Annotated in this window: 43 protein-coding genes and 3 pseudogenes (1 of these 46 running past the window's edge); 10 read left to right on the forward strand and 36 right to left on the reverse strand. The window is 68.9% G+C overall.

What is annotated here, in order from left to right; genetic code table 11:
• Window positions 1–13 carry the 5' end (the start) of an anti-sigma factor antagonist BldG gene (bldG, locus tag ABZ490_RS13540; protein ID WP_055636390.1) on the reverse strand. It extends 329 nt beyond the left edge of the window, so 13 of the gene's 342 nt are visible here — the first part of the coding sequence; its start codon is at window positions 11–13; the stop codon falls past the left edge of the window.
• Between the two features lie 80 nt (window positions 14–93).
• Between bldG and ABZ490_RS13545 the strand changes: the two genes are divergently transcribed.
• Window positions 94–2,706, forward strand: a complete 2,613-nt coding sequence (locus tag ABZ490_RS13545) for a DEAD/DEAH box helicase (RefSeq protein WP_358988766.1) — start codon at window positions 94–96, stop codon at window positions 2,704–2,706.
• On the opposite strand, the pseudogene ABZ490_RS13550 reads toward ABZ490_RS13545, so the two are convergent.
• The 9 genes and pseudogenes from ABZ490_RS13550 to ABZ490_RS13590 form a co-directional block, all read right to left on the reverse strand.
• Window positions 2,681–3,013, reverse strand: a pseudogene (locus ABZ490_RS13550) (Rv3654c family TadE-like protein); the annotation flags it as partial. The gene ABZ490_RS13545 and the pseudogene ABZ490_RS13550 sit on opposite strands and share 26 nt — an antisense overlap.
• A 266-nt stretch (window positions 3,014–3,279) precedes the next feature.
• A pseudogene (locus tag ABZ490_RS13555) lies at window positions 3,280–3,648 on the reverse strand (TadE family type IV pilus minor pilin); the annotation flags it as partial.
• Window positions 3,635–3,844 (reverse strand): DUF4244 domain-containing protein, encoded by a 210-nt coding sequence (locus ABZ490_RS13560; RefSeq protein ID WP_358988767.1) that lies wholly within the window; start codon window positions 3,842–3,844, stop codon window positions 3,635–3,637. The gene ABZ490_RS13560 and the pseudogene ABZ490_RS13555, both read right to left, overlap by 14 nt.
• A 127-nt stretch (window positions 3,845–3,971) precedes the next feature.
• Window positions 3,972–4,754 carry a type II secretion system F family protein gene (locus ABZ490_RS13565; protein WP_358988769.1) on the reverse strand — a complete coding sequence of 261 codons (783 nt, stop codon included), beginning with the start codon at window positions 4,752–4,754 and terminating at the stop codon, window positions 3,972–3,974.
• A gap of 47 nt (window positions 4,755–4,801) precedes the next feature.
• Window positions 4,802–5,680, reverse strand: a complete 879-nt coding sequence (locus ABZ490_RS13570) for a type II secretion system F family protein (protein ID WP_358988771.1) — start codon at window positions 5,678–5,680, stop codon at window positions 4,802–4,804.
• Window positions 5,664–6,161, reverse strand: a pseudogene (locus tag ABZ490_RS13575) (hypothetical protein); the annotation flags it as partial. The gene ABZ490_RS13570 and the pseudogene ABZ490_RS13575, both read right to left, overlap by 17 nt.
• A gap of 258 nt (window positions 6,162–6,419) precedes the next feature.
• Window positions 6,420–7,544: a TniQ family protein gene (locus ABZ490_RS13580; RefSeq protein ID WP_358988773.1), complete on the reverse strand. Its 1,125-nt coding sequence runs from the start codon at window positions 7,542–7,544 to the stop codon at window positions 6,420–6,422.
• Window positions 7,545–7,926: 382 nt separating this feature from the next.
• Window positions 7,927–10,311 (reverse strand): M48 family metalloprotease, encoded by a 2,385-nt coding sequence (locus ABZ490_RS13585; protein WP_358988775.1) that lies wholly within the window; start codon window positions 10,309–10,311, stop codon window positions 7,927–7,929.
• Window positions 10,308–10,850, reverse strand: coding sequence for a hypothetical protein (locus ABZ490_RS13590; RefSeq protein ID WP_358988777.1), 543 nt, complete (start codon window positions 10,848–10,850; stop codon window positions 10,308–10,310). Before ABZ490_RS13590 ends, ABZ490_RS13585 begins: the two co-directional genes overlap by 4 nt.
• A 654-nt stretch (window positions 10,851–11,504) precedes the next feature.
• Here ABZ490_RS13590 and ABZ490_RS13595 point away from each other — a divergent pair.
• Window positions 11,505–12,371 (forward strand): TIGR02391 family protein, encoded by an 867-nt coding sequence (locus ABZ490_RS13595; protein WP_358988779.1) that lies wholly within the window; start codon window positions 11,505–11,507, stop codon window positions 12,369–12,371.
• A gap of 122 nt (window positions 12,372–12,493) precedes the next feature.
• Here the strand turns inward: ABZ490_RS13595 and ABZ490_RS13600 are convergent, their stop codons facing one another.
• From ABZ490_RS13600 to ABZ490_RS13615, 4 genes are read right to left on the reverse strand one after another with little or no spacing between them, the layout of a single operon-like run.
• Window positions 12,494–13,681, reverse strand: a complete 1,188-nt coding sequence (locus ABZ490_RS13600) for a TniB family NTP-binding protein (RefSeq protein ID WP_358988781.1) — start codon at window positions 13,679–13,681, stop codon at window positions 12,494–12,496.
• Between the two features lie 5 nt (window positions 13,682–13,686).
• Window positions 13,687–15,825, reverse strand: coding sequence for a transposase (locus ABZ490_RS13605; protein WP_358988783.1), 2,139 nt, complete (start codon window positions 15,823–15,825; stop codon window positions 13,687–13,689).
• Window positions 15,825–16,592: a TnsA-like heteromeric transposase endonuclease subunit gene (locus tag ABZ490_RS13610; protein ID WP_358988785.1), complete on the reverse strand. Its 768-nt coding sequence runs from the start codon at window positions 16,590–16,592 to the stop codon at window positions 15,825–15,827. Before ABZ490_RS13610 ends, ABZ490_RS13605 begins: the two co-directional genes overlap by 1 nt.
• A complete protein-coding gene (locus tag ABZ490_RS13615) occupies window positions 16,589–18,391 on the reverse strand; it encodes a TniQ family protein (RefSeq protein ID WP_358988787.1) in 1,803 nt (600 codons plus the stop codon). Before ABZ490_RS13615 ends, ABZ490_RS13610 begins: the two co-directional genes overlap by 4 nt.
• 54 nt (window positions 18,392–18,445) lie before the next feature.
• Between ABZ490_RS13615 and ABZ490_RS13620 the strand changes: the two genes are divergently transcribed.
• The 3 genes from ABZ490_RS13620 to ABZ490_RS13630 all read left to right on the forward strand — a co-directional run bounded on the left by ABZ490_RS13620 (window position 18,446) and on the right by ABZ490_RS13630 (window position 21,136).
• Complete coding sequence (locus ABZ490_RS13620) at window positions 18,446–18,691, forward strand: helix-turn-helix transcriptional regulator (protein WP_358988788.1); 246 nt, start codon at window positions 18,446–18,448, stop codon at window positions 18,689–18,691.
• Window positions 18,692–19,521: 830 nt separating this feature from the next.
• Entirely contained in the window at window positions 19,522–19,971 is a 450-nt protein-coding gene (locus tag ABZ490_RS13625; protein ID WP_358988790.1) for a hypothetical protein, read from the forward strand.
• Window positions 19,946–21,136 carry a TniQ family protein gene (locus tag ABZ490_RS13630; RefSeq protein WP_358988792.1) on the forward strand — a complete coding sequence of 397 codons (1,191 nt, stop codon included), beginning with the start codon at window positions 19,946–19,948 and terminating at the stop codon, window positions 21,134–21,136. Before ABZ490_RS13625 ends, ABZ490_RS13630 begins: the two co-directional genes overlap by 26 nt.
• A gap of 358 nt (window positions 21,137–21,494) precedes the next feature.
• Here the strand turns inward: ABZ490_RS13630 and ABZ490_RS13635 are convergent, their stop codons facing one another.
• From ABZ490_RS13635 to ABZ490_RS13725, 19 genes are all read right to left on the reverse strand, one after another.
• Window positions 21,495–21,653 (reverse strand): hypothetical protein, encoded by a 159-nt coding sequence (locus ABZ490_RS13635; protein ID WP_358988794.1) that lies wholly within the window; start codon window positions 21,651–21,653, stop codon window positions 21,495–21,497.
• A gap of 111 nt (window positions 21,654–21,764) precedes the next feature.
• The gene (locus ABZ490_RS13640; protein WP_358988796.1) at window positions 21,765–23,357 is read right to left on the reverse strand and encodes a hypothetical protein; all 1,593 of its coding nucleotides are present in this window, start codon (window positions 23,355–23,357) and stop codon (window positions 21,765–21,767) included.
• A gap of 43 nt (window positions 23,358–23,400) precedes the next feature.
• Window positions 23,401–25,392, reverse strand: coding sequence for a translation factor GTPase family protein (locus ABZ490_RS13645; RefSeq protein ID WP_358988798.1), 1,992 nt, complete (start codon window positions 25,390–25,392; stop codon window positions 23,401–23,403).
• Window positions 25,393–25,647: 255 nt separating this feature from the next.
• Complete coding sequence (locus tag ABZ490_RS13650) at window positions 25,648–26,388, reverse strand: class I SAM-dependent methyltransferase (RefSeq protein WP_358988800.1); 741 nt, start codon at window positions 26,386–26,388, stop codon at window positions 25,648–25,650.
• A gap of 9 nt (window positions 26,389–26,397) precedes the next feature.
• Complete coding sequence (locus ABZ490_RS13655; protein ID WP_358988801.1) at window positions 26,398–27,399, reverse strand: TauD/TfdA family dioxygenase; 1,002 nt, start codon at window positions 27,397–27,399, stop codon at window positions 26,398–26,400.
• Window positions 27,400–27,410: 11 nt separating this feature from the next.
• On the reverse strand, window positions 27,411–28,151 hold the full coding sequence (locus ABZ490_RS13660; protein ID WP_358988803.1) for an SDR family oxidoreductase: 741 nt from the start codon (window positions 28,149–28,151) through the stop codon (window positions 27,411–27,413).
• The gene (locus ABZ490_RS13665) at window positions 28,148–29,344 is read right to left on the reverse strand and encodes a PQQ-binding-like beta-propeller repeat protein (protein ID WP_358988805.1); all 1,197 of its coding nucleotides are present in this window, start codon (window positions 29,342–29,344) and stop codon (window positions 28,148–28,150) included. Before ABZ490_RS13665 ends, ABZ490_RS13660 begins: the two co-directional genes overlap by 4 nt.
• The gene (locus ABZ490_RS13670) at window positions 29,341–30,549 is read right to left on the reverse strand and encodes a hypothetical protein (RefSeq protein WP_358988807.1); all 1,209 of its coding nucleotides are present in this window, start codon (window positions 30,547–30,549) and stop codon (window positions 29,341–29,343) included. The genes ABZ490_RS13665 and ABZ490_RS13670 overlap by 4 nt, the downstream gene beginning before the upstream one ends.
• A 71-nt stretch (window positions 30,550–30,620) precedes the next feature.
• Window positions 30,621–30,788 carry a hypothetical protein gene (locus ABZ490_RS13675; protein ID WP_358988808.1) on the reverse strand — a complete coding sequence of 56 codons (168 nt, stop codon included), beginning with the start codon at window positions 30,786–30,788 and terminating at the stop codon, window positions 30,621–30,623.
• Between the two features lie 133 nt (window positions 30,789–30,921).
• Window positions 30,922–32,118, reverse strand: a complete 1,197-nt coding sequence (locus tag ABZ490_RS13680; RefSeq protein WP_358988810.1) for a cytochrome P450 — start codon at window positions 32,116–32,118, stop codon at window positions 30,922–30,924.
• Window positions 32,115–33,344 (reverse strand): daptide-type RiPP biosynthesis aminotransferase, encoded by a 1,230-nt coding sequence (mpaD, locus tag ABZ490_RS13685; protein ID WP_358988847.1) that lies wholly within the window; start codon window positions 33,342–33,344, stop codon window positions 32,115–32,117. Before mpaD ends, ABZ490_RS13680 begins: the two co-directional genes overlap by 4 nt.
• A 44-nt stretch (window positions 33,345–33,388) precedes the next feature.
• The gene (locus ABZ490_RS13690; RefSeq protein WP_358988812.1) at window positions 33,389–34,075 is read right to left on the reverse strand and encodes a pentapeptide repeat-containing protein; all 687 of its coding nucleotides are present in this window, start codon (window positions 34,073–34,075) and stop codon (window positions 33,389–33,391) included.
• Window positions 33,993–34,745 carry a DUF6445 family protein gene (locus ABZ490_RS13695; RefSeq protein WP_358988814.1) on the reverse strand — a complete coding sequence of 251 codons (753 nt, stop codon included), beginning with the start codon at window positions 34,743–34,745 and terminating at the stop codon, window positions 33,993–33,995. The genes ABZ490_RS13690 and ABZ490_RS13695 overlap by 83 nt, the downstream gene beginning before the upstream one ends.
• A 29-nt stretch (window positions 34,746–34,774) precedes the next feature.
• A complete protein-coding gene (locus tag ABZ490_RS13700) occupies window positions 34,775–35,413 on the reverse strand; it encodes an O-methyltransferase (RefSeq protein ID WP_358988816.1) in 639 nt (212 codons plus the stop codon).
• Window positions 35,410–37,191, reverse strand: coding sequence for a M3 family metallopeptidase (locus ABZ490_RS13705; RefSeq protein WP_358988818.1), 1,782 nt, complete (start codon window positions 37,189–37,191; stop codon window positions 35,410–35,412). Before ABZ490_RS13705 ends, ABZ490_RS13700 begins: the two co-directional genes overlap by 4 nt.
• Window positions 37,188–38,048, reverse strand: coding sequence for a methyltransferase domain-containing protein (locus tag ABZ490_RS13710; RefSeq protein WP_358988820.1), 861 nt, complete (start codon window positions 38,046–38,048; stop codon window positions 37,188–37,190). Before ABZ490_RS13710 ends, ABZ490_RS13705 begins: the two co-directional genes overlap by 4 nt.
• A 407-nt stretch (window positions 38,049–38,455) precedes the next feature.
• A complete protein-coding gene (locus ABZ490_RS13715) occupies window positions 38,456–38,953 on the reverse strand; it encodes a hypothetical protein (RefSeq protein ID WP_358988822.1) in 498 nt (165 codons plus the stop codon).
• Between the two features lie 187 nt (window positions 38,954–39,140).
• Entirely contained in the window at window positions 39,141–39,326 is a 186-nt protein-coding gene (locus ABZ490_RS13720; protein WP_358988824.1) for a hypothetical protein, read from the reverse strand.
• The gene (locus ABZ490_RS13725; protein WP_358988825.1) at window positions 39,326–40,501 is read right to left on the reverse strand and encodes a site-specific integrase; all 1,176 of its coding nucleotides are present in this window, start codon (window positions 40,499–40,501) and stop codon (window positions 39,326–39,328) included. Before ABZ490_RS13725 ends, ABZ490_RS13720 begins: the two co-directional genes overlap by 1 nt.
• A 127-nt stretch (window positions 40,502–40,628) precedes the next feature.
• Between ABZ490_RS13725 and ABZ490_RS13730 the strand changes: the two genes are divergently transcribed.
• Window positions 40,629–41,534 carry a protein kinase gene (locus ABZ490_RS13730; protein ID WP_358988849.1) on the forward strand — a complete coding sequence of 302 codons (906 nt, stop codon included), beginning with the start codon at window positions 40,629–40,631 and terminating at the stop codon, window positions 41,532–41,534.
• Here ABZ490_RS13730 and ABZ490_RS13735 read toward each other — a convergent pair.
• Window positions 41,480–41,887: a hypothetical protein gene (locus tag ABZ490_RS13735; RefSeq protein ID WP_358988827.1), complete on the reverse strand. Its 408-nt coding sequence runs from the start codon at window positions 41,885–41,887 to the stop codon at window positions 41,480–41,482. The genes ABZ490_RS13730 and ABZ490_RS13735 overlap by 55 nt on opposite strands.
• 348 nt (window positions 41,888–42,235) lie before the next feature.
• On the reverse strand, window positions 42,236–43,309 hold the full coding sequence (locus ABZ490_RS13740; protein ID WP_358988828.1) for a hypothetical protein: 1,074 nt from the start codon (window positions 43,307–43,309) through the stop codon (window positions 42,236–42,238).
• 71 nt (window positions 43,310–43,380) lie between these two features.
• Here ABZ490_RS13740 and ABZ490_RS13745 point away from each other — a divergent pair, with 71 nt between their 5' ends.
• The 4 genes from ABZ490_RS13745 (at window position 43,381) to ABZ490_RS13760 (ending at window position 53,971) form a co-directional block, all read left to right on the forward strand.
• On the forward strand, window positions 43,381–47,346 hold the full coding sequence (locus tag ABZ490_RS13745) for a hypothetical protein (RefSeq protein WP_358988830.1): 3,966 nt from the start codon (window positions 43,381–43,383) through the stop codon (window positions 47,344–47,346).
• On the forward strand, window positions 47,343–50,720 hold the full coding sequence (locus ABZ490_RS13750; RefSeq protein ID WP_358988832.1) for an SNF2-related protein: 3,378 nt from the start codon (window positions 47,343–47,345) through the stop codon (window positions 50,718–50,720). Before ABZ490_RS13745 ends, ABZ490_RS13750 begins: the two co-directional genes overlap by 4 nt.
• 780 nt (window positions 50,721–51,500) lie before the next feature.
• Complete coding sequence (locus tag ABZ490_RS13755) at window positions 51,501–52,502, forward strand: hypothetical protein (RefSeq protein WP_358988834.1); 1,002 nt, start codon at window positions 51,501–51,503, stop codon at window positions 52,500–52,502.
• 548 nt (window positions 52,503–53,050) lie between these two features.
• Entirely contained in the window at window positions 53,051–53,971 is a 921-nt protein-coding gene (locus tag ABZ490_RS13760; protein ID WP_358988836.1) for a hypothetical protein, read from the forward strand.
• A gap of 120 nt (window positions 53,972–54,091) precedes the next feature.
• Here the strand turns inward: ABZ490_RS13760 and ABZ490_RS13765 are convergent, their stop codons facing one another.
• Window positions 54,092–55,030 carry an RNA methyltransferase gene (locus tag ABZ490_RS13765; RefSeq protein WP_358988838.1) on the reverse strand — a complete coding sequence of 313 codons (939 nt, stop codon included), beginning with the start codon at window positions 55,028–55,030 and terminating at the stop codon, window positions 54,092–54,094.
• Window positions 55,031–55,191: the final 161 nt, after the last annotated feature.

The following is a 55,191-nucleotide window of genomic DNA, read 5'->3' on the forward strand; positions in this document are numbered from 1 at the left end:
GGGACAGGTCCACGGATCCTCCAGCACCTTGCTATCGAGCGGTCGCCCCTCGGGACACCTCGGCAGAGCCCCCTGGACGGTTCGCCAGCCGCGATGGCATTCAATCACTTACCGGCAGGCGTGCACGACGCCTTGGCTCCATTGTCCGTCACGCCAGTGACACACTCGGTGCCGATGGCCAAGAATCACCGATCCGATCGATCCTCGGCACAGCCCGCGCCCCGCCTGTCGCCGGGCGCGCTCCTGGACCGGCTCGCCCCGGGCCCGAGCCGGGCTTCGCGCATCACTCATACGGAGCACTTGCCCCCGCGGGAGGGCCGCCATGCCGTCTGGCCTGACCGGATTCGCCCGGAAGTGATCGCGGCGGTCCAGGCCTGCGGAATCGATCATCCCTGGGCCCACCAGGCACGCGCCGCCGAGCACGCCCTGGACGGCGACTCGGTGGTCGTCGCCACGGGCACCGCCTCCGGCAAGTCCCTGGCCTATCTCGTGCCCGTGTTCTCCACCCTTCTGGACGGATCCGAGGCTCCGAACGGACGCGGCGCGACCGCCCTGTACCTCGCCCCCACCAAGGCCCTCGCCGCCGACCAGCGCCGCTCTGTGAAAGAACTCTCACACCCGCTCGGCAACGCGGTGCGTCCGGCCGTGTACGACGGCGACACGCCGTTCGAGGAACGCGAATGGGTGCGCCAGTACGCCAACTACGTCCTCACCAACCCCGACATGCTGCACCGCGGGATCCTCCCGTCCCACCCGCGCTGGTCCTCCTTCCTGAAGTCGCTGAAGTACGTCGTCGTCGACGAGTGCCACACCTACCGCGGCGTCTTCGGCTCGCATGTCGCCCAGGTGCTGCGCCGGCTGCGCCGGCTGTGCGCCCGCTACGGCTCCTCCCCGGTCTTCCTGCTGGCCTCCGCGACGGCCGCCGAGCCCGCGGTCGCCGCCGGCCGTCTCACCGGCCTGCCGGTGGTGGAGGTCGCCGACGACGCCTCACCCCGAGGTGAACTGGTGTTCGCCCTCTGGGAGCCGCCGCTCACCGAGCTCCAGGGCGAGAAGGGCGCACCCGTCCGGCGTACCGCCACCGCCGAGACCGCCGACCTCCTCACCGACCTCGCCGTCCAGGGCGTGCGCACGGTCGCCTTCGTCCGCTCCCGGCGCGGCGCCGAGCTGATCTCCGTGATCGCCCAGGAACGGCTCGCCGAGGTCGACCGCTCGCTCGCCCGGCGTGTCGCGGCGTACCGGGGCGGCTATCTGCCCGAGGAACGCCGCGCCCTCGAACAGGCCCTGCACTCCGGCGAGCTCCTCGGCCTCGCCGCCACCACGGCCCTCGAACTCGGCATCGACGTCTCCGGCCTCGACGCCGTCCTGATCGCCGGCTATCCCGGCACCCGCGCCTCCCTGTGGCAGCAGGCGGGCCGCGCCGGGCGGTCCGGGCAGGGCGCGCTGGCGGTGCTCATCGCCCGCGACGACCCGCTGGACACCTTCCTCGTCCACCACCCGGAGGCCCTCTTCGACCGTCCGGTGGAGTCGACGGTCCTCGACCCCGACAACCCCTACGTCCTCGCCCCGCACCTGTGCGCCGCCGCCGCGGAACTCCCGCTGACGGAGGAGGACCTGGCCCTGTTCGGCCCGGAGACCGAGGCCCTGCTGCCCCAGCTGGAGGCCGCCAAGCTGCTGCGCCGCCGCACGAAGGCCTGGCACTGGACGCGCCGCGAGCGCGCCGCCGACCTCACCGACATCCGCGGGGAGGGCGGCCGGCCGGTGCAGATCGTCGAGGAGGGCACGGGACGGCTGCTCGGCACGGTCGACGCGGGCGCCGCCCACACCACCGTCCACGAGGGCGCCGTCCACCTCCACCAGGGCCGTACGTACCTCGTCCGCTCCCTGGACCTGGACGACTCGGTCGCCCTGGTCGAGGAGGCCGCCCCGCCCTACACGACCGTCGCCCGCGACACCACCGCCATCACCGTCCTGGATACCGATACCGAAATCCCCTGGGGCCAGGGCCGGTTGTGCTACGGCTCCGTCGAAGTCACCAACCAGGTCGTCTCCTTCCTGCGCCGACGTGTCATCACCGGTGAAGTCCTGGGCGAGTCGAAGCTCGACCTCCCTCCTCGTACGCTGCGCACCCGCGCGGTGTGGTGGACGGTCACCGAGGACCAGCTCGACGCGGCCCGCATCAACCCCGAGATCCTCGGTGGCGCCCTGCACGCCGCCGAACACGCCTCCATCGGCCTCCTCCCCCTCTTCGCGACCTGCGACCGCTGGGACATCGGCGGTGTGTCGATCCCACTGCACCCCGACACGCTCCTGCCGACGGTCTTCGTCTACGACGGCCATCCCGGCGGCGCGGGCTTCGCGGAGCGCGCCTTCCACACCGCCCGCGCCTGGCTCACCGCCACCCGCGAGGCCATCGCCTCCTGCGAGTGCGACGCCGGCTGCCCGTCCTGCATCCAGTCCCCCAAGTGCGGCAACGGCAACGAACCGCTGCACAAGAGGGGCGCGGTGCGACTCCTCACGGAACTGCTCCGGGGGGTGCCGGAGGAGACGGCCCCGGGACCGGCCCCCGAGGGCCCTGCGGAGCCGGCGCCCGCGCCTCGGGAACCCTCGCCTCCTCAGGGATCCGCCCGTCAGGAGCCCGCGCCTCGGGCGGCGGAAGCGGGCCCGGGGGCGGCGATACCGGCCCCGGAGGGCCCGCACGTGCCCTGACCTCGGCCGTGAAGGGTCCCCGGCCCGCCGCCGCGGTCACCTCCGAGATCTCCCCGGCGACGGCGCAGCGCACCAGCCGTACGTCCTGCGCCCGCGCCACCCGGTCCGCCCGGGCGCAGGCCCGCTCCTCGCCGTCGGGCCAGTGGTCCGCCGCGGCGAGCGCCGCGAGGTCCGCGCCCCCGGCGGCCCGGTGCCGGACCACGACGGCCTGCCCCAGGGCCAGCACGGCACCGAAGACCACGCACAGCACCGCGATCGCCCCGAGACTCCAGACGGTGGCCGAGCCCCGGTCGCCCCGCGCCCGCAGCCACGCCCCGACGACGCGAGCCGCCTTCACGGCCCACCCCCGCCGTCCGGCCCGACCCCGCTGTCAGGCCTGACCTCGGGGTCCCGCCCACCCGCACTGTCAGGCCCGACCTCGGGGTCCGGCCCACCCGCACTGTCAGGCCCGACCCCGGGGTCCCGCCCACCCGCACTGTCAGGCCCGACCTCGGGGTCCGGCCCACCCGCACTGTCAGGCCCGACCTCGGGGTCCCGCCCACCCGCACTGTCCAGTCCGCCTCCTCCGTCCGGCCCGGCTCCCACGGTCTCCTCGGCCGCCGCTACCGCCTCCTCCCGTACCTCGAAGGGCAGCCCCCGCAGCAGCGGCGGACTCGCCACGACCACCACACGCACCTGGTCGCCTTCTCTGCCGACCGTCACCCGGGCCCCGCTTGGTGCCGCCGCGCGGGCCAGTTCGACGACCGTCGCGGTGGGGTCCTGCCGGGCCGCTGCGCGGGCGCCGGTCCTGGCCGCGTCCACGCACTGGATCCGGGCCGCCATCACGAGCAGCCCCCACACCAGCGCCATCGCGAACACCACCAGCACCGGCAGCACCACGGCCGACTCCGCCGTCACGAAGCCCCGGTCCCCGCCGAGCCGGCGCCGCTCACATCCCCCCACTGAGCGCCCGCCTCACGATGTCCTGGAGCTGTGTGCCGACGGCGTCACTCGTCACCACCTGGTAGAGGAGCACCGCGAAACCCACCGCCGCCACGATCCCCATCGCGTACTCGGACGTCACCATTCCGGCGTCCTTGCGCGCGCCCCGCATCCCGCACACCAGGGCACGCAGCCGTGCCCGTACCGCCTCGTACATCTCAACCCCCGTCAGGTTCGGCCCTGTCGGCCTCTGGTTTTCCGATTGACTGTTTGATTCGACTGTTCGATCCGTCATGTCCCGTCGTGTCCCCGCTCGGCGCCCTCGGCGCCGGTTCAGCACCTCGTCATCCGCCGCCTCCCATCACCCCGCCCGCGAGCCCGATCACGACCGGTACGACGCCGACCGCGATGAAGGCGGGCAGGAAGCACAGCCCCACCGGCGCGGCGACCAGGACGGCGGCGCGTCGGGCCCTGGCCGTGGCGGCCCGGGTCCAGTCGGCCCGGGCGTCCCCGGCGAGCCGGGCCACGGGGCCCGCCGCCGGAATCCCCGTCACATCGGCCCGTGCCAACAGCCGCGCCAGGGCCTCCGCACCCGGCGCACCGGCCAACCGACGCCATGCCGTGGCCGGTTCGCCGCCCAGCCGCACCTCGGCGGCACCGCGCGCCAGCCCTTCCCCCACCGGCCCGCCCAGGGCCTCTCCGACCGCCTGTGCGGCGATCACCGGAGCGGCGCCCGCCGCGATGCAGGCGGCCAGCAGATCGGCGGCGAGGGGGAGTTGCCCTGCGGCGAGCCGCGCGTCGGCCTCGCCCACGGCTCCCGCGGCCCGCTGCCGACGGCGCCACCGCCACAGCCCGGCCGCGCCGGCCACCCCGGCCACGGCCCCCACGACACCGCCGATCAGCACCCATCCGGCGCCCACCGCCGCCACCGCCGGCAGCCAGGCCCCCACGGCGTTCCGCATCGCCGCGCGCCGGACGTCCGGTGCACGCTCCCGCCCCAGCAGCCCGGCCGCCCTCCCCCGGGCCCTGCGGGCGCGCCGCACCCGCTCCAGCACCCACACCGGCCACCCGAGGGCCGTCACGATCCCCACGGCCACCCCCAGCCTGTGGACAACTTCCGCGCTCACCGCGCCTCCCTCCTCGTCACCCGCCGCTCGTTCGCCCGCACGCCCCTTCACGCCCCCTCCGCGTTCCGCACGATCCACCGCACCCACGCCACCCCCGCGCCCTCCAGCAGCCCCCCGACGAGCAGGCAGCCCAGCCCGGCCACGCTGTGGAACAGCACCCGCAACGGGTCGGCGCCGAGCGCGGCGCCCAGGAGGAGCCCCAGGGCGGGCAGACAGGCCAGCATCACGGTGGTGGCGCGTGGCCCCGCCAACTGCGCGCGGAGGTCCGCCCGTTGGTCGCGCTCCGCCCGCAACGCGCCCTCCAGGCGGTCGAGTCCGGTCGCGAGGCCCGCTCCCTGGTCCACGGCCACCCGCCAGCACGCCGCCAGCCCCAGCAGTCCGCCGGCCCCCGGCTGCCGTGCGGCGGCCGCGAGCGCCCGGGGCACATCGCCGCCGAACCGCGCCGCCGCCAGCACCGCCGCCCGTGTCTCGCCCAGCCCGCCCGAGTCCCGCGCGGCCCGCTGCAACGCCTCCCCGGGCTGCCGTCCGGCCCGCACCTCCCCGGCGAGCGCCGCGCAGAGCGCGATCACGGCGTCCGCCCTGCGCTCCCCGATCCGGCGCGCCTCCGCTGCGCGGCGCGCCCGGCGCAGCAAGGGGACCGCCGCGGCCCCGGCGGCGACCGGAAGCGGCGAGGCTCCCAGCACCGCCAGCACCACCCCGACGACCGGCGCCCACCACTCGGGCCGCCATCGCGCGCGCAGCCCGCGCAGTCCGCTCAGTCCGCGGGTCAGGTCCCGCCAGGCAGGTGGCCCGCTGCCGACCACCCCGCCTCCGGCGAGCAGCAACTGCGCCCGCCGGCCCCCGGAGTACGGACCGCCCAGCAGCCACGCCGCCGCCCCGGCACAGGCGACGGCCGCCGCCGTCGACACCTCACCCAACTCGTGCATCGCGCACCTCGCTCCCTTCACGCACCAGCTCACCCACCAGGTCACCCAGCCGGTCACCCACCTGGTTCACACCGCCCGCCCCGCCGCTCTCTTCGCCGATCCCGCCCGCCCCGCCGCTCCGGCCGCTCTCTTCGCCGATCCCGCCCGCCCCGCCGCTCCGGCCGCTCTCTTCGCCGATCCCGCGCGCCTCGCCCCTCAGCAGCTCCCGCAGCCGCCCCCAGCCCCGCTCGTACGCGAACGCGTCGGGCTGCCAGCGCAGTGCCGGTACCGTCCGCACCAGCCCCGTCGGGTCCCGCTCCAGCACGTGCACCTCCGCGATCCGGCGCCGCCCGGCCGGGTCGCGGACGAGGTGCAGGACCACCGAGAGCGCGGCCGCCACCTGGCTGTGCAGTGCCGTCCGGTCGAGTCCGGCCGCCGTGCCGAGCGCCTCCAGCCGGGCGGGGACGTCCCCCGCGGCGTTGGCGTGGACGGTCCCGCAGCCGCTGTCGGATGGCAGGAAAGATTTCACTTGGCACATCTCTGACCAGGGAACTGAAATCTTTTGTGCGGTGACCTACATCACACTTGCCGCACGAAAGATTTCAGTGTCCGATCTACACGCAGGTCACACCTGGAAGGATCGTCACTCACCGTGAAAGCGGCAGGTCACCGGAGGGTCGCGGGCCTGAAGCGTCAATGTCGCGTGGCGCGTTCGATGGGGTGGGACATCAGCCTGATCATCGACACAAGGAGTCGGCGCCTACCGGCGGACCCGTCCGTCGTGCCCCTTCACGGAGGGGGCAGCGACCCGGACCGACTCGACGATTCGAGCGAGGAGTCGCATCGTGTCCCGTGGCAGTCTTTTACACCATGCCTCATTCAGTGACCGCGCTCGAACCGGGAGTGGGCGGGCTGCAAAGTCGACGATCTCCCGGGCGGCCGACCACGGGTCGCCGCTGAACAGAATCTGGGCCGCGATTCGCAGTGCCGCTGTTTGAGCCATCGGTTTTGGCCCTGCAATCCTGGTCGGGTTGACTCCCGGGTTGGTCGGCGTACAGAAGTCGGTGAAGCCGTCGGCGACAACCGGGTCGGCACCTTCCACATTTTCCGGTCTGGCTACATGGAAGGCAAAGTCTGCCATTGCCGCCAGATCTGCAAAGACACCGCGCAGCTGAACGGCCTCCGGTCGTGCCCACGCGAGGCGTTCTTCGAGGAATTTTTGCAGGTCAGCAAGCATTTTGTCGTGCAGTTCAGGAGCTTTCCACTTTTTATATTCGGCGTCGCATTGCCAGAGCAGGACATCCGTCAGTCGGTGCTTTTCGGAGCCTTGGCAGCTTCCTTGGCCGAGGTTGACGCGGGCCCCGGGCAGCGGGGTGTGGCATTCGGGGCATGCGGCCATCAAGTAGCATCGATGCTTTAGGCATGCGAACATCCAAGGCGTGCACCATTCGAGGGGCCAGCGTCCATCGCTTTCTTCGATGCAAGAAGGGCAGAATTTTAGTTCGCGCGGGTCGATCCAGCTCGCTTTCATAGTCCGGAACAGGTTCCGTGGGCCGGATTTGACCAGATCGAATTTCACGATGGTCCCCAGGAAGCGCATCCAGGTCATCGCCTGCAGTTCGTCGCCTGACAGTCCGGTTGCCTGTTCGACGCGAAGAATGTCCTCGTCGCCCAGGCCGTACACGAGCGACGTCGGCCCTGAGTCGGCGATGCGTGCCACGTTGTCGCCCGGCCGCAGGAGCCCGCACGCCGTGGCCATCGATGTGCGGGAGACCTCGTAGACCGCGCTCAAGTGTCCCAGCCAGCTGAGGAGCGACTCTCTCGGAAGCGGCAGAGGCACAACCGGCAGACGTCGGATGCAGTGGGCAGCGGAAGGGTCGGGCACACGTCACGATACGACGGCCCGTCCTCTGCCCATCGTCGGAACCTCCACCGCCCATGTGGAAGGAGGCCGTTGTGCGGTTGACCCCGGCAGGCGTCCACTCATCGGGTGGACGCCACCCTCGGCCCCACCCCGCGTCGGCGTTGTCGATGTCCCAGCGTTGGGCGATGGCCAGTGAGGTTTCCCCTTGACCTGGACTACGTGTCAAGGAGGAACCCGGCTACCGGGAAGGCCGGTCAAGGGGCCGTGGACCTGGGGCCGGTTCATGGGCGCCGACCACGCCTGCGCCCGTTGTCCCGGACGGTCGCCGAAACAGCGGCGCGGCTGGTGGCCGATCTCTGCCCCGTCGGTGACCGTTTCGGTGCGGTCCACCGGGGGGGAGCGCCTATCCCAGCGTCACGGGGGCAAGGCCCCCCATCAGAGGGTGGCAGGGATCTGTGCTGTAAAGCTCGACCGGCGGCAGGGATGCGTCCGGGTCGGTCGGGCGAAGGGGCTCGTCCAGGCGTACACCGCGCAGCGCGCGGGCGAGCCGTGGCATCTCGGCGGGTTCGGCGAGCTGGGCGCGGAAGTCCGGAGTCAGTTGCTGGGCCACGAGAGTGCGGACGAGGTCGGAGCCCGGGTGCGACCACCCAAGGTTCCTCAGGACCTGCTCGGGACTCTCGTATTCGGGCTCACTCGTCAGCTTGAAGCCCAGGAGGACGTCACGGACGCGATCAAGATCGTCCCCCGTCGGTTGGATGTTGAAGTGGACCGCCACCCCGCCGCCCTGCGGTGTCAGCGGCGAGCAGTAGGGGGAGGCGGCCGCGTCCGGGCTCCGCCAGGCTCCCGCCACCGCCACCAGGACCACGGGGGCGGCGATGAGCGCCCCGGCTCGCAGCGCACGGCCGGGCCGACGAGGGCTCCGTGGCCCGAGCAGGGCCACCGCGCACACGGCGAGGGCTCCGGTGAGAAGCGCGAACCAGTGCTCCGTGACGGGTGCCAGCAGCTCCGGCACCTCGCCCCTGGTGCCGCCGAGCGGTTCCGACCCGAGCATGAGCGCGATCCTGGGGTTCTCCAGGGCTGCTCTGCCGAAGGGTGCTCCCACGGCCACACACGCAGCGATCAGCAGGACGCTCATGACCAGTGGACCGTCGACGCCCGCCGCGCCCCCGACAGCTTGGCTTCGCGGTGCATGCCCGGCCCCGTCCTGGGCCGGGTGCAGGCTTCGTTCCCCTGCCGCTCCCCGCTCCCGTTCCGGCTTCGCTGGTTCCCGCCCCTGTGCCTGTGGGCGGTTCCATCCCCGCAACGCGAGGGCCGTCACCCGGAACAGGAGCACTGGCGCCGCGACCAGCAGGGCGTAGAGGGCGAGGAGTTCCAGGGCGCCCAGCAGCAGCAGGGCGACCGCACTCGCGCCCACCAGCGCGGCCGTGGCGGCCAGCAGCCACCACATCCACCGCCTCAGGGGCTCTGCGGCGGCTCGTGTCGCGGCCCAGGGCCAGCAGGTCAGTAGCAGACAGCAGACGAGGAGGCCGAGGAGCGGCTGCGGGGCGAACGGAACACTTGCTTCCGCTGTCCCGTAGGGCGACAGACGGGTGCCCAGCAGCACCCCGGCGGCGAGTACCGGCGCGATGAGCAGGGGGCCCGGTGAACGGTTCGTCCGCTTGGGGTTCCCGGCGTGCCGCGCCATGCCGAGGCCGACGAGGAGACCCAGTGGCGCGCCGACGGACAGGGCAGTCCTGATGACGCTTCCGTCCTGCGCCGGGCCGACGGCGGCGCCTGCGGCGATCAGCACCTGGGTGACCGTGGCCAGGGCGACCCCGGTGAGGAAGCCGCTCACCAGTGCATGGACGAGGCCGAACCTGAGGAGCGCGCCGGGCGCGCGGACCAGCGCCGCGCGCTCCTCCCGGGTGCGGTGGTAGGAGAGCAGTCGTGGCAGGGCCCGGGTGTCGCGGCCATGCTGTCCCCGGACCCACACATCGCGGCCGCCCCGCTCCAGAGCCTGGGCGAAACCCTCCGGGCCTTTATCCCCGAGCTGCGCGGCACGCTGGTCGGCGTAGGCCTCCTGGGCGCGCAGGAACTCGCGCGCCACCAGGTCCAGGGCGAAGGCGAAGAGCAACACGCTGCCCGCCATGGCGAGATCGGTGCCGGCCCCGGTGGTGAGGCTGACGGTGACGATCAGCAGCGTCTGCAGGAGGTTGGCCAGACGAACGCCCATGACCAGGTTGTGTCCGAGGACATCCCGGTTACGCAGGTGCGCCAGCTCATGGCGGATGACCGCATCGAAGGTGCACCGCGCGCTTGCGGTGTCCGCGGTCCCCAGCGCCAGCAGGGACGGGCCCAGGGAGAGATAGGGGCGCAGGCCGATGAGGTCGAACCCGGACGCCATTCCCCGGTCCCGCTTCTTCTTGTGCTCGGTGAGCAGGGCGGGGATCTGCCGCAGACGCATCTCCCGTGCGAGCGCCTCGACGCGGCACGCGAGGCCGGGAAACGCTTTCCCGTCGAGCGGTCGGCACCGTCTGCGGCGCAGCCGGTCCCGGAGGAAGAACGTCGAGACGCCCGCGTACCACAGCCAGTGGGCCTCCAGCACGGAGCGGGCGAGACGCCCGTCGCCCGCCCGGCCCGAAACCCCTCCGCCGAAGCGGGCCATCAGCCAGATGTTGCCCGAGTGCACCGTGACAGCCAGCAGCGGCAGCAGGATCACCGTGGTGCGAGGGAAGGCGAACACATTCACCGGGTCGGCATCCGGTCCGGCTTCTCCCGACCGGCGGTCCGGAGTGACGGCCGACGTCACTCCTCCCCTCCCGGGGACAGCTCGTCCCGCGGGGTGAGCCCGTCCGCGATCGCGTCCGCCAGCCGCTCCGCCTGCTCCTGTGCGAGTCCCTGTTCGAGAGCGAGTGCCAGGGCCCGGGCGCGGAGCACGGAACGCTGGCCAGAGGGCTCCTGCGCGGTGGCCGACGCACCGGCGGCGGGTGCGGGCGTGGTCGTGGGTGCGGGTTCGGCTCCGCGCCCGAACCTGTCCCGGATCCGGCGCCCGAGGCGAGCTCTGGTCCGTTCGGTGCCGGCGGTGAGCTCCGACGTGAGGCCGGCGAGGACCGCGTCGCACATCGCCACGCAGACATAGATGACGACGGGACTCATGACATCGACGAGGTCCTCCCACCCGCTCTCGTTCGGTCCCGGGCGGCGGTGGCTCCTGCGACCCCTCAGACGCCGGCGGGCCGCGCTCACATGGTCGGAGATGCCGGGCGCGAAGGCCTGAACCTCTCCCGGTGCCACTCTGCCAAGCACCGCCAGCGTGAACTCCTCGACTCCGGTGACCCCGGTGGTCACGATTCTGTCCATCTTGCGCGGGCCATCGCCCACAGCGCACCCCCGGTCGGCCCGAAGCCGCGCACCCACGGCATGCGTGAGCGCGCGGCAGCCCGTCATGAACGCCACGACTGTGGGGGTCACTATGGACCGAATTCCAGGAAGATCACCTGATTTTCAGTTATCCGTCTGTTATTGCTTCTTTTTGCTCAGTTGTGACGACCGGCGGAAACCTGACCCCCGACTAGAGACCAGGGAAAGAGCGATGCCACAATGGTCGCGCTTGTGTGTGCGCTCACAAAGTGGACCGCGCCAGGCCGCTGGACCAAACGGATCCCGCCCGACGCCGCCATGGTCCGTCCTCACCACTAACGACCGGCACCAGCAGACCGGCAGCCGGTGCCGGTTTTGGTGCCGAGAGGACCGCCTGGCCAATCGAGGCTGCAACACCGACCGGGCCCGAGCCCCAGTTCCAGCGAGTTCTCCTCGCCTTGACGAACCTCGAAATCAACCGCCGCCGGGTGATCTCCACCGAGGGCTTCCGCTCACGACCAGCGCGAGCACTCCGAGATCCGATCACACCAGCCCTTTGACCTGCGACTTCAAGTCGGCGGGGGCTCGGTGCTCTTCTAGGGTTTCGGTGCAAGGCAGACACGATCAGAGGAGGGGGAGCGCATGGTGACGTACGGCGCTGAATACCTGAAGCGGCTGCTCGCTGCGGTGGAGAGGTTCGAGCAGGCCTTCGAACGCTGGATGGAGACTCAGGTCGAGTCGGATCTTCGTACCTCTCGTGGCTTGTACCCGACGGTCCATGTGAAGGACGGGCAGGATCAGGTGAGCGTGCGGGAGCGTGAGCTCGACGTGGCGGAGACCGCGGGCGCTGCTGCGCGGGCTGTCGCCGTCACCGGGGCTCGTATCGGTGTCGCCGGACTCGGCGCGCTCGATCCGATCGCGAACTGGTCGCTCATGTCGGCTCCGAAGGCGCTCTTCTCGCCGCAGGATGTCCGCAACACAGCGGCGACGGTCCGGGGCCGGTTGGGCATGATGATCGACGAGGCCGAGACGGCCACGGAGACGGCTGTGCCAGGTTTCGCCCCGTCTGAGCTGCATCCGGTCATCTGGACCGCGGCGGCGGCACATTGGACGACCCATCAGTACCGGGTCGCGGTTCGTGAGGCGTCGGAGGCGCTGACCGTGCATTGGAAGACGCGCCTGGGCCGCCATGACGTGGACGACACCCCGTTTTGGCAGCAGACCCTCTCGCCGGGTGAGCCTGAGACGGGCAGACCCAAGCTCGCGTGGCCCGGTGATCCCGCGGACAAGACGACCAGGAGCATGCGTGGCGGGCTGGAGCCGCTGGGCAAGGCGTTGAACAGCCTGGCGACCGGACTGAATCTCACCGTCCGGAACGTCACGACGCACACCCGTGACGAGCTGACCGAGCAGGAAGGCATGGAACGCCTCGCCGCCTACAGCTACTTCGCCCGTCTCCTCGACAAGTGCGAAGTCCGCCGCGTCGACGAAGCCCTGCAGAGCACCTGAGCTGCTTCACGCCGCCGGTCAGATCCCCGATGGATGACGTCAACTGGCGAGCGGGGCTTGGCTCGTTCGGGTCGACTGCGTCTGTGTTCTGGCCCTCGCCACGGCGTGGCGAGGGGGTGTATCTAGCCGGCGGCGGCCTCGCCGTCTTCGTCTTCGGGGTTGTGGCGCTGCTCCGGTGAGGGGGGCAGAGGCTCTTCGTGCCACATCGCGTCGTAAGTGCTCTGCGCGTGCTCGTTGATCACGATGGTGTCGAGGAGGGCGCGGTCAATCCGCTCCGTGCCGGTAAGCACCGCGTCGGCGGCCGCTTCGCGGATGAGTTCCGCCAGGGAGCTGATGTTGCCTCCGGTGCGGCGGTACAGGTACTTCCACTCGCCGACGAGGGTGCCGGGCCGGTGTCTGTACAGGACGAGGGCTTCTTCCATCGCGGTGATGACGGAGACCCAGTCCTCTTTCTCTGCCCTGGTCCGGATGCCGTAGGGGGTCATGTGGAGCAGGAGGTTGCGGCCGGCGGTCTGGGTGGCGCGGCGGCCGCCGGTGCCTTCGAGGAAGAGGCCGGAGTGCTTGAGGTCGACGCCGGTGTAGATGAAGGTGGCCGCGGTGTGGTTCGCGATGTGCTTGAGGTGGTCGTTGACGACTTTGCCCTCCTTGAGGGAGAGGTCCATGAAGTGGGCGTCGTCGATGATCACGAGTTCGACGCCGACGCGGCGCATGTTCTCCAGGACGAGTCGGGTGATGTCGCTTTTGGTGGCACCGGAGCGGTAGTGCTGGCCGAGGTACTCGGCGAGCGCGATGGACAGGTCCTTGGGCGTGGCCTGGGAGGGGATGTTGACGTAGACGACGGGCGTGTAGTCGATGATCCGCCCGTCGACGACGTACTTCTTGTCGTAGCGGTCGGGATGGTTCAGCCGCAGTTCGTGCTCGAAGTCGTAGGCGAACGTCTTGACCAGGGTGGATTTGCCGAGGGTGGCGGGGCCGTCCAGGACGATGCCGCGTCGCGCGCCGGCCGGCTGGAAGCTGTTGGTCATCATCCGGCGGCGGATCTGGTGGTGGATGGACTTCATCTGGCTGGTGCGGACGATGACCAGGGCACTGTGGTGGGCCACCCGGGCCGCGTTGTGGCGGCGTTGTTCCTCGGTGCTGAGCTGTTCGTAGACCTCCGGCGGCAGCAGGACCGGCTTGAGCGGGAGAACGTAGTCGAGGTATTCGCGCCATTCCTCCTTGGTCCGGGGTTCGGACAGGCCGGGATGCTTGAAGTCACCTGTTCCGTACGCTTCTTCGGGCTGCTCGTCGGACGGGTCGGGGGAGGTCACGGGGGTCAGCCCTCCTGGCTGGTGCGGGGAGTCCAGACCTCGGCGGGCTGGACGGCGTGCGGGTTGAAGTCGTCGTCCTCGCCGGACAGGTCGGGAACGGCGTGCAGGGCGGGAACGGTCGGCTTCGCGGCCGACTGGACGGGACGCGGTGGTGGCGCGGGGGCGGCCGGGGCGGAGCGTGCCTCGTCCTGGGCCTGGGCGTCGGCGCGGTGCCGGTCACGGGTGTGGCGCTTGCGGTCGGTCCTGGTCCACGTCTCGGGAGCGTCAATACGGTTTTGCAGGTCCCGCAGGGCTTCGGCGATCTGCTGCTGGTACTCCTTGTCCTTCGGGTCGCCGCCGCGCAGTTCGACCAGGCGTTTGGCCTCCCTCAGGGTGATGTCGGTGAAGGGCTGCAGGTCGCTGAGGGCCTTGGTCCATCCCAGCGTGTGCCAGGTGTTGTCGCGGGGGTTGTGGAAGTAGGCGTGCAGCAGGTTGCGCGGGTCGTAGCGGATGGGCCAGAGCCCGTTGTCGTAGGGCGACTTGGCCCGGCGGAACTGGTACAGCACCGGAGCGTCGTAGACCAGGTAGTTGAGTTCGACGCCATAGGGGTTGATGACGCGGCCGTTGTCGGCGATGGGCAGCAACTCGTAGTACAGGTTGGGGTCTCGGGGGCAGTCGACGTAGCCGGCCGAGCCGAGCGCCATGGCGTACGCCTCGTTGGGTGAGACGTGCAGGTCGGGGAAACCGTGCAGGTGCAGCCCTCGGTGGTGCTGGTTCTGGTAGACCGCGATGACGTATTCGGCGAAGAACTCGGCGATCTCGTCCAGGGTCCAGCGGGCCTGCTGCTCGACGTTCTTGCCACGGTGGGCGACGTTGAAGCCCTTGTACCCGGCGACGTGCATGGAGAACTTTTCCCGGATCGTCAGGAACAGGCGTTCCACCTGGGGTTTGTCGGTTGCTTTGAGTTTCCGGGCGTCCTGCGGGTCGATCTTCCATGTGCGGCACGCGCGCTTGACGACATCGGACTTGTACGGCTTGCCGTGGTCGAAGAGGAGGGTCTCGGGGTAGACGACCGGCCGGGCTGCGGCCTCGGCGAGGCGTTCGTCGACGCTGAGGTGGCGCTCGTAGGGGATGCGCAGCATCTGGTAGCGCAGGGCGTCGGCCCACTTCGGGCGCATGGGCTCGGGCGTCATGACGTCGGCGAGCAGCAGGCCGATGTCGATGGCCTTGGTGCCCAGCGGGGTGAGCCGCCAGGCGAGGATGGAGCGGGTGGCGACGTCGATGGCGACGGTGAGTTCGATGCTGTAGGTGTCGTTCGTCGCCGGGTCGTAGGCCAGGACGTCGAGCGGGGTGGTGTCGAGCATGACGACCTGGCCGGGCCGGTGGGCGATGACGTGGCCGAAGGTCCGGTCGGGCTGGCCGGCGTCCGAGATCCGCTGGTAGGCGGGGTCGGAGGGGCTGCGGTGCAGCAGGAGTTTGACCACGCGGCGGAACGTGTCCGGTTTGGGCAGCGGGACGGCGCCGGTGCCGTGGTCTGCGTCGAGCCGGTTCTGGCAGCGGCGCTGGAAGCGGGTGGAGACGCTGGAGGAACTGTCGAGGCGCTCGACGTTGGCCTGTTCGCGGATCGCGGTGATCACCCGTTCGTCGATGTTGCGCAGCGGGTTCTTCAGCCGGGCTTTGCGGCCGTCGACCAGCCCCCACAGGCCCTTCTCCTCCCACGCCTCAAGAAGCTGCCAGACGCGGCGCTCGGTCAGGCCGAGCTCGCTGGCCTTGGTTGCGACGCGCTCACTCAGAGGAAGTCCGGGGTGGTATAGCGGGCGTGGCTCACCGGGTGCGGCGTCGAACTCTGAGCCCGAGCGGTAGCCGGTGGTGGCCTCGTGCAGCTGGGCTTCAAGTTCCAGGGCGTTGTCGCGGGCCTCCTTGTCCTGCAGGGTCGCCAGGACACCGCCGGGGTCCAGGCCTGCGGCAGTGTTGTCGACGGTCTCGGGCGGGGCGGCCAAGGCGCGGAAGGAGGGATCCGTCAGCAGGACGCTGAGCATGATCGTCTGATGGTGTCCGGAGATCGAGCGCAACCGCACGAGTGCACCGGTGAGACCGGTGACCTGGTGCTGTTCTTCCTCGAACTCGATCCAGTCTTCGGCTGCGATGCGGTAGCGCTGGTCCATCAGGTGTGCTCCGGTTCGGGTGCGGCCCACACGATGGTGGTCTCGCGCAGCGGGCGGGTGACGTCGAACAGCAGACGGTGGTGCCACATGAGGTGGTAGGTGACGGCCCGCTCGATGTCTGGCTCGGGCCACAGGGACAGCAGTTCGGCGATGCTGAGGGGCTGCTGGGCCCGGAAGAGCAGGACGGGAGCGACGGAGGCTGCGGCGTTCAGGGGTCTGCGGTAGCCGGCGAGCCATTCGACGGTGGCCCACAGCTGCTCATCCGGCTCGCCCACCATCTGGTAGTCCCAGCCGAGCTGCCGGCAGGCTGCCTGGGTCCGGGCGGCTTGGAGGCGCTCTCTGGGCTTGTCGATCTGTTCGGGGTTCTTGACGTCCAGGAGCAGGACGGAGTCGTCGGTGCGGCGGACGAACAGGTCGGGGTAGTGGGTCCAGGTCGTGTCGCCATCGACGCCTTCGAAGATGAACGGCTGGGCCGAGAAACAGGCCACCTTCGCGTCGAAGTCGAGGAGTTTCATCCAGCGGGATTCCAGGTAGCTCTCGTAGTCCAGCATGGTGTCGCTGCTGGCCGCCCAGTAGGAGCCGGGAGTGTGCTGCTGGCCTTCGTAGGTGGGGAAGTCGCGGGCCGGCAGGCAGGTCTCGAAGCGCACCTGGCGGGCCTGGTCGGCGGGCAGCAGCCGCTCAGTGCCGCCGCCGTCGTAGAAGTGCAGGTAGAGCTGACGGGAGGCATGCCGCAGCGGCCGCAGGGTCTGTGGTCTTCTCGGGGTCATGCCCCTCCTGTCGCATCGGGCACGTCGTGCCGAAGGAGGCTGTGTCCGAAGGAAGCCAGGCAGGCGGTGACGGAGGCGGGCATCCTGGTGGCGAAGCGCCGCCAGCCCTCCCGCACCGACTCGGTGCTCGTCCGCGGCCACAGCTCGGCGGCGTAAGCGGGTGCTTCGCGGACGTCGCCGCCGGTGAAGTGCTGCCACACCCAGGCCGCGGCGTGACGCCGCCGCTGAAGGGTGACGTCGTGCTCCAGCGGCCGGCACACCGGATACAGGACGGCGTGCGGCACCGAGGTCAGCGCAGCCAGCCTCTCCCGCCGGGCGGCGTAGTCGACCCGGCCCCGCTCCTCCAGGCGGGCGCCGAGCCGTTCGATGTCCGCCCAGAAGGCCCGCGGGTCGCTGATGCGCTGGACGAGGGTGTTGGTCACCCGGGCCGCCCGCTGAGCGCTCATGTCCAAGTCGGCTGCGGCCCGCTGCCAGCTCACCGCGCCGCCGAGCCGTACCAGGGCCACAGCGGCCAGGCACCGGCCGCTGGCCGGCGCGGTGCCGGGCAGGTGAGGGGCGATCAGGTCGGTGTAGTCACCAGCGTCGACCAGATGCGGCACATGCCGGGCGGTGATCCGCACACGGGTTGCGGGACGCACGGCCAGCACGCCGGCGACCCGCGAGGAGGGCGACCGGGCCACCCTAACCAGCGCGTCCAGGCACGCCGGAGGGGACAGAGGCCGCAGCGGGTCGCTCTTGCCGGGGTCGCGGCGCTGGCTCGCCGCCCGCCGCGTCCACTCGGCCAGCACCTGACCGGCGGCCTCGCGGTCACGGGCGAACAGCACCGTGGCGCTCAGCGCGAGCACACTCGCGGCGTGAGCCGCGCTCGCGGGGCTGACTCCGAGCTGGGTCCCCGCGCCTCCCCGCCGTGCCTTCTCGCGCACCCACCGGTCGGCCAGGAAGGATTCCGCCAGGCCCTCGGCTTCGGATAAGGCGGTGCAAGAGGCGAGGTCGTCGGCGGAGGCGACCAGACGGATCACCGCCGTCGTGAACCGCAGCGCGGCGAAGAACTCGGCCGGTCCCACCGTTTCACCCGCGACCCGATCCCTGCCGCCGTCGACGACGGCCAGCACACGCTCCTGCAGGTCCGCGAGCACGACGGGCATCGTCGCAGCGGGCAGGAACTGGAGCCGCTCCTCGCACAGCCCGGCCTTACGCCGCCCTCCCGCCGAGCGCCGGTTGCAGCACCGCGCCGGGTCGGACACCGTCTGGCGGGTGATCAGGCCCCGGGGATGGCCGTTGTGCCCGCGGCCCACCCGCGCCCCGCAGCGGCGGCACTTGTCCACCAGCAGCACCTGGTGCACCGGGCAGACCGCGGCGATGCCCAGACGCCACCACAACGGCCACACCGGCCGCTCGGCCAGGCACTTCGGGCACACCCGGCTGGAGGAGAACAGCGCCCACTCACGGCGCACCACCGGCGCCAGCGAGGAGTCCACCGCCGGATTCCACCCGGCGAAGTCCAGCACCGTCCCGCGGTAGCGGGTCAGTTGCATCGCCTGCAGGGTGCGCGCGTCCAGCCCCGTGGCCGCCTCGGCCCCGGCAAGACTGCGGCGCGTCAGCGCAATACCGAACAACGCCGGCCATACCCCCGCCCCCGGCCGGCACTCCAGCCCAATGGCCTGCGCCGCATGCCCCGGGGAGAGTTCCCAGTCCACCGATACTCTCGCCAGCCACGACGCGAACGACTCACCGGCCTGCGGTACCAGCACCGCGGGCAGCCGCCGCGGCCGTCCGCCCTCCCGCACGCATCCCTCCACACACTGTTTGTAGGAGATCTCCTACAAACCTGGGACCGTACTACGGTTTCCTCTGTGGCGAACAGCGATTCCGGCCGTATCCCAGCCCAGCGGCTGGCCTTCGCAACCCGGCTGCGGGCCCTGCGCCGGCGCGCGGGACTGACCCAGACCGCGGCGGCCCGGGCCGCGGGCATGGACCGCTCCTTCTACGCGGAGGTCGAGGCGGCCGTCCACAGCGTGTCCGTCGACCGGATCCCGGCCCTCGCCCAGGCCCTGGGCGTCCAGCCGTACGAGCTGTTCCAGGACCACGACGAGGAGTAGCACTCACGTGTCCACGCAGGTCAGTTACCGGAGCATCCCCCGCAGGCTGCCCAGGCGGCTTCCGGCGGTCCCGCTGCCCCTGGCCGGGGAGTCCTTCTTCAGCTGGGTCGACCACCTCGCCCACACCTACGAGGTCCACCGCGGCCCGATGATGCACGCACTGGGCCTGGTGCAGACCGCGCCGCAATGGGCCGCGCGGGATCTGATCCGCTACACGATGCAGCTGCCCGCGCAGGCATCCCGGGTCGTGGAAACGGCGACGGGCCTGACCTCCCGGGAACTCGCCGTGATGACACTCGAGGACATCGGGCCCCCCTACACCGGCATCTCAGCGTCCCGGATGCCGAAGGAAACCTGGGCGTTCTGCCCGAAGTGCCTGGCCCCCGGGGGCCGCTGGCCGCTGTGGTGGTACGAGCCGTGGGCCGTGGCCTGCCCGGTGCATCTGTGCTACCTGGTCTCCTTCTGCCCCCCGCTGCGACACCCCGTTCACGCCGGAAAGGACCAGCTCACGGTGGGGCTCCGCGCCGCGGTGCAGAGGCTTTCGCGACCCCTACCCCCACCTCCTCCCGCCCGGCACGCGCCGCGAGCACTGCGGCATCACCCTGTCGGAGATCGACACCACGCCGGTCAGCGACCCCGTCGTACTCGATGCCGTAAACCACCTGCGGCACGGGCTCACCTCCCGTGCCCGGCCCCGCGCGTGGCTGCGCACCTACCACGTACTGAACGCGCTCTTCGACCGCCCCGTCTTCGACGTCCGCTCCTTCGACAGCCCCGATCCCGTCCTGCAGCGCCGCTACTCACCCCGGCGCGCCACGGCCCCGGGCTATGTGGTCGACTCCAGCGGATTCCTGGAACCCGGCCGCACCCTCTCCGACGGCACCCACCTGACCCACCGCGACCCGATCACCAGGGCCTGCAGGCTCAGCGTGCTCGGAAGGATCCTGGGCTCCCGCGACATGAGCGCCACCGCCCGAGAGCTGCTGGAGATACGACGCCGCGTCAGGATGCGCCACTACCTGACGGCGTACCGGTCCCCCGATCCGAGAGCAGCCAGTGTCCGGCTGCACCGCTTCCTCGACGATGTCTTCGGCCCCGGCGAGTTCGCCACGCTCAAGCGGTCCCGACGGACACTGACACCCGAGCACCATCCCGGCCCCTCCAGCAGCAACTTCATATCGCCAAGACCCTTCCCCTACCGGCGGCAACTGCGCCTGCCGCCGTCCCGGATCGACCAGGCCGAACAGGATCCCCATGCCGCAGCCGCACCCGACCGGTGAGGACCGCCCGCAGTCGACACGCACGATGGCCCGAAGACTGCCCGTCGTCCCGCTACCGCAGGCCGGTGAATCGCTGTTCAGCTGGGTCGATCACCTGGCCACCGCATACGAGACGGACCGCACCCAGACCATGAACCGGCTCGGGCTGGAGCCCTCGACCGCGCACGCGGCCCGGCTCGCCCGCCACACCGCCGAACTCCCCCTCGCCCTGGCCCTCCCGCTGCTCGCCGCAACCGGCCTCGACCCCCAGCATCTGCGTGCCCTGACTCTCTTCGGCATCGTCAAACGCAGCGAGGGCAGGGTGCCTCGCCATCCCGACTTCCGCTGGGCCCCGGAAGAGACCTGGGCATTCTGCCCCCAGTGCCTGAAACCTCCCGCGCGATGGCCCCTGTGGTGGTATCACTCCTGGGCTGTGATGTGCCCCACACATGACTGCTACACCGCGTCCTACTGCCCGGACTGCGGCTCACCGTTCTCCCCCTCCCTCCTGCGCGGTGACGCCCCAGGACGATGCCCCGGATTCCTGCGGCGCGACGACAACGCTCTCGCGCCGCCTGGCCGGCGCCGTGCCAAGCGCAAACGCTGTGGCCGGCCCCTGTGGGAGATCGAAACGCCGCCCGTCACCGACCCCGCCCTGCGCTCCATCCATCAACGCCTGGTCCGGCTCGACGCCGAGGACACGGCCGCTCACCCTGACCTTGAACAGTGGTACGACGACCTGCGGACCTTGAGGATCCTCCTCGAAGAACCTCACGCGCTGCGTGTCCAGGTCTTCACCAGCACCGACCCGGCCCTCCGGCAGCGCTTCGACGGCGACGAAGTCTCCATGCACTGGGACCACTTTGACGACGCCGACTGCCTCGTCGGCTGGCAGCGCTCCGACTGCGGCTTCCTCTCCCCCTGGCGCCGCACGTCACCGAGCAACTCCAGACAGCAACGCGATCCAGTCACCGCGGCCGCCAAGCTCACCGTCATCAGCGAGGTCCTCGACAGCCAGGACCCTGCCGCTGCCGCCCGGCGCGTCTTCCGCGCCCCTTACCCAGCGACACTCCGCGATTTCGGCCACAGCCTGCCCCCGTACATGCACCGGGCCAGCACCCACCTGCACGAACTCCTCAGCCAGGCCCTCGACGAGCATGCCTTCGCCGAACTCTCTGATGCCTGACCGGACCCGCAGGCAGACCAGCCATCAGGGACGATCAAGCACGCCCTCTGAGGGCGGCGGAAGCCGCCCGCCCCAGGCGGAGGAAACCCGAGAAATCCGTCCAGGCAAGATGATCACGAGTGCCCTGTCACGCATCCCCCGTTGGCACCCGGTCCCGGTTTGTTGCTGCATTCGCTGTGTCCCACGCAGGTCGTGTCGCTTTACGCGGAGCCAGGCCTCGACGTTGTGTCGCGTTAGGGCTACCCGGTGTGTTCCTTTTCAGGCTTCCCGCTGTGACAGAGATCACGGGTGCAGATCTGCTGGAATCTGACTATACGTGTGTCATCCTGCCATCTAAGTCAATTATTCATGAGGTCCGTCAGTTTCTCGGAGTGCGCCAGGACGCGAACCCGTCGATGTCGACGATCACCTGGCCGCCCGCGTCCGGTACTGCATCACTGGCCAACTTCCAGACGCCTTCGCGCACTTCGGCGCGGGCGGTGCGGAGCGCGGCGACCCCGACTGTCGTGACGGCCATCGAGCGCGGGAGCAGCCGGAACAGTCCAACAACACACGGGAAGTTCACGTGTAGCCGACAGGGAGCGTCGTCGGCGCTGGACTGGGAAACCGGTCACCCGCCTGCGACGCCTCACTCATTCCAGGACCCCATCGCAGTGGTGTCTGGGTGGACCGAGGGCAGGTCTGGGTCTACACACGACCGTAGCGCTTCTCGCGGGTCAGTCAGCCGGAAAACCTCGGCACCATAGGCGTAGCTCCACAGGTAGCAGAGCCCCGCGAGGCCGGGGTGGACGCGAAAGACCTGCGCCCCGAAGTGCGGCAAGAGGTCGCCGAGGTGGCAACGACCCTCCATACCGTACTCCGCAAGGACCTGTTGGAACGCGTTGGTCACGCTGATCTTGGACTGGTGGACGCGGAAGTCCACCATGGCGACGACGGCTCGCTGCAGTTGGGTCGCACGGAACTCGGTCGACTTGATCCGCGCGGCGAGCGGCATGCGGCTACGCTCCGGCTCTGGTACCCGTGCTGCGAAATGGGGGTGATACACCCACTTCTCGAACCACGCACTGAGGTTCTCCAGCCGTTCGACTGGCAGGTACTCCACCCCGGTCAGCCCTGGTTGCCGGGGGTTGAGCAGCACGTGGTTGACCGCGTGGCCGAACTCGTGCATGAGGCTCCGAGCCGCCTCGAACGTGAGGACCCGTCCATCGTCCGTGTTTCGGCACCGGGCCAGCGCCCGACCGATCGGGAGATCCATGGGCAACGTGGGAACGCGGACGCCCACGGAAGGCACGCAGTCGACCTGGATAGCACCCGATGGGCCATCCGCCGAGTGCAGGGAAAGCACGAGGGCTTCCGCCTCACCCTCCCGCACCACGCGGTGGCCGAACACCGTCTCGATCACCTTGACCGCTGTGTTGACGCAAGCCGAGAGCGGTATCAGCGGCATTCGCTGACCGGAGACGAGGGAGTTGAGGTAGAAGGCGAAGTGGTTCATCGGGTCGTCAGTGCATCCAGTAGTCGCGCCCACGGTGGCTTCCAGGTCCCGGTGCGTTGCCACGGCACGCTGCAGGTAGTCGACGAGGAACTCCTCCGCCGCGTACTCGTCCAGACGACTGCGCAGGAGTGTGGCGGCCAGCGGTGAGGCGTGCCCTGCGGCACGAACCCGGGACCACCGCGCATCGATTACCCGGTCAACCGCCGCGGTGAGATCGGGGAGGTGCTTGTCCGACAGTCGGTCCCACGCCGTGGCAAGCTTCTTGCGGGATCCGGCCGCGTTAATGCCGCCGATCAGCCGTGCGAACGCCGCCTCCGGTCCACCGGGCACAGGCACCCCCAAGCGGGACAACAGGTCCACGCGATCAGCCGTCAGCTGAGCTCGCACAGCGTTTACAGCGCTGAGTAACGCGTCCTCTTCCCGCTGTCCCACCAGGGCAGTGGCGTATGCGCGGAGCGCGACGCCCCACGGGCCCGGAAGAGCGGTGGACAGCTTCTCGACGTCGGCGTCCAACGCCTCCTGGTAGGAGGTGAGGTGGCTATCGTGGATGTACCTACGGTTTCCGTCGAGGTAGACGAACACGTGGGCCGTGTTCGCTAGAACCGTAGTCAGCCGGTGTGGCGCAGTCGGATGGTGGAGGAACCGTCGCCGTTCGTGCTCCCCGTCCTGGAGTTGTTGCCGGATCGCGGACAGTGGATCGGCAGAGTCCTGCGCGCCGGTCGTCATCTCGGCCTCCGGTGTCGAGGGTGTTTCCCGGGATTGCGCGCGGTCAGACGGCGGACCCCGTCCCGTTCCCGAGATCGCGGTTGGCTAGGAAGCGGAGGTACTCGTCGTAGTTGAGGGGGTTTCCGTCCACACGGCCCCTGGTCGGGAACCGGCCGCGCACTGCGCGGTCCTCGCCCGGTTCGTGCCACAACATTCCCTCGCCATGGGTGAGCCCCGGGAGGGCGATTCCGAACTCGTGTAGCAGCTTAGCCGGGATGTTGCCGGTGAGCTTCCACCCGTTGAATGCCTCGGTCGAACTCGACACGTCCGCGCCGAGCGAGGCCAGCATCCCCATCACGCCGCTGACCGCGTCCTGCGGTACCTCTACCTCGATGTCATAGCTGGGTTCGTAGACCACGGTCCCCGCGTCGCGCAGGGCGCGCATCACCACCAGCGGGGTGAGATTACGGAAGTCGGCTGCCACCGTCATTGGCGCGTCCATCGCCGTGCGAGTGAGGACCACCGCGCAGTCGACGACCTCCCACCCGTGCAGTCCCTGCTGCAGCGAACGGAGTGCTGATTCTTCGATCGCGCGGTGGTAGGCGTTGGGTAGCGTCCCGCGCTCGGCCTCCACGGTGAAGGCGTTGCCGGAGCCCGTGGAGCGGGGCTCGACCCTGATGCCGACCGTCTGCCAGAAGTCGTTGGTGCCCAGCGGGTCGAACTCGTAGAGCCCCTCCCCTTTCCCCGCCGGGCGCTCGAAGTACACCGGCCGAACCGCCTCGAACACTGCCTTTACGCCGAACTCGCGGTCGAGCCGCTCCGCGATGACCTCCTTCTGCACAGCGCCGTAGAGCAGCACCGACGTGCCACCGCCCGCGACCGGGCGGATCCTGATGAGGGGGTCTTCGTTGGCCAGCGCGGCCAGCGCTGCGTGGAGGTCGGATTTGAGGTCTGGGTCGAGTGCGTGGACGACGGACTCGAGGATTGGCGGGGTGAAGTGCGCCTGGCGCCGGCTGTCGTCGAGCTCACCCAGCCGGTCACCAACGCGCACGGCGGACAGGCCTCGCACCTTGCCGATGCCGCCCGCGCGCAGGACACCCTCCGACGAGCCGACGACGCTGAGCCGGGAGATGCGCCCGCTGTACTCCTCAACCGCGCCTCCCTCCAGCCGCCGGAGGGTGACCCGCTCACGCTCACGCACGCTGCCGCCGAACAACCGGACATAGGCCGTCTTCTCGCTGCGCCCGGTGCGCTCGATGGCGAAGACGGTACCGCGCAGAGGGCTCTTGACCGCGTCGGCGGGCTGACCGGGCAAGAAGTCGTGGATACCCGCACCGAGCAGGTCCATGCCGGTCCCGGAGATCGCAGAGCCGAAGTACACCGGGTGGACCAAGCCACGCGCGGTCTGTTCGCCGAGTTCTTTGCGCAGGTCGGCGATGCTGGGGGTGACGTTGGCGACGAACTGGGCGAGGAGGGTGTCGTTGTGTTCGGCCAGCACCTCGACCACCTCGTCGCGGTGCCGCGGCTCATCGAGTGGCAGTGGGAGGACGACGGCGTTCTTGGTGCCGATGTCGTCGACCCCGACCATACGTACGACCGGGAGGCGCAGCTTACGGCGGATCTCGTCGAGCAACGACTCGTAACGCGCGCCCATGCGGTCGACCTTGTTGACGAACAGCAGAGTCGGCAAGCCGAGTCGGGTCAGCGAGCGCACGAGCACACGCGTCTGCGCCTGCACACCCTCGACCGCGGAGATAACGACGACCGCGCCGTCGAGCACGGACAAGACACGCTCCACCTCGGCGATGAAGTCTGGGTGGCCGGGGGTGTCGACCAGATTGACCTGCAGGTCGCCCAAAGTGAAGGAGGCGACAGCGGAACGGATAGTGATACCCCGCTCGCGCTCCAGTTCGCTGCTGTCGGTCGCGGTATTGCCACCGTCGACACTACCCAACGAACGGATGGCCCCGTTATCGAACAGGAGTCGCTCAGTCAGGCTTGTCTTACCCGCATCGATGTGTGCGAGAATTCCCAGGTTCAAGGTGCGCAACGACATGACGATCCTCGGTGGTATGGACTGGGGCAGAGATCCCTATAGCACCGAAAGCTCGCCGCATCTCTGATCCTTCTCCACGTGGTCGTCGTCGGAGTCCTTTGCCGCCAGCTAAAGGCGGTCAACGAAGGACTTTACCGGAGCCGAGAGCGTACGAGCAACGCGCTCCCGATGCGCTGGCCTGAATGACCCGGCGCCCGTACATGCCCGCTCCCGCAAGGAGGGGAGCCAGGGATAGCTCACGCTGGCTATGGTGTCTTATGCGGGCCTCGCGATGACGATGAACTCCGGCGTATTGGGGCCCGCAACGCTGCCGTCCCAGTCGCCGTGGGTGTCCTCGAGCACCAAACCGGCCCACCTTACCAGGTCGCGCAGGCGGTCCGGTCTGACGAACCGGAGCGTGGACCCGCTTTCCAGTTCCTGTCCATCGTCAAGGAACCGGAACGTGGTGGTGAAGTGCACCAGATCGGGAGGCGATTCACCGCGCAGCGTGTGGAACACCTCCACATCGCCGCCGGCGCGTTCCCGCACAATGCGCCGGGATTGTTCCGGTGTCCACCCCGTCCATGCCCGAGCGTGCGGATTTCGGGTTTCGAACACCACCCGGCCGCCTTTGGCGACGTGGTCGCGCATCACGCGCAACGCGGCCAGCACATCGTCATCGTCGAGCAGCAACTGGAAAGCGTGCCCGGTCATGGTGACTAGAGCGAACTTCCGGCCCAGCGCAAGGCTCCGCACGTCGCCGTGCACCCACTCTACGCATGGTCCGGCGCGCACGGCCTCGGCGAGCATGCCGTCGGCCGGGTCGACACCGACGAGGTCGCCGCGGTGCCCGGCGGCCCGGGCGCACCGCAGGACGCGGCCGGTGCCACAGCCGATGTCGAGCGCGGAGCCAGCGGCCATCACCCGATCAAGGTAGTAGCGGTAACTGGGGCCCCACGGGTTCACGATGTCGTAGAGCGCGGCAGCCCGCACGTCGGTGAACGCGAGGTCGACCACGGTTCCTCCTCAGCCGAGCGGTCCAGCGGGGACCTCGGCGTCGATGGCGTTACAGAAGGCCAGGAACGAGGGCGGCAGCGGGGGCGGTTCGTGTGACCAGACCCACGTGCGCAGCAGTCGGCGCACCTGCCCGGTGTCGTCCTTGAACGACTCCCGACCGTGCAGTACTCGGTGGTTGTTCAGCCAGACGCTCTGCCCTCGGCTTAGGGATAGCCGCAGCGCCAGGTGCGGTCGTTGGGAGACCTCCTCGAACAGGTCGAGCGCCGCTGTTGCCTCCGCGTCCAACTTCCCGCACCTGCAGGTGCCCTCACGGATGAGCAGCGACCCGTAGCGGCAGCTCAGTACGCCCCGAGCGACGCCGAACACCGGTGACCGTACGATCTGGTCGGCGCCGGGGCGCTGCATGCCGCGCAGGTCCCAGTGCCAGGAGCGGAAGTAGCGGTGCACGAGGTGCGGTGCTGCCTCGGACAGCTCGTCGAGGACGGCCCCGCAGCTGGTGTATACGCCTTCACCGCCCTCGGCGCCCTGGCTCAGGCACAGCAGACTCGCCACATCGGTCGGGTCGGTGTGCATGAGCATGCTGCCATTCGTCCGGTAGCCCCGGGCTCGCTCCACGTCGCCGGGGCGCTCATCGAACACGGTCACCACCAGTTCGCGCTCGCGGTTCTGCGAGATGGGCCTGCCGAGCAGGACGGACAACCCGAACGTCAAGGACTCCAGCTGCCCGTCGGTCAGGTCCGCCAGCCCTTTTCCGTCAACCAGGGCAAGGCCGGGTCCGGTGGGGTCGAGCCGGGCCGCGATGCCGGCCGCGACCCCGGCCAGCAGCGGGGCCACGGTGGCGCGCAACTCGCGCAATGCGCCGGGGGCGGTCGTGGGGTTCAGGGTTTCGGGGAGTCCTGTCACGAGCGCGCGCACGGCGGCAGTGTCAACATCAACCAGGTGCGCGCTGCTGTCCACCAGTTGCTCCGGTCGCCACGCGCTGGACCACATCTTGGACTCATTCCGTTCCACAACGCCTCCTGTCACAGTAGTGATCCGGCCGAGCCGCCGTCGAGGCGGCACAGCATGCCGTTGGCTTGGGTTCCCAGGTCCACGAGATACTCCACGCTGCGGACGCACGCGTCGAGGTCGACCAGTGAGTCCACCACGTAGGACGGGTTGGACCGGCGCAGGAATGCCTTCGCGACCTCCTCGGGGGGCAGTTGCCGCATCTGGGCGATCTGCTCGAACTGCTCGGCCTTGCGGTCATCGGCCAGCGGGCCGAGGAGCAGGGTGGCCACGCACGCCCGGCTCCCGCGGCAGCGGTCGGCGAGCGCACTTGCTAACACCCGGAGAGCGGCCTTGCTGGCGGCATAGACCCCGGAGGTACGGTTAGCGTGGTAAATGGAGTCGGAGTTGACCAGTACGCAGGTGCAGTCCGCGCCCGGCAGGTAGTCGGCCAGCACCTGGTGCGGAACCAGTGCGTTGACGCGGAAGACCGTCTCGCACTCGGCTAGGTCCGGCTCCGCGGTCGGGTAGATGGCGGCGTTGTGGACAACCAGCCGTGGTCGCAGCGATCGCAGCAGCTCGGCGCTCTCCTTGACTGCCGTGTCGGCGGCGAGGTCGAGCCGCTTGTATTTTACTCCGTCAGGGAAGCCGGTGTCGGAGCGCTGGCGGCGGCCGGTCGCGGTCACCGCCCAGCCGTGTTCACTGAGGCGGGTGGCTAGGCGGGCGCCGACACCTCGGCTGCCCCCGATCACCAGCGCGCGTCGAGCGTCGTTCATGCTCTCCCCCCTGGTACGGGGCGGAAGCGGAAGCGGTATAGGACGCCGGTGTACGAACCGCAGTACATGCTGCCGTCCGGTGCGGCGACGGGGGTGGTGTCCAGCGCCGGGTCCTGGTTCGCCAGGCCCAGCAGCTGGCTAGTTTCCCAGAGAAAGCGCCCATCGGCGCGCGAACAGGCCACCACATCACCGTTCTCGGCGGTGACGGCGAAGTCGCCGTTGGGCAACACGGTGAACGAGGTGTGGTCACGTGGGGCACTGCCCGGGGCCGACCAGGCGATAGCATGGTTCGCCAGATCGATCCCGAGGGCGGGACCGCGCTGCGTGCCCACGGCCAGCATGTGGCCGGACACCGCCGGGCTGGCGGTGACCTTGCCACCGAGTATGATCACGCCGGTCTCCCGTCCGTCCTCGACATTGAGGAACCGGCACCCACCATCCACAGCGCACACGACGACCTCACCCGTCGCCGCGGCGAAAGCGGGCGAGGCGCGCACCGAGTGCCCGATGTCCCGAAGCCACACCTGATTCCCCGCCGCAGTCAGCCGCAGGGCATGTTCGGCGCACCCCACCACGAAGTCGCCACCCGGCAGGGCGAGCGGACTCGCGTAAGGGTCGCGCACGGCCGCGCTCCCGCCAGCCCCGGCGTGCCACGGCGAGGGAAGCCCCCTGGCGAACGCCTGCTCCCCGGTCCCCAGGTCCAACCCGGCGAGGCGGCTGCCGAAGCCGGCGACGACGAGCAGGTCAGCCTCGGGCAGCACCGTGGGCGTGGCGTAGATCGAGGCGTCCACGCGGGTTCGCCAAACCACATCTCCGTCGAGGCCGAAGCAGACGACGGTTCCGTCGACGGCCGTGGCCAGGACCGTGGACCGCGTCTGGTCGACAAGCAGCGGCGCGTACACCGGCGCGGGCAGCCGGTGTTCCCAGCACACGTCAGCAAGGTCGGGTGTGTACAGCCGGACCCACCCGTCGTAGCTCCCCACGACGACACCGGCTGCTCCCACGACAGCCGGGGTCGCGCAGACCGGGACCGGGATGTCTTCTCCGATGCTCGTGCGGTACGACAACCGGCGGTAGCCGCACACAGCGGGTTCCCGGTCCCAGAGCACCCGCGCGGTCGGACCTGGCAGGACCGACTTGGTCGGGTCGTGGCGGAAGGCTGGCGCCTGCGGAGTGCCAGCGGTGGCGGTCACGACGCGCGACCCGCGAGCGCCTTTGCGAACGCGGCCGACCGCTGTCCCGAGGCACGCTGCGCGGCCTCCCGACCCTCGGTGCGAGCGGCTTTGCTGCCGGGGGCCAAGGCCAGGAGGGCCAGGTAGTGGTCGGTCGCGGTGTCCCAGTCACCGAGGGCGGCGCGGCAGCGTGCGGCTCGGACAAGGTGGTGCCCGACGTAAGGCGGTCCGCTCCGGGCCGCCCGCTCGAATCCGGCCGCAGCCTGATCCAGTTGCCCGCACCACTCGTGGGCCTCGGCCAGCTCACCGTGGCTGGGAGCCCATGCGGGGTCGAGGGCCACCAGCGCGCGCCCGGCGGCGAGGGCAGCGTCGGCGTCGTGGGTGAGGTGCATGTGCTCCTTGAGGGAGGACTCGTAGTAGGTCTTCAAGGCGTTGGTGGCGAGCGCCCGCGGCGAGGCGGCCACCGCTTCGGTAGCGGTGTCGTGGGCCATCACCATGTAGCGCCGGGTCATCGTGGGCTTGCCGCAGGCGGCGGGCAACATAGCCACGGCTCGGTACCAGGCGGACGCCGAGCCCGCGTCGACCGACCGACGACCGGCCAACTCTTGGCCGGTGTGGACTGCCCAGCGAAAGTGCACCTCGCCGACCTCGCGGCGCTTGAGATGCCAGACCACGGCCTGGGTGCACATGTCCAGCACCCGGCCGTCGGGGATCCCGCCTCGCTCGGCCGCATCCCGCATCGTGGCGAACGCCGCGGGTGACCCCGAGCCGCCGTCGCACCGGTTTGACACAAGGAATTCCAGCCACGCCACCTCGAACCGCTCCCGCGCGGTGCGCGCCCGGTCGCGGGCGTCTGCGACCAACCGGGCGGCCAAGGCGAACCGAGAGACGCTGATAAGCGCGGACGCCACGCCGACGAGGTGGACGAGATCCGACCCCACTGCGGAGTCCGCCAGGTCCGCCAGCCGCCGTGCGGCAGGTGTCGGCCGGTACTCCAAGCCTGCCACCGCGTCCTCAGGTAGGGCGTGCAAGAGGGCGACCTCGTGCAGCACGTCGGGCTCGAAGATTTGAGTGAACGGATAGCCAAACCGGGCCCCGGGCTCGAAGGCGGTGAAGGCCTCAGCGCACGTTCGGGAGAACAGGTCCACCGGGTGCGCACCGGACGGGGCGAGGCCGAGCAGGGTTTCGGTGAAGCTGTTACGTGGAGAGAGTGCGGTGTTCTGCATGTACACCTCCCGGGGGGGGCGGGACCCAACAGGGGGAGGGGGACCGCGCCCGCGATCCCCCTCCCACCAGGTCAGATCGTGGCGAGCAGCGCGTCCAGGTCGGCGTCCAGGGCGCTGTCCTTACCGGTGTCCGCCACGGCGGTGGCCTCGGCATCATCGGCGTCCTCAGCGTCGAAGAACACCTCGGCGCTGACGAACGGGAAGAACGCGGGCTGCTTCTCGAACGGGTAGTCGGTCATCCTCACTCCTGTCTGAAGTCCTGAAAGGGGAACCGGGCGACAACTGTGTTCGGACTCGACTCCGGGGGCGCCCGGCACCGGCAGCAAGGTGTCAACCCGGGCGGAAACCGCGCCGCCCCAGACTTCCGGGCCGTCACCACGTGACCACCAGCTCGGTTAGGCCGTGCAGCGCGGCGCGGTGCCGGCTTCGGGCGGGCACGTCAGCCTCAGCCAACCGTAGCTTCGGGAACCGGGCGAACAACTGCTCGAACACCACCGTCAGCTCGACCCGAGCCAGGTGCTGGCCGATGCAGCGGTGCACGCCGTGTCCAAAGGCGACATGCCTGCGGGCGTCACGGTGGATGTCCAGTTGCTCCGGCCGTTCGAACACGCGGGGGTCGTGGTTGGCCGCCGCGCCGGACACCACCACTCCCTGCCCTGCGGGCAGCATCACATCGCCCAGGGTCACAGGACCGGTCGAGACTCGCGCCGTCACCAAGTCCGCAATCGACAGGTAGCGCAACAGCTCCTCCACGGCAGAGGGCACGAGCGCGAGGTCGGTGCGCAGAGCTGCCAGCTGGTCGGGGTGGAGCAGGAGGGCAAGTACACCGAGGGCAATCGTGTTCGCCGTCGTCTCGTGGCCCGCGATGACCAGCGAGCCAACCAGCTCCACGACCTGATCCCGGTCATAGGCGTGCGCCCGCTGGTAGCGGCTGACCAAGCGGCGCAACAGCGTGTCGTCCGCGTCGGAGCTCTCGACCGCGCGCAGTTCCTCAGCAATGCGCACCCGGAACTCGACCGATGCGCTGGCGACTTCCGCCGAATCGGCGTGCCGGTCGACGAGCACCCGGGACAGGCGGGCCAGCCGGGACCGCTGCTGGCGGATACCCAGCACCTCGGTGATCACCAGGGCGGGCACATGGTCGGCGAACCTGGTGACCAGGTCGGCCGGGTTGGGGCCGCGGGCCAGGACGTCGAGCCGCTCGTCGACGATCCGGCGCACCACGGGCCGCACCCCTTCCGCCGCCGACTCGGAGAACAGCGCTCCGGTCAGCCTGCGATGAGTCGTGTGTTCGGGCGGGTCCATCCCCGAGTAGCCGCGCTTGGGCTCGGGTCCACCGCTGGCGCGGCGGCGCCGGACCGGGGTCATCGTCGGATAGGCGGGGTGGGCGTGGTTGGCGCTGACTGCCGGGGCGACCAGTGCCTTGCGAAACAGGGCGTGCCCGGCCACCACCCACAGCTCTTGACCGGAATCCAGCCGGGCCCGCGAGACCGGTGCCGCAGCGAGCAGGCGCGCGTACTGCCCGGGCAGGCTCAGCGGTGATGGCCGCGCCCAGGGGAACTCGCTCACCGTGCCCGCCCGTGCGCCGTGATCCCGGCAGACACCAGGGCCACCAGCTCGTCCAGCTCGTCCTCGGTGTAGATGAGAGCAGGGACCAACTGTACGCAGCCCGGACCGGGATGCACGAGCGCTCCCGCGTCCCGAATGGCGCCGACCACGGCCTCTACCTCGTTGGGTGGCATCGGGGTCCCGGCGGCCCTGGCCAGGTGCACCGCACGCAGGCATCCGGCACCGGTGGACCCGGCGACCAGCGGGTGCTCGTCGACCAGCCGGGCCAGCACCACGTCCAGGTGTCGGCCCAGCCGGTGGCTCTTGGTGACAGCATCGAGCCTGCGCAGCTCGGCCGCGGTGGCGACCACGGCGGCCCCCACGACGGCGGTGCCCGCCTGGGTCTCGGCGTGCCCGAGGACCGCGCCCCGCTCCGTGAACTCCGCGGCCACCGGCCCGCTGACGACGACCGCGGCGGCGGCCAGAGTGCCGTTGGTCATCGCTTTCGAGGTGATCAGCACGTCGGGTGGCTCGGACCATCCCGCGGTCTCGAAAACCGCGTTGCCGATCCGCCCGTATCCAGTCGACACCTCGTCAGCCACCAGCAGGAAGCCGTGCTCGCGCCGGGTGGTGAGCAAGGCCGCAACGTACTCGGCTGTAAGGGGGACGGCGCCGGTGCCGAGCACCGGCTCGACGACCACGGCGGCCACCTTCCCGGCCAGGGCCCGCAGCACAGTGGCCAGCCGGTCCGGGTCGTTGGCCGGGACGTGGCCGACCAATCGCCGGTCCACCCCGTACATCCGCTGGCCGAGGTTGGCGTCGGTGAGCGCGAATGCCCCGTAGGTCAGCCCGTGGTATCCGTCGCGCAGCCCAAGCACGAACTTGCGGTCCGACTCGCCGCGTAGCGCGTGGTAGTGGCGGGCGAGCTTCATCGCCACCTCGTTCGCCGCGCCCCCGGAGGTGGAGAACAGCACGCGGGAGTAGTGCGCCGGGCCCGCCATGTCGACGAGGGTGCGTGCCGCGGCCCGGGCGCGGGTGTTCTCATAGCTCCATGAGCCGAGGTAGGAGGCATTCCTCATCGCCTCGGCGACCGCGTCGGCGATCACCGGGTTGCCATGGCCGAGGTTGGAGTTCCACAGCCCGCTCGACCCATCCAGCCGCATACTGCCGTCTCTGAAGCACACTCGCACCCCGGAAGCGGACTCCGCGCACAGTGCCGCCCGCCCGTGCCGGTCGTGTGGCAGCATGAACGGCCACAGCGCTCCGGGCCCCCTCGTGTTAGCGCCCACGATCAGGACACCTTCGCCTTGAGGGCGTCGGCGCGGTCGAGCTGCACCCCGTCGGTGAACGCGCAGCCGAAGTCGACGTCCCAGGTGTAGGAGCCCCACAGGTCCGCGCCGCGCAGCGCGGTCCGCACCAGCTCCGCGCCCCGCAGGTCGACGTGACGCATGTCGGTCCGGCTCAGATCGCACTCGGTAAGGTCGGCGCCGCGCAGGGTTGCGCTGAACAGCACGCTGCCGGACAGGTCCGCTCCATGCAACACCGCTCCGCTGAGATCGGCCTTGGTCAAGTCGGCCCCCCGCAGGTCGGCGTCGGTCAGGTCGGCGCCGACCAGGTGTGCTCCGCTGAGGCCGGCGCCGCGCAGGCCCGCCCCACGCAGATCTGCCCCAGCACCGTGAGCGCGGATCGTGCTCCAGCCGTTGACCACCCACGTGGGTACGGCCCGCCCATTGTCGGTCAGTCGGACCAGCACAAGCGTCCGAAGGTCACATTCCGCGCCCGCCACCTCAAGCGACGTGCGGTACAGCGCGCCCGACGCCTGCGCCTCCCGCGCGATCTCCATGGTGTCGTGCAGCCCTAAGGCGACCGGGTCGGCGGGGGCCAGAGCGTACCGGTCAGAGTCGGTCTCGCCGCACGCCAGCAGCGTGATGTCCAGCAGTGTTGGCCGGTTCTCCGGCGTAGCCTCGTTCCCCGTCACTGCCCAGTCCTTCCTGCACCAAGGCTCTGTCCGGGATCCGGTGCGCCGGGACCCCCGGGTCCGGAACGACGTTGAAGAAGAAGATGTGGGTCAGGCGGGCTGTCCGTGGGCTGTCGCCGCAACCGCCGAGCGGGGCGTGGTACTGCTCACAACCTCGGAAGAGGACCAGCCGGTTGTACACCGGCTCTACCTGGCCGATCAGCTCCCACTTGCTGAAGTCGGCCTTATCCTGGCGGATCACCGCGTCGTCGAATTGCGCGGCGTCGCAGTAGCCCAGGGCGCGGGCCTGCCGGTCGGACGGCGGTGCCTCGAACCCGCTGAGCCTGTGCCGGAAGAAGCCGGTGCCCGCGCTCATCGGGGCGTTCGGGGTCAGGTAGACCATCCCAGCCCAGTCCACCGCCGTATCCGCGTGCACCTTGCTCTCACGCGCGGACGCCTCGGTGATGAAGCGGAAACCGCCCCAGGTGAATCGGGCGGTGTCCACGTTCAGCTCACCGCCGACCAGTTCGGCGAACCGCCGCCGCAGGCTCTGCGCGTCGATGGTCGTTCGGCTGCCGAACCCAGGGTAGTCGGTGGGGGAGATGTCGGCGTACTGCGAGCGCAGCGCCCGTTCCCGCACCGCGCCCGGGTTGGCGTAGAAGTTGTCCACCACGATGGTCCTGTCCTGCACGGGCAGTCCTCCCGTCCGCGTCGGCCCGGCTACTGCTTAAGGCTCACCAACAGGCCGTTGTCCGTTCCGATGAACGCTGAGAACAGGTGGTCGCTCCGGGCGACCGCCCGTGTGTAGGCGGAGATCGCCGACTGGGCAGCGATGTGGTCGCCCTCGGCGCTGAAGTCCCCCTGCGGCAGAGCGTCGTCGGCCACCAGCAGGCCGCCCACCGCCAGCGCCGGATAGGCCAGCCTGAGGTACTCGGGGTAGGCCGTCTTCTCGGCGTCGATGAACACCATGTCAAGGCTGAGCGGCGCCAGCTTCCGCAGGTGGTCCGAGGCGGGGCCGACCACGACATCGACTTTATCTGAGACGCCGGCCGCGGCCAGGTTGTGCCGGGCAGTTTCGGCGACCTCGGCGTCGATCTCCAAACTGACCAGGTGCCCGTCCGGAGGAAGGCCGCGGGCGATGTGGAGGGCGGAGAACCCGAAGAACGTGCCGATCTCCAACACCCGCCGCGGCCGGTGCAGCGTGGTGAGTAGCTGCAGGACACGTCCAGCGTTGTCGTCGACTTGCATCGGGCGCAGACCGCGGTCTAGCAGCGCGTCCCGTAGGACGGCCTCGAGCACGGGCTCCCGCGGGCCGAACACCGACCGCGCGTAGGCGCTGGTGCGCACCTGATCGATCATTGGGCCGTCCCCCCCACTGGTGTGTCGTAGAAGTCGAATAGGGCAGCTACGTCCGGTGGCGGGCTGGGGGCGTCAAAGTCGAAGCAGTCCTTGAAACCAGCGCGTACCACCGCCGCGTTGGGGCACTTGTCGAGCGTCAGCGACCGGAAGGGCGCGAACCTGGCCGCGCTGTCCGCGGCACCCCACAGGTAGGCGAAGTACGCGCCCGGGTTTGCCTGGAACATCGGCCATGTGAACGAGCCGAGGACGTCGCCGAGAGTGCAGTTGCCCGCCAGCCCGTACCGGGCGTCGAGCCGCGCGTACGCCTCCTGGACCCCCATGCCCGGGTCGCCATGGACGAGGACGTCGAGGGCTGCGGTGACTCCGCGCTCAAGGTGGGTACGCCGGTACTCCAGCAGTTTCACGTGCTGGGCAAAGGCCAGCCCACGCGCCTCGTCCGAATTCAGGTTGAGGTGCTCAGCGAGGACAGGGTGGTAGACCCACTTCTCGAACCACATACTCAGGTTCTCTAGGCGTTCGAGCGGCAGGTATTCCAGACCGGACTCGCTCGGCAGGCGCCGACGGATGAGCAGATGGTTGACCGCGTGTCCGAACTCATGAAACAGGCTGTGCGCGTTCTGAAAGTTGACGCGGCCCGCCCCGGCGCCGGCCCGGTTGAACCGGCAGGACACATAGGCGACGGGCTGCTGCACAATGCCAGCCGCGTCGGTGCGGTTGCGGATACCCCGGGTCGTATTGGCGCCGCGCGGACGTTCGGAACTGTCCCACAGGTCAAAGTTCACGCGACCGACCTCCCGCCCTCCGAGCGCCACCGTGACAACGATGACGTGCGGGCTGGTTGTGGGGACCGTGGTCAACTCCAGACCGAGCAACCGCCGCGCCACGGTCGCCAAGCACCGCAGGGAGGCGTTCAAGTCGACTAGCGGAATGATGGTTCCCCGCCCCAGCAGGGCCGCATAGCGGCCGAAGTGGTCGGCGACCCCGCCGGAGTCCGCGCCCAAGGTGTCGCGTACGTGCTTGTCGAGCGCCACGTGACTGGCCACCGCCCGGCGGAGGTAGTCGTCGAGCAGGGAGTCGACGGCGGGCCGGTCGACCCGGCACCGAGTCAGGGTATTGTCCAGGGCGGTGGCGTAGCCGTTTGCTGCGGCGCGGGCCTGGCGGATGCGAACCAGTTCGTTCACCGTGTCGGCCAGTGCGTCCAGGTCCTGGTCGCGGGTGCGCACCCACGCCGCGTTCAGCTTGACCCGGATTTCGGCGTCGGCGGTCTGGCTGAGTAGCCGGTAGTACGCGGGCCACACGCGCCTGCCGGGGCGGCCGACGCGGAGCCGCCGAGCCAGCTCGCCGTGCCGATTTTCCGCATCGGCGAGCAGGGCCTTGGCCTTGTCGTTCAGGCGTTCCAGTTCGGCGTCCGAGTTGTCCTGCGTGTCATCGCCGCGTTGGACGAGGCGGTCGAGGTAGGCGCGTCGCGCCTGCTCGATGTCGGGGTCCGTGCACCGTAACCCGAGAAGGGCCGATCGCAGCCGGTCGTCGAGGTCGCGGTCGCGGAAGAAGCGGTCACGCCAGGGCAGCACCCGCCGGTAATCGACGTGGACGGCGTTGGACTCCAGGTAGAGGAACACGTAGGCGACGTTGTCGAAGATCGCCGCAAGTTCGACGAAGCCCGCGTCGGTGAGCGGGGGGGCCGCGAGCAGCGCACTCAACCGCTGCATCATGGCGGCGAGTTCGGCGTCGATGTCGTCCAGGCTACTGTGCTCCACCGCATGGGTCGCTGCCGTCACACCGCCTCCCGGTCTGGTACGCGGTCCGCTACAAACATCCCCCAGCCGAACTGCCGCCTGCCAATCGCTGCCTGAATGTCCAGGCATGCCGCAGCGTATGACCGCAGGTCGCGGCGCAGCCCCGGATTGTCGACTGCGCCGAGCCGCTCGCGGGCGATCCGCGCGAGTAACAGGTAGCTGCGGCGCAGGTCGAGGCTAATGTCGCGGGCGAGCCGGATCTCGAAACCCGCCGCGACCAGGGCGGTCTGGTAGCCGAGCACGGAGTGCCCGCCGTTGAACATCAGCCGGTCGTAAAGCCCCGCCTGCACCTCGGGCGGGATGTTGTCGGTGGGGCGGAGGAAGTCGGTGAGCGCCAGCGTTCCGCCCACGCGCAGCACCCGTCGCATTTCGGCGTGCGCGCGGGGTTTGTTCGGGACGTGGTACAGCGCGTCCATGCTGATCACGTGTGTGAACTCGCCGTCTGTGAACGGGAGTCTGGTCGCCGAGGCCTGGCGGAATTCCACCGGCAGGTCGGCACAGCGGGCTGCGGCGTGCTTGATCTGGCGGGCACTGAGGTCGACGCCGACCACCGCGCACCCGGTGTGCCGAGCCATGTGCACCGCAGTGTCCCCAGAGCCGCAGCCGACGTCGAGTACCCGCGAGGTCGGCTCGATCTTGGCCGCAGCCGTGAGCCGCTCGCTGGTGCGCTGTGCCGCAGCCCGGTAGGAGTCCGCGTTGGCAGCGGGACCCACCACGCCTTCGAAGAGCCCAGCGTGTTGGACGGGGCTGCCCGACCACAGCCGTAGCAGCCCGCCGAAGTCCCGGTCGTAGGTCGAGCCGATGAGCGTCTCGGGGAAGCTTGTCGCGTTGAGAGCCAATTCAGCCCCGTTCGACGATGTCTTGGACGCTTCGTGATCCGCACCGGGAATCTCGATATCCGTGCTCCCTGAGCGTCGGTCACGGTCGACGACGCCACTCCGATGGTAGGAGCTGTGGGGTCGAAGTCAACGGCGGCTTCTGGTCAAGGAGATCCCTATTGGTCCTGAAAAGATCGCCATCCGGCATCACAGCCCCGCCTGCGAACAGGCCACCGAGAGTGATCGATAACACGACTTCGCACATACAGAGGGTGACACATGCCTGATTTGTTCATTGCGCGCTGGTGTGATGGTGCAGGTGTTCGGCCTTGCTTGGCACGTAGCTCACGTCCTCGTCGATGCCCTTGCGCTTGTCACCGCGCAGTCTGGCGGCGCGGGCGGGAGCCTCACAGAGGGCCGAGATGGCCTTAACTGCACGATTCGTACGGGACCGTGCCGCTGCGGGCGGCGGGCAGAAGGCGGACGTTCCCGACGTCGGCGGCCTGTTCCCGCAGGCACTCAATTTCCTGGTGCTGGGCCGTGAGGCGGGAGATGGCGAGGGTCTTGAATCCGGTGAGCTCGGCCAGGGCCGCGTCTCGTTTGGCGAGTCGGTACTTGAGCTCCGCGACCTGAACTTTGAGGCGCTCGATCTGTGCGGCCCGGGGATCTACGCACTGTCCGGCTTCCTGCAGGGCCCTCAGGCGGCCTTCGAACTCCTCGGCTAGATGCTGGTATGAGCCAGGGCGGGGGGTGCCGGCGCGGTTCTTCTTCGGATAGAAGGCGGTGCGGCACACCCCAGCCTCGGCGGCGAGGGTCTTGATGTCGGTCTTACCGCCAGGCGGCAGGTCCCCGGACAGCAGCCAATCCATCGCAGCCCGTACAGCCTGCTCGTTGAGTTCCCGCTCGTCACTGGTCAGCCGGGCCATCGCCTCTCCTTGTGGTGCGCGGGCCCGTAGGCCGCATCGATTTCTGCCAGGACCCGTTCGGCGCGGACGAGTTCGTCCTCCCTGCCGGTGGTCATCCACACCTCGGCCGGCCGCCCTCGCGTCAGCTTCGACTCATCTCCCCTGAACCCCGTCTCCTCCAGGCGTCTCAGCAGGTCGCGGATGGAGGTCAGGCACGTCTCGATGGTCCGCGCCGAGTCCAGCCTGCCTGCGGATGTACCAAATCGGCCAGGCCATCGAGCAGTTGACGGGCGAGCTGTGGGTTCGCGCCTGGTTCCATGTGCTTGACCACGGTGGTGCCGTCACTAAAGGTGCAGGTGATACCCAGCGGACTGTCGTTCACCAGGGCGGGCATCAGAAGTCGCCCTCCTCGTCATCGAACTCGGCCGCCGCCTCTCGATCGGCTGCCGTATCACTCAGGCTGGCGTCCACCCCGGCCTTCTCGTACGCCTCACGGAAGGTCCGTGTCATGTCCAGGCGGCGAAGGTACTTTCCCGTGGTCAGGGCACTGGAATGGCCGAGCAGATCCCGCAGGACCAGCAGCGGTTCGGTCTTGGTCAGATACAGAGCCATCGCCGCGTCGTCGTCGGCGTCCTTTACCAGATTCGCGACCTGCGCGTAGTAGCCGCGGACCAGCCGCTTCAACGTCCTGATCGCCATCGAGTGGCGGAGCCGGTGGGGCCAGACGTGCGGAAACCGGGGCTCGAAGCGTTCCCGGATGCGCTCCGAGGTGCGGGCGAAGACAGTCCCCCAGGCGGTGAACGGGCCGCCGTCGTGCCGTACGGCCAGCAGCATCGAACCGCCGCCCGAGGCCACCAGGCGGCGCCGGTCCTTGGGCCCCAGGCTGTCCCAGGCCACCCGGACTCCGTCGACACGTCCACCGTGTTCATCCGTCTCGGTCACTATCAGCGGCTCTCCCCGGGAGGCTGGCGGGCGGCACGTCGAGCCGTCGGCAGCCGGCGCCCGCTCCAACTCGATATAGCTGTGCAACTCGGCCAGGACCGGGTAGGCCGCCCAGCTGACGCGGAACGTGCTGCCCTTGGTCACCACGGCCGGCACCGGCAGTGGGACGGGCATCTTCGCCGGCCGTCTCGGCAGTGGGGGGACCTCACAGGTCAGCAGGTAGGTGAACTCCTGTGCCCGCAGTCCCGACGACAACGAGAACCGCGTCACGGCCGCGTTGCGGGCCAACTCGCGACCCCGGTACCGGGGATCGTCCTGCCCGTCCGGCGTCAGGCCCGACAGCGCGTTCAAGAACAACTTGACGAAGTCGTCCTCCAGATACTTGATCGTCACGTGGTCCTTGGCCTGGCGGCGCCGGGCCTGGTTGACCTGCACCTGGGACGTCTGCTCACCGAAGTAGACGGTGTGCTGCTTGTACGTGAACGGCTCCGCGTCCGCGTACCACTCATCGACTGCCCACCGGTAGAACGTCGCCAGGATGCCTATGTTCTGGTTCCACATCGACGCCTCGAAGCGCTGCTTGAGCGGACCGGACGCCCGATACACGGCGTACGCGCCCAATGTCAACGGTCAACTTCAACTTCGCCCGGGTGTCTGACAGGCCCACCCCGTGCTCGGCCAGGAACTCCATCCACTCCTTCGCCTTGCGGGCGTAGTAAGTCCACGACTGTCCGAAGTCCAGGGCGCGGACCTGGTGGAGCCCCGGGTCATGGAGATGATCAACCACCCGAACGTGGTGAAGGTGCGTTCGGTCGCGAGCATCCCCAGTTACAAAGCGCCCATGCAGGTAGTCGAAGTGTTCATGCCCTACTACGAGAAAGGCAGCATCACCGACGCGATGCTCGAGGGCGAGCACTTCACAGCAGCCCAGTCGCTGCGCATCATCCGCGCGGCCCTGCAGGGCCTGGCCGAGATGCACGAGCGGTACAAGATCCTTCACCGCGACGTGAAGAGCCCGAACCTGTTCCTCACCGGCGACGCCGACACGGTAAAGATCGGCGACCTGGGCCTGGCGGGCGCCATGGACGACACAGGCAGAGCCCCCTGTGTAAACGCGCCTCACCTGTACGCTCCGCCCGAGCTGTTGACCGGAGAGGCACTGACCCGCGCCTCCGACCTGTACTCGCTCGGCGTGGTCCTTCTCGAACTGCTCCGGGGGAGATTCGACTATGCCTCGTACACGACCACCGACGTGGTCGACGCGCTCCTGGCTGGCCAGCCACCTTTGCGCAAAGAGGACGCGGTCCTGCCCGCATGGGTGTGCAAGTCGCTGCGGAAGCCGGTCCAGAAAGCCACCGACCCCGATCCGGCCCGCCGCTTCCAGACGGCCCGGGAGATGAGCGACCAGATTGCCAAGATCCGCATCGCTGACTGGCAGGAGACCGAGGAACAGACCTGGGAGGCGCCATTCCTCCGCAACCCGAAGACCCGCGTGCGCATCACAGCGAAACCCTCCAAAGAGGGAGGGATCACCCTGACCACGCACCGCAAGAAGACGCTCTCATGGCGCCGACTGGGAAAGGATGCAACGGTCCCCAGCCTGGATCACAGCGCCGCGCTGGCCGTCTTCGAGAGCGCCAACAGTCTGGCCGTCAGCTGACGCACAGCGAACTCCACGACCTGCCCCTCCTGTGGTGACAGGTCCCTGTCGGCCATAGCCTCGGCGAAGTCGGCCGTCTCGTACCTCGCCGCGTTTCCCGCACCGACAGGCACCAGCGCGCCCGAACGCGCGAGTTCCCAGATCTCGGCCCGCACGCGCCGCGCATCAACGCCCCCTCGCCCGATCATCGGAGCAAGCACCTCACGCCACGCTTCGGCTTGCTCGCCAGGCGAGCCTGCCCAGAGCTGCTCCACAAGGACTTCGGCCGCCCACGCATGCCGCGGCAGGGAACGCTCCGGTAGACGGGCAATGCACGACACGAGCAGAGCGCCTTGAGGCGAGAGCGCTTCCACAACTGGCTCCTCCTCAATAGCAGCGGCGTTACTCAGTAAACAGTCTGCAGAGGACTTGTCCTTTCAGCGTGCCGGACAGGCTACAGACACGCAAGCCTCACCGTCATGACTTATTGCACGCTTGTTCGATTTTGATGAGTTGAGTCCGTCACGGCAAGGCGGGACGCATTAGCCCCTGACTGCGCCGGCGAGCACAGTCGCCACAGCTGACGCCAACAGGACAGACTCTGTCCGTCTGCCCCGCCCGTTGCTGCCGCCGACCACCGGACACGGCGCTTCGACGGCAGGAGGCTGAAGCGCGGCACCCGGGGGGCGGAGCGCTTCGTGGTGCTGCAGCGGCGCTGGGTATCAGCGCAGGTTGGTGAGCCAGGTGATCTTGGCTGTCGGCGCGATCTTCTCGTTCACTAGGGTCTCGGTCCGCCGGTCCCACGCGGGACCGGCGGTGGCCATGACGAACTCGTCCGCGCTGAGATCGTCGATCAGGCCTTTGAGGGCGGCGCAACGCCGCGTTTCCTCGCGTTTCGTCGGCTCGAGACGATCGCTGATCTTGGCCTCGCCGATGACGATTCGGCCGTCGATGATGGCCCAGAGGTCGACCTCGAGGTCCGGGTAGCCGTCCCGGCGGACGACCGCTTCGGGCATGTGCTGGAAGGAGTGTGCCGGCTCCGCGAGCGCCGCGAGCGCGAGGATCGGCACATGGATGTTCGAGCGCAGGCCCTGGTAGGCGACCTCGTCGAGGCCGTAGTACCACTGCGGCTCCAACTCCTGCCCCTTCCAAGCCGACCGGACGATCGGGTTGTGCTGCTGGCAGCGCTGGCAGCGGAATTGCGCTCCGATGTCCTCCAGCCGGTAGAAGGCCGTGCCGACACACTGCCCGCAGGTCAACAGCAGGCCCCGCGTCGCGATGGACCGCTGCAGGTAGCCGTCGAGCAACTGCCGGGCACCTTCCTCACTCCCGCCGGTGATCGTGCGGACGTCGGCGAGCGTGAGGTACTTGCGGTCCTGGTAGACGCGCCCGGGCTCTTTCCCGGCGGAGATCCACCCGGACAGCAGGTTCGTGGCAGGACCCTCCTTGAGATCGGCGGCCAGGGCTGCGAAGTCTCCCCATAGTTCGATCATGCGCCGGGTGTAGCGGCCCTTGTCGGACTCCTCCAGGGTGACGCCTGCTCCCGCGAGGAGGGTGCTGAACACCTGGCGGGCTGTCGGGAACCGCAGCCGTACCTGGACCAGCGGTTGGGCCAGGGAGGTCCCGGTGACGGCGAAGATCCGGCCGTGGGAGTCGATGCTGATACCGGATGTGCTGGAGCGGACTCCCCAGGAGGTGCCGTCGGCGGTGATCACGTCGTTCAGGGCCCACCGGGCGGGAAGGACGGCTAGCCGCTGGCGGATCGCCTCGACCAGAGGCCGTTCCCGCGCGTGCATGCGGTGGGGCAGTATACGGAGACGGGCCGGACGATTGAGGGAATGCGGGGACGGCGTTGAGTGACGTGACCATGGACACCTTCCTGGGGGATGCCGATGCCCGTGAGATCCCTTGGCCGAAACCCTCAGGGGCACCAGCCGGGCTGTCCACGGAGCAGGTACTCATCGCGGACGGGACCGACGCCCTGGAGGTCGCCCTTGCGCGCGCTGCTTCCCGGCCCAAGGCGGAAGAGGTTCGCCGTCTGTGGAGCCTGCGGTGGGGTCGCCGTGCAGCCCCCGTCGTCCTGGTCGTCGGGTACGAGGCCAGCGGAACCTGGAAGGCGGCCGTCTGCGGTACCAAGGACGATCCGGCAGTCCTGGCCGACCTGGACCTGGGCCAGGTTGAGCGCATCTGCGCCGCAGCCCTGAGCGCTCCCGATCCGGCAAACGCCGAGCGGACCCTGCACCGGCTGCTGGTCGGGCAAAAGGACCAGTTGGTCGCCGGGCTGACCAACTCCGGCCTGTTCGCCTCTCACGAATTGCGTACCGGAGTGCCAGCCCGGGCAGATTGGGCGACCGAACAGGCCAAGGGCACGAAGCTGCTGCGCGAGCGCGGCGCTGAGCTGATCCGCGCACTGGGCTACTCCGCCACCTCGCACGGGTCCACCGCAGTGATCCTCTCCGCCAGCGGCACTCACCGGGCTGTGGCTGTTCTGCTAGACGACCTCGAGATGTTCGACCGGCCCACCGCTCGCTTCGGCGCGGTCTCCCCGGTCACTCAAGGCCTGGCCATCGCCCAGCAGCTAGGACTGCCGTGGCTGGTGGTCACCCGTGGTGCCCAGATCCGGCTTTACCCAGCCCGCCCGGAGATCGGGGTCGGCCGCAAGGGACAGGCGGAGACGTTCATCGAGATCGATCTGGCGCTGCTCGGCGAGGACGCGGCGGCCTACCTTCCCTTGGTATTTTCCGCTGACGCGCTGCTGGAAAACGGCAGCGTCTCCCAGATACTGGCCGCCTCCGTTGACCACGCCGCTGGACTGGGAAGGCGACTGCGGGAACGCGTCTACGGTGACGTCGTGCCGGACCTAGCCGTCGCGGTCGCCAACCGGATGAAGGCCACCAGCGAGGCCGACCTGGCCGAGGCCTACCACCGCACCTTGATCATCCTGTTCCGGCTGCTGTTCGTCGCCTATGCGGAGGACCGTGGCCTGCTGCCATACCAGCGCAACCCTCGCTACACCCGGAGGGCGCTCAAGACCCTGGCGCGAGAGTTCGCCGAGAACCCCGACCAGGAATTCGACGAGGCGGCCACCGACCGCTGGGAAGACTTGCTCGCCGTCTGGCGTGCCGTGGACGACGGCAACCGCGAATGGGATGTCCCTGCGTACAACGGCGGTCTGTTCGCCTCCAGCGGTGATCACCCTGCTGGCAAGGCCATCGCTGAGATGCGGCTGGCCAACGCCGAGATCGGACCCGCGCTGCGCTCCTTGCTCGTCGACACCGGCGAGGACGGCACGGTCGGCCCGGTGGACTTCCGCAGCCTGTCCGTCCGCGAGTTCGGCACGATCTACGAGGGGCTGCTGGAGTCCTCCTTGTCCGTCGCGCCGAGTGATCTCACCCTGGACGCCAAGACCGATGCGTACCTGCCGGCCAAGGACACCGACAAGGTAGCCGTGGCTGCGGGTGAGGTCTACTTCCACAACGCTTCCGGGGCGCGCAAAACCACTGGTTCTTTCTTCACCAAGGCATTTGCCGTCGAGCACCTGCTCGACACCGCCCTGGAGCCAGCGCTCACCGGCCACCTGGCCAAAGTCAAGGCACTCCTTGACGCCGGGGACCACGCGGCAGCAGCAGAGGTGTTTTTTGACTTCCGCGTCGCCGATCTAGCGATGGGCAGCGGCCACTTCCTGGTTGCCGCCATCGACCGGATCGAGAATCGGTTCGCCGCCTTCCTCACCACCAACCCGATCACGGCGGTCAGTGACGAGTTGCACCGCCTTGCCGATGCAGCACGCAGTGAGCTGGGTGCCACTGCGCCAGAGGTTGAGATCGAGCCCTCCGCCCTGCTGCGCCGACAGATTGCTCGTCGCTGCGTCTACGGCCTTGACCTCAACCTCATGGCCGTCGAACTGGCACGACTGGCCATCTGGATCCACACGTTCGTGCCCGGTCTGCCTATGAGCTCTCTGGCGCACGGTCTCGTGGAAGGGAGCAGCCTGACCGGCATCGGCTCGGTCGACGAGGTCCTCGACATCCTCGAACCCCGGCGAGCCAACGACCAGTACAGTTTCTTCGCCGAACAGATCGAGTCCGCACTCACGGGTGCAAGAGACCGTCTCCTCCGGGTTGCCCGCACTGCCGAGGCGACCAAGCAAGAGGTGCATGAGGCAGCCCGCGCCCATGCTGAGGCGATGGTCGAAGCCGCCGACGCCAAAGCACTGTTCGACGCCGCTATCGGTGTTCGCTTGGGCGTTATCGGGCTCCCTGCTAGCCCTGAGCAGGCCATCAAGGACGGCAACAGCCCCGCGGTCCAGAAGGCTGCGGCGAAGTTCCAGATTGTGCATTTGCCTTACCGGTTCCCCGAGGTCTTCCTGCGTGCTAATCCCGGCTTCGACGTGCTGCTGGGCAACCCTCCGTGGGAGAAGATCCGACATGAGCCACACCAGTTCTGGGTCATCCGCGACCCCGGCCTGCGTGCCCTGAAGGGCAAGAAGCGCGATGACCGCATCACCTGGCTACGGGAAACACGCCCCCACGAAGCTGCGGCGGAAGACAACGAGCGTGCCTTTCGCGACGAACTCAAGGAGTTCCTCGCAAAGGGGTACCAGTGGCAGAAGTCGCAGCACTACGACTTCGCAAAGATCTTTGCGGAGCGCAACATGCGGCTGATCCGCTCGGACGGATCAGTGGGCGTCGTCCTGCCCCAGGCATTGCTGATGCTCGGAGGCTGGGCGCCGATCCGCGAGCACATGATCAGAGACCACCACCTCCTTGCTTTCCCGCTCCGCAACCGTGCCGAGTGGCTCTTCAATGATGTTGATGTCCGGATGACGGTCTGCCTGGTCACGCTGACTCGTGGCGAAGGCTGCACGGTCCACGCTGCTGCTGACTCGTTGGAACGCTTCCGGGAGGAACAGCACCGCACTGGTCTGGGTCTGTCTATCGCCGACCTCACTGACCTCAGTGACGAGTTGAATGTGCCCTGGTTCGAGCAGGCTGACGACCCGATGATCTTCACTGCAATGGCCGCTCACCCATACCTGGGCAAGGGACACGGGTGGGTCACAGGAACCGCCGACAGCACCCGTTGGGACTTCTCCGGCAGCGGCAAGCACAAGAACCATGCCACAGAACGTGCTGGGCTCGGAGCCTGGCGGGTCACGATGACCAGGCACGTCGACGCCTACAACCTGACCGACGACGCTGAAGGAAAGCACGTCCCACGACCTGCTGACCTGGCTGCAGCACGGAGCGGTGTCGGAATCCGAGAGGGACGGGTAATCCTCGACGAGACACACCCACCGCTCGTCTTTCGTTTCCCGAGCAGGAACGACGACAGCCGCACACTGATCGCTACCGCACTGCCCGAAGCAGGTTGGCTCTACAGCAAGGGATATGCCCACGGCGTGCGTATGCCTGCAGACACCCCGGTACGTGACATCCTGGCGTTGCTGGGCTACCTGAACAGTGTCCCAGCAGACTGGTGGGCACGCCGATTCGTCGACCGGCACTTGGGCAAACGGATCATTGATGGGATGCCGCTGCCAGCCTGGACCGCGGAAGAGCGGGACACAGCTGCAGAGCATGTTGCGACGCTACTGCGTGCCAACGGATACACCGACCTCGCCGGAGGACGCCAACTGCCCGTCGGCACCCCCATCAGCGACGTGGTCGACCTCCGTGCCCGAATCGACGCCCTGTCCCTGCGGGGACTCGGGCTGTCGGCTAGCCAGGCAGAGACCATGTTCCTCGACTTCGAGGACAAGCCGGATGCCCTCCCCCATCAGCAACGCGAACTCATCCGTCACTACCTCACCAACCAGGGAGCAGCGGCATGACTGGTGATGGCGGCTACCAGCCGGAGTTCGCGACCAACCGCAGCAGCACGGAGCGGGTCGCGGACGCGATCAACACCCTCCTCGAGGGCCTGCGGACGCGGCTGATCAACCCGCCACGCCTGGCGATTGCGACCGCCTACTTCAATCCCGGCGGGTTCAACCTGCTCGCGGAGGAGTTGGAGAAGGCGGGAGGAGTACGCCTGCTGCTCGGCGCGGAACCCTTGAAAGCCGAGGACCAGCCACGTGTGCGGGCGCTGGGCGAGACAGTTCCTCGCCGCCGTCGCCGCGGCCCGTCCCCGGAAGTCACCCGTGCCCTGCAGGGGCATCGTCGGTCGATGGAGGAGGACCGCGATCTGCTGGGCTTCACCCGCGAGGCCGATGCGCAGGCCCGCCGCCTCGTGGCGTGGCTGCGGAACAACCCGGCCGTGCAGGTCAAGCGCTTCGAGGCTGGATTTCTGCACGGTAAGGCGTTCATCGTTGAGACCGGTGTCCCCGGCGTGATCGCCGGGTCCTCCAACTTCACTTACGCCGGGCTGGCTAAGAACAGGGAACTCAACCTCGGCCAGTACCAACCCAGCACGGTGCAGCAAGTCATTGACTGGTTCGATGAGCAGTGGGACGCGGCTGTCCCCTATGACCTGGCGGCGCTGTACGAAGCGCGCTGGTTGCCGCACCAGCCGTGGGACGTGTTCCTGCGCATGCTGTTCGAGTTGTACGGCGCGGACCTGGACGAGGACACCACGGTCAACTCCCGGCTCGGGCTGACGGCTTTCCAGGCGGACGGTGTGTGGCGTGCGCACCGCATCCTCGCCCGCCGTAAGGGTGTGCTGATCGCCGACGAGGTCGGTCTTGGCAAGACGTTCGTGGCCGGCGAGCTCATCCACGAGGCCGTCTTCGACCGCCGTCAGAAGGTGTTGATCATCGCTCCGGCGACGCTGCGGGACGCCACTTGGAGGCCGTTCCTGCGGGAGAAGAACCTGCGTGCGGAGGTGCTCTCCTACGAGGAACTGGTTGCCGACATTGAGGACGCCGGCTCTCGCACCGCCCGTCTGCAGGACCTTGACGAGTACGCCATGGTCGTGGTGGACGAGGCCCACGCCCTGCGCAACAGCAAGACCAAACGCGCCGACGCGCTGCGACAGGTGCTCTCCGGACCGGTCCCCAAGGACCTGGTGTTACTCACCGCAACCCCGGTGAACAACAGCCTGGAGGACCTGTACAACCTCATCGCCTACTTCACGCCGAACGACGCTGCCTTCAGCGACGTCGGCATCCCCAGCCTGCGCGCTTACTTCCAGCGCGCCATCGCGATGAACCCGGACGACCTGTCTCCGGAGCACCTGTTCGATGTGCTGGACGAGATAGCCGTCCGTCGTACCCGCCGCTTCGTAAAGAACCACTACGTCCACGACACAGTCGTCATCAACGGCGTCACACAGCAGATCCAATTCCCCACCTGCCGGGTCGTGCGGGTCGACTATGACCTCGACAAAGCCCTGCCCGGGGTGTTCGACGACCTGGCCGTCGCACTCGGCGCTGAGGTCGCGGAGGAGACACTCGCCGACACCCTGGCAGCCGGCGTCATCCTGGACGAGCCCGGCGAGGTCCTCACCATGGCCCGCTATGTCCCCTCCCGCTTCCGCCGGGGCGGACAGACCGAGCAGTACGAGGCGCAGAACGCCGGACTGCTGCGCTCAAACCTGCTCAAGCGGTTCGAGTCCTCCTCCCACGCGTTCGAGCAGACCGTCACCAAGATGATCCTCTCGCACGACCGCTTCCTCGACGCGCTTAACAACGGCCTGGTCCTCACCGGGGACGCCCTGCGGGAGTGGGCGGTGTCCTCAACAGATGACGTCGAGGAGTGGCTGGAGTCGGTGGACGACACCGACGGCATCGCCAGCGCCGCCGACTACGACGTGAACGCGCTGACCGCAGCGGTGCGGGCGGACCGGGACCTGCTGGAGACCTTCCGGATCCGGGTCGGCGCCCTGCACACCAGCACCGACCCGAAGGTCGAAGCCCTCGTTGAAGAACTGGCCGCCATCGCCCGGGAGGCGGCCGATGAGGGCATCGGCGAACAGGACACCCGTAACAAGCGCAAAGTGCTGATCTTCACCTACTTCGCCGACACCGCCAGCTACCTTGATGGCGCACTGCGTAACGCGATCACCACCGACCCGCGGCTGGCTGCCTACCGCAACCGCATGGCCACCGTCTCTGGCCCGGACAAGGCCAACCGGTCCGAAGCCATCATCGGATTCGCCCCGCAGACCGCTGGCACCGGCACCGAGGACGACACCTACGACCTAATCGTGACCACCGACGTGCTTGCCGAAGGCGTCAACCTCCAGCAGGCCCGACACATCGTCAACTATGACCTGCCCTGGAACCCGATGCGGCTCGTGCAGCGGCATGGTCGCATCGACCGCATCGGCTCCCCGCACTCGGCCGTCTACATGCGCACGTTCTTTCCCGACAAGGACCTCGACAAAATCCTCCGCCTGGAAGAGCGCCTTCAGCGCAAGCTGAAGCAGGCCGCCGCCTCGGTCGGCGTCGGCGAGGTCCTGCCCGGCATCGACCCGGTTGAACGCAACATCTCCGAGACCCGCGATCGAATCGAACAGATCCGCCGCGAGGAAGCCGCCCTGTTCAACGACGAGGGCAATGCCGCCCTCTCCGGTGAGGAGTACCGGCGCCGCCTGGCCAACGCCTTCCGCACCAGCGCCACCAAGGGCCGCGTCCTCGGCCTGCCCTGGGGCGCCGGCACCGGCTTCCAGCGCCCTGGAGCCGACCCCGGCTTCGTCTTCTGCGCCCGCATTGGCGACCACCCCAAGCCTTGGTACCGCTACGTCCCCCTCAACGCCGACCTGACCCTGCAGGCCAGCGGCCCGAACGGTGAACCGCTGATCGTTGATGACACCCTCGCCTGCCTCGCCCACGCCGACCCGCAAACGGACACCACACCCGCGGTCCTGCCCGAAGAGATGTACTCCGCAGCCTTCGACGCCTGGGCCGCAGCGCAGCAGCACATCCACGGCAAGTGGATGCTCCAGACCGACCCGGCCAACCTGGCCCCTCAAGTGCCGAAGGTGATGCGTGATGCCTCCGCACTCGTCCGCCAGCGCGGCGTGTTCCTCGGCGACGACCAGGACACCCTCGCCGCCCGCCTCAACGCCCCCTACACCTTGCGCGTGCAGCAGGAGGTTCGACACATCCTTATTGCCGCAAATAGCACTGACAAGGACAAAATCCAGGCCCTGGTGGCCCTAGCGAACCAGCACGGGCTCACCCCGCCCCCACCGCCACCACTGCGCCCGGTAATCGACCGCGAAGACATCCACCTGCTCTGCTGGACCGTGATCACACCAACCTGATAACTGGCCAATCGAGGACGAGGCGCGGCGACCGTTGCCGCCGCCAGTCCGTGTGCGCCATAGCCCGATGAGAGGTTGCCCAGCGGGCAGCGAGCTTGCGCCGACGCACGGCCCACTCTGGCCGGAAGTCTGTGGGAGGGGCCGTTGGCGACACTCCAACGCGGCGAAGTCCCGGTCTGACGACAGGAAGCTGCGGCCGGGACGGTGCTGGCAGGTGAAGCCCCTCAACCACAGCCGCCACTCTGGCCACTGCCCGCACGGGAGGGCTTGGGCGGCCGGGGTGGCCGGAGCTCGACAGCTTCCGGCCGCCCCGGGCCTGCGGATGTTTAGTCCACGATCACATGCATCCCTCCGGTTACTGCGAGGAAGGTCCCGATTGCTGCCGGGAGGCCCCCCGCGGTCGCGACGGCGACGGCCGCCACCGCTGCGACCGCGATGATCACTGCCCATCGAAGCGGCAGCCGCTCCGGCTGCCGCTCGGGCTCGTGCGAATTGCGAGAGTTGCGTACGCTCGGCAAAGGTGGAACTCCTTCGTGCTTGCCTGCTGAGGGATGAGGCACCGGATGAGTGGCCCCCCGGCTGATCCCCGGGGGCCATCCGCATTCCTGCGGCCAACCGCGCCTGCGTTTCTTGCTGAGGCCGAGCATGCCTTCGGGAAACCAGGGGGCGCGAGTACACTGGGAACGCGTCTTGATCCGCCAGTGACGGCTTCGACTAATTACATTGACGGTGTCACTGGCGGATCAAGACGTTCAGGCCAAGAAGGGGGAAGATTGTTCCATGATCTTTTTCTCCGACCTTCAGCCCCTCTCCGCGAGCGAGCGCAAGCGCTACGAAGCCCGTCGCGTGAAGCTTGAGAAGAGCGAGGCCGAGGTCGAGAAGGCGTGCGCGAAGTTCGCCGAGGTCGAGACCGGAAGACAGCTGCGAGTCCGGTCCGAGTTCATGTTCCGCGCCAAGCCGGCCGAGCTCCCCGGAGATCCCTCAGACAGGCGCCTTCCAGCGCCGCAGGACCGGCCGCCATCGACGCGCCTGCCTTCCCCCCGCGGGATCGCCCTCAGGGTCTACCTCACTGCCCTGTTCGTGGCCCAGTCACGAAATCCCGGCACCTACCCGAGCAACCCCCTGCCCGTGAACGACATCGATACCGTGAGCTGGGTCGACCTGTTCGCCACTCCGTCAGAGCTGAGCCGGAAGGGCGACAGGAACTACGTCACCGTGCGCGATAAGAAGGTGCGGCAGCTACATAGCGCCATGGACCGCCTGTCCGGAGACGCGTTCCAGCTCGTTCACTTGCCCAACGGAAACAAGAGCCGGGGCAAGTACGAAGGGTTCCAGCTCCTCCACGAGCACGGTGCCCCATACGGAGGCGGCAGCAATCCCGACCGTTACATGGTGCCGGCGGAGGAGCGGACCCCGTCGCTCCCAGCAGGACTGTTCCACAACGGATGGATCCACCTGCTAGAGGACACCGAGATCAACTTCCTACTGATGCTGGCGTGGCTCCACTTCCGGTTCGGTGCCCAGCCTGTGTTTGTCGCCAGCGACATCCGGCTCCGACAGTTTGGCCTCGGCAAGGACGCATACGAGGCCCACCGGATGCTGAACCGGTTCGGCCTTGTGGATGTGGAAGAGGACCCTAACCGGGACTTCGATGGCTACCTCGTCACCGGGTACAACGAGGGGACCATGCCGAAGCTCCATCGCTTCGTGCTTCGTCGCGAGGGCTTCGATGAGAAGGCCGTGCCCAAGATCCGCTCAGCAATCGAGCGACGCTTGCGCTGAGGGGGTGGCCCAGATACGGGTCAATGGGGCAATGAGAGGCCGGGGCTACGCACTCCGCTCGCCGTCTCGCCCGCGGCCGACGGCCGCCTTATCCGCGCGCTGCTCCCCGACACCCCGCTGAACGGCGGTCTCCTCGCCGCGAAGCTGCAGACCTCTACCTGTAGCCGGGCACCGCGGAGATGCCGCGCCCGGCAGGCCCGGACGCGGCACCTCCCTGATGCTTAGGTCAGCACGAGGAGACGGACATGTGGACCAGGTGGAGGAGCTCGCGGACCAGCCCGCCAGCCAACGTGGCGGAAGCGGCGTAGAACGCTGCTTGCCCAAGCCCCTGGACAAGACGGTGGCGGGCGCGTCGCTGCTTCGGGGCGGTGCGGTGCGTACGGTGGGACATGACGGTCTCCGTTCAGGGGATGAGTCGGCTGCCCCCGCACCGCGTGTTCCTGGCAGGGATACGGTGCGGGGCGCAGTTTCTGCTGGCCCCAAGCCTTACGGCTGACGTGCGCTGAATGCAGCTTCCGGGGCTCGAATCTCGATGTAAGTTCGGCGCCATGGACGGGAATCGGGCCACCATGTGGGTCGAGGGGACTTCGGCCGATCTGGTTGCCGACGCGCTCGCGCTGGGCGTGAAAGCCAGTCCCAGGATGGTGACTTCCTGGGTCGAGGACGGCATGCTCGCCAACCCCGAGCCGCGCAAGACCAGCGCGCACGGCAGCGATCCGCGGGTCTTCCCCCCGGAGCAACGCGAGTTGTTCACCAGACTTCTCGAGGCTCGAGAGCGTTCCCCGCTGGGGCGCATCCCGCAACGCTCTCTGATTCGTGTCGTGCTGTACCTGTGGCTGATCGACGACACGATCGTGCTCACTCCTCAGGCGCGCCGAGCCTGGCGTACCCATGCGCGCGCCACCGGCCAGACGACCGCCGTCCGGCGCAGCGAGAACGTCCGCGCCATCGTTGAGCAACTTGCCCACCCCTCAGCCACCCTCAAGCAGCGGCGCGCCGCCCAGCTCGTCCTTGAGGAGGGCGAGCTGACTGGGCGGATCGACATCGACAGACTGACCGCGGTCCTCACGGAGTTGTACTCGCCCTGGCCAGTGAAGCCGGGCGTGCCGTGGATCGAGCGAGCCCTTCCCGGCCTGTTCGGGCCGGTCTCCGTCCAGCATCACATCGCGATGTGGAAGGCCCGCCAGCAAACAATCCGCCGCCTCCGGCACGAGGAGGTCGACGAAACCGAGCTCGACCGAGTGCGCGCCGTCTACAGACCGATGTGGGCCGACTATCAGGCCCGTCGGCCCGCCATGGCGACCATCGGCGACGGAGAGTTCGCGGCGTACTTCGCAGAGCCCGACACCATGGAGGGCCGCGCGATCGAGGCGGTCGATGCCTTTGTGGGAACACTCGCCGGCGAACTTGGGCTGATCGAAGCCGCGTCCCATGCCGCAGAGACGGCACGCCTCAGACTGGCGCGCTGACGGTCCCCGAGGTTGATCCACCGCATCCTCTCCGAGGAAGCCGACGGCATCAAGTGAGGCGGGACGTCAGCCTTCAAGATCAACTCATTGCCCCTTTGATCCGCATCTGGGTCACACGCCTCATGGGTTCATCCGATCGCGCCGGTCGTAGCGATCAGCCTCCGGGCCGGATGCGTCCTCGTCAGCGGGGAGCGGGAGGGGGGTTTGCCCTGTCGGCTGCCGTGGAGGCGGTACGGCAGCTGGACGGCCATTCAGCACCTCAATGCGCTGTCCGGGGCCTGCGTGCGCGGCGATGCGCCGCCGCTCCCTCTCGGAGGCAACGAACACCACCAGTGCCGCGAGGCGGTCCCGGATGGCAGCGACCCGACTGGCGACGGGGCAGATGACGCCGTACGGGGTCATCCCCACGTACACCGGCACGCCCATGGCGAACTCGGCAGCGCCACCGTCTTCTACGAACGGGGGGACGCCGGTTTCCCGACGGATGAACTCAAAGGCCGGCCTCTCCAGGGCGGCCTGCCGTTCGCGCAGCGCCTGAATGGCCGCCGCATGATCACCTTGCGCCGCAGCCCTCTCGCTGGCCTCCCGACGCCGGTGCTCCTGGAGATGCTGCCACCGGACCCGCTCCTCGTCCAAGAGGCGGCGCTTCTCCTCCTGTTCCAGACGCTTCCGGCGTTCCTCCTTCTCCAGATGGGCGGCCTCTTGCTGGGCGTACTGCGGGGCCGTCCAGACCGAAAGCCGAGCCTGAAGGGGGCTGCGTACGGGGCCCTGCCGCCGGTGCAGCACTACCCGGCCGGTAAACACCCACCGCAGGAACTCTGCGAGCGGCACCTGCGGGCCCTCTTCCCACTGCCCACCGGAGAACTTAGCCAAGCCCTCCACCACGACTAGGCCGCCACCGTCGACGGCCTTTACCCGCACCGAGGGCACCTGTCCGAACCACGGCGGCCGGTACCGATCGCTGAACCACACCGAGGACACGCCATCTGCCAGCATCCGCTCCGTACGGGCCCCGATGTCGTCCGCCGTGATGGGCGAGAGCTGTGCTTCCAGGGCCATCCGCCAAGCTCCGGCCGGATCGCTCGCCAGCACGTCAGCCCGCCATGCGCCCTCCGGACCACGGACCTCTACTGACGTTGTCGCCGTGATGTCGTCGAGGTGAGTCCGGTTTCGGCGAGGCATCCGTCGATGAGGTTGCTGCGGTACTGGATCTGACGGAG

Source organism: Streptomyces sp. NPDC005811, assembly GCF_040630405.1.
In the GTDB taxonomy this organism is placed as follows: domain Bacteria; phylum Actinomycetota; class Actinomycetes; order Streptomycetales; family Streptomycetaceae; genus Streptomyces.

What these genes read in the sequence shown, in the direction of transcription:
- ABZ490_RS13660 (WP_358988803.1), bottom strand. Translation starts at nt 28,151, where the DNA reads ATGAACGACGCTCGACGCGCGCTGGTGATCGGGGGCAGCCGAGGTGTC.
- ABZ490_RS13760 (WP_358988836.1), top strand. Translation starts at nt 53,051, where the DNA reads ATGGACGGGAATCGGGCCACCATGTGGGTCGAGGGGACTTCGGCCGAT.
- ABZ490_RS13630 (WP_358988792.1), top strand. Translation starts at nt 19,946, where the DNA reads ATGCCGCAGCCGCACCCGACCGGTGAGGACCGCCCGCAGTCGACACGC.
- ABZ490_RS13720 (WP_358988824.1), bottom strand. Translation starts at nt 39,326, where the DNA reads ATGCCCGCCCTGGTGAACGACAGTCCGCTGGGTATCACCTGCACCTTT.
- ABZ490_RS13755 (WP_358988834.1), top strand. Translation starts at nt 51,501, where the DNA reads ATGATCTTTTTCTCCGACCTTCAGCCCCTCTCCGCGAGCGAGCGCAAG.
- ABZ490_RS13570 (WP_358988771.1), bottom strand. Translation starts at nt 5,680, where the DNA reads ATGCACGAGTTGGGTGAGGTGTCGACGGCGGCGGCCGTCGCCTGTGCC.
- ABZ490_RS13740 (WP_358988828.1), bottom strand. Translation starts at nt 43,309, where the DNA reads ATGCACGCGCGGGAACGGCCTCTGGTCGAGGCGATCCGCCAGCGGCTA.
- ABZ490_RS13640 (WP_358988796.1), bottom strand. Translation starts at nt 23,357, where the DNA reads ATGACGACCGGCGCGCAGGACTCTGCCGATCCACTGTCCGCGATCCGG.
- ABZ490_RS13750 (WP_358988832.1), top strand. Translation starts at nt 47,343, where the DNA reads ATGACTGGTGATGGCGGCTACCAGCCGGAGTTCGCGACCAACCGCAGC.
- ABZ490_RS13545 (WP_358988766.1), top strand. Translation starts at nt 94, where the DNA reads ATGGCATTCAATCACTTACCGGCAGGCGTGCACGACGCCTTGGCTCCA.
- ABZ490_RS13670 (WP_358988807.1), bottom strand. Translation starts at nt 30,549, where the DNA reads ATGCAGAACACCGCACTCTCTCCACGTAACAGCTTCACCGAAACCCTG.
- ABZ490_RS13560 (WP_358988767.1), bottom strand. Translation starts at nt 3,844, where the DNA reads ATGTACGAGGCGGTACGGGCACGGCTGCGTGCCCTGGTGTGCGGGATG.
- ABZ490_RS13715 (WP_358988822.1), bottom strand. Translation starts at nt 38,953, where the DNA reads ATGGCCCGGCTGACCAGTGACGAGCGGGAACTCAACGAGCAGGCTGTA.
- ABZ490_RS13635 (WP_358988794.1), bottom strand. Translation starts at nt 21,653, where the DNA reads ATGGCCGTCACGACAGTCGGGGTCGCCGCGCTCCGCACCGCCCGCGCC.
- ABZ490_RS13645 (WP_358988798.1), bottom strand. Translation starts at nt 25,392, where the DNA reads ATGTCGTTGCGCACCTTGAACCTGGGAATTCTCGCACACATCGATGCG.
- ABZ490_RS13765 (WP_358988838.1), bottom strand. Translation starts at nt 55,030, where the DNA reads ATGGCCCTGGAAGCACAGCTCTCGCCCATCACGGCGGACGACATCGGG.
- ABZ490_RS13610 (WP_358988785.1), bottom strand. Translation starts at nt 16,592, where the DNA reads ATGACCCCGAGAAGACCACAGACCCTGCGGCCGCTGCGGCATGCCTCC.
- ABZ490_RS13595 (WP_358988779.1), top strand. Translation starts at nt 11,505, where the DNA reads ATGGTGACGTACGGCGCTGAATACCTGAAGCGGCTGCTCGCTGCGGTG.
- mpaD (WP_358988847.1), bottom strand. Translation starts at nt 33,344, where the DNA reads ATGCTGCCACACGACCGGCACGGGCGGGCGGCACTGTGCGCGGAGTCC.
- ABZ490_RS13700 (WP_358988816.1), bottom strand. Translation starts at nt 35,413, where the DNA reads ATGATCGATCAGGTGCGCACCAGCGCCTACGCGCGGTCGGTGTTCGGC.
- ABZ490_RS13605 (WP_358988783.1), bottom strand. Translation starts at nt 15,825, where the DNA reads ATGGACCAGCGCTACCGCATCGCAGCCGAAGACTGGATCGAGTTCGAG.
- ABZ490_RS13675 (WP_358988808.1), bottom strand. Translation starts at nt 30,788, where the DNA reads ATGACCGACTACCCGTTCGAGAAGCAGCCCGCGTTCTTCCCGTTCGTC.
- ABZ490_RS13745 (WP_358988830.1), top strand. Translation starts at nt 43,381, where the DNA reads ATGGACACCTTCCTGGGGGATGCCGATGCCCGTGAGATCCCTTGGCCG.